Genomic DNA, 54,853 nt, shown 5'->3' on the forward strand with positions numbered 1-54,853 from the left:
ACTGCGCATCAGTCAACGGCACACCCAAACCAACGACCGCCTGATCCAAACGAAATGGCCTAGTGGGGCCGGCTCCAGCTGGCCTGGACGGTCTTGCCCTGCTGGTGAGGTATCACCCTGAAGTCGGTGGCCAGCCGGCGGACGATGCCCAGCCCGAAGCCGCCCCCGCCATCGGGGTCCCCGGGGCGGGGGACGGGCGCCTCGTTGCTGTGGTCGCGTACCGCGGCCACGAGCTTTCCCCGTCGCTGGTCCAGGTGGAGGTGCCAGGGCCCACGGGTGTGACGTATGGCGTTGCCGAGCAACTCGGCCACCACGAGGACGACTTCGTCGGGGTCGACCCACGGGCACATCGCACGACAGTAGTGCGCCGTGGCTCTGCGGGCGGCCGATGGGCCGATCTGCGAAGAGTTGAGGGTCAGCATCGATCCGGAACGCTCCCGTCTGGGCACAGGTCTGTACGCCTCCCTTTGCCCCGCTCTCGAAGGAGGCAGGCGGCTGTCCCGTCAAGAGGGACGTTTTCGTGCCGAATGGGGACCTGGGTCTCCGTCCTTGGTGACCAACGGCAGGGAGTCGGCCCCGTCCGGTCGGTGCGGGGCGAGCGCGTCGGGCGCGAAGGCGGGTCAGGTGAGCGCGTTCCCGCGCAGTACGAGGAGGGCCACATCGAGAACGGCCAGGAGCAGGGTGGCTGCGAACGGCAGGCGGCTGCGGGTACCGGAGCGCGGGGGCAGCGCGATGGCCGCGGCCGGCGGGGCTGCCGCCGCGAGGCCGGCCCACTCCAGTGGGCCGAGTGGCGTCGCAGGGCCGAGGACGAGGACGGCCGAAGCAGCCAGGAGTGGGACGGCGGCCATGAGGCGGGCCCGGCGTGCGCCCAGGCGTTGGGGCAGTCCGCGCACTCCGGTGGTGAGGTCGTCCTCGATGTCCGGCAGGACATTGGCGGCGTGTGCGCCGACGCCGAGCAGGGCTCCGGCCGCCATGGCCCAGGCAGGAGGCCACGGGTGATTGGGCAGCCCGAGCGTGACGACGGCGGGCAGCAGTCCGAAGGCGGCGGCATACGGCAGCCAGGACAGCCGAGTGCGCTTGACGCCGAGGTTGTACGACCAGGCCGACGCCACACCGGCCAGATGCACGCCCCCCGCCGCCGGACCGTTGGCCAGCGAGAGCGGAACGCACAGCGCCAGCGCGCAGAGGGCGGCCGTGGCCACCGCGCGGGGTGTCACCGTACCGACCGCCAGAGGTTTGTCGCTCCTGCCGCTCGCGATGTCACGGCGCAGGTCGGCGCGGTCGTTGCACCAGCCGACCGACAGCTGGCCGGTGAGGACGGCCGACGCGGTCAGGGCCGTGCCGCCGGGGCCGCGCCCGACGCTCGCCGCGAGCGCGGTGGCCACCAGGGTGACGGTGAGCGCGGGCCCCGGGTGCGAGGCCGCCAGCAGCCCGAGGAGGCGGCCGCCCGAGCCGGAGCGCGGTGTGGCGGCAGGGGTCGCGGTGGAGTGCACGGCCCCGAGCATAGAGGCCGCCCGACCTGCCGCACATCAGCCCAATTCCTAACTTCCGTGTGATTCGCTCTTATTCTGGCCGAATGACGCAAATCGCCGCTGTCCACGGGGTGCTCCCGCCCCACCGGTACCAGCAGGCCGAGATCACCGAAGCGGTCGCGGCGATGTGCCTGCCGCCGGGCGCCGACCGCGGTGTACTGAGGCGTTTGCACTCCAGCGCCGCGGTCTCCACCCGGCATCTGGCGCTGCCCCTCGACCGGTACGCCGAGGTGACCGGATTCGGCGAGGCCAACGACCTCTTCATCGAAACCGCCCTCGAACTCGGCGAGCGGGCGATGGTCGCCGCCCTGGCGGAGGCCGGCCTCGCCCCGCACGACGTGGACCTGGTGATCTCCACCTCGGTCACCGGGCTCGCCGTACCGTCCGTCGAGGCGCGGCTGGCCGCCCGGCTCGGGCTGCGCACCGATGTGAAACGCGTACCCGTCTTCGGGCTCGGCTGCGTCGCGGGCGCCGCCGGTCTGGCACGCCTGCACGACTACCTGGACAGCAGGCCGGACCAAGTGGCGGTACTGCTCTCGGTCGAACTCTGCTCGCTGACCCTCCAGCGGCGGGACGACTCCGTACCGGGCATGGTGGCAGGCGCGCTCTTCGGGGACGGCGCCGCCGCACTGGTGGCGGTCGGCAAGGATCATCCGCGCGCTCGCGAACAGGCGGGGCCGCGGGTGGTCGCCACGCGCAGCCGCCTGTATCCGGGCACCGAGCGTGCTCTGGGCTGGGACATCGGCGACAGCGGCTTCGCCGTGGTGCTCGGCGCCGAACTGCCGGACCTGGTGCGGCTCCACGTCGGCGAGGAAGTGCGGTCCTTCCTCGCCGAACACGACCTCAAGCCCGCGGACGTCACCGGCTGGGTATGTCACCCCGGCGGCCCCAAGGTGCTGGAAGCACTCGACGAGACCCTCGCGCTGGACGCCCGCGCGCTGGACCTCTCCCGTCGTTCCCTGGCCGAGGTCGGCAACCTCTCCTCCGCCTCGGTCCTGCACATCCTGCGCGACACGCTCGCGCTGCGTCCGCCGCCGCCCGGCAGCGCCGGACTGCTGCTCGCCCTGGGGCCGGGCCTGTGCTCCGAACTCGTTCTGCTCCGCTGGTAGGCCCACATGAACCCGTACACCGTTCTGATCCTGCTGGTCGCCGGGGAGCGACTGGCCGAACTCGCCGTCGCACGACGCAACTTGACGTGGAGCCTCGCGCGCGGCGGGGTGGAATTCGGGCGCGGACACTACCCGGCGATGGTCCTCCTGCACACCGGGCTCCTCCTCGGGTGTCTCGCCGAGACCCAGCTCGCCCCTCGCGGCTTCCTGCCGGCCCTCGGCTGGCCGATGCTCGCGCTGGCACTCGGCGCGCAGGTGCTCCGGTGGTGGTGCATCACGACCCTGGGACCGCGCTGGAACACCCGGGTCGTCGTCGTGCCCGCCCTGCCACTCGTCACCGCGGGCCCCTACCGTCTGCTCAAGCACCCCAACTACCTCGCCGTCGTCGTCGAGGGCGTCGCCCTGCCCCTGGTCCACTCCGCGTGGCTCACCGCCCTGTGCTTCACCCTGCTCAACCTTCCGCTGCTCGCGACCCGGCTGCGCTGCGAGACGCTCGCCCTCCGGCGCTGTGTCCCGGAACCGGCGTGATCGACCTGCTGATCGCCGGCGGCGGCCCCGCCGGTCTCGCCACCGCCATCCATGCCGCTTCGTCCGGCCTCGATGTGGTGGTCGCCGAACCCCGAACCGCTCCCATCGACAAGGCGTGCGGAGAGGGCCTGATGCCCGGCGCCGTCCGAGCCCTGCGCGAACTGGGCGTCGAGTTGCCGGGTCGGCCCATCCACGGCATCCGGTATCTGGACGGTGAACGCCTCGCCGAAGCCAGATTCCGGGAGGGGCCGGGCAGGGGCGTACGGCGAACGGCGCTGCACGAGGCCCTGTCCCGCCGGGCGGCGGATCTCGGAGTGCCCGTCCTTCCCCTCCGGATCGGCGCGGTGCACCAGGACGCCCACGGCGTCAGCGCCGCCGGTCTGACCGCCCGCTACCTCGCCGCCGCCGACGGCCTGCACTCGCCCGTCCGCAGACAGTTCGGTCTGGAGCGCGCCGACCCGCGGCCGCCCCGCTACGGTCTGCGCCGACACTTCACGATGGCGCCCTGGACCGACTGCGTGGAAGTCCACTGGTCGCCGCGGTCCGAGGCATACGTCACACCGCTGGCCCCCGACCTGGTCGGCGTGGCCATCCTGACGAGTCAACGGGCGCCCTTCGACGAGCAGTTGGGCTCCTTTCCCGCCCTGGCCCGACTGCTCCGCCCGTATGCCGCGTCACCCGTGCGGGGCGCCGGACCACTGCGCCGGCGCGTACGGGCCCGCGTCGCCGGCCGCGTGCTGCTGGTCGGAGACGCGGCCGGCTACATCGACGCGCTCACCGGCGAGGGCATCTCCCTCGCGTTGGCCGGCGCGGCCCACCTGGTGCGGTGCGTACGCGCCGACCGGCCACAGGACTACGAACAGGCCTGGCACCGCGCCTCCCGGCGCTACCGCCTGCTGACCGAGGGGCTGCTCCGCGCACGTTCCCACCCACGCCTGGCCCCGCACATCGTGCCGCTGGCCCGCCGCCTGCCCGCGGTCTTCTCCCATCTGGTCAACCAACTCGCCTGAGGGTGGTTCGACCCGGAACACAGGGGCTTGTGCAGGTGTGACGCGGAAGCCCCGGGCAGCGGTATTCACCCCCGTATCGCGCTGTGCGCACTGCGTGTGCCGTTGCCGATGCACAGCGCGTCCGGGTAACGAGTCCGACAGGGCTGACGCAGTAATTCAGGGGAAGACGATCAACGTCATGTCCACGCCCCGTCTGGAAGGTGAGCTGCCCGACCCACTCCGTCCCTGCCCACCCGCCGCTCAGGCTCCCTGGAACGGCGGTTCTCTGAGATTGCGACAACTCTGTGTCCCGACGATCGTTGCGCACGGCCCCCACGCCGCCGCTCGACCCCGCCAACCCCACCGCTACCCGGCCGAGCCAAGAGCCACACATCCCGGCATCCGAGGCATCAGGGGCATCCGCGACCCATGCGTCGCCGCCCCTGAACGAGCGGGAGGTCGCGCTGATCCGTGCGGGTCTCGCCGTGGTCGAACCGCAGGCCGGCGAGGTGACGGTGTACTTCTACGCCATCCTCTTCGCCCGCTATCCCGAGGTCCGCGCGCTGTTCCCCGCCGACATGGACGTCCAGCGCGACCGTCTGCTGCGAGGGCTGCTGCGCATCATCGAGCTGGTCGACGACCCGGAGAACCTTGTCCGGTTCTGTGCCCTTCTGGGGCGGGACCACCGCAAGTTCGGGGCCCTGGAGGGGCACTACCCGGCCGTGGGAGAGTGCCTGCTCGCCGCACTGGCCCGGTACGCCGGCCCCAACTGGACGCCAGAGATGGCAGCCGCCTGGACGAAGGCGTACACCACCGCGGCCGGCGTGATGGTGCAGGCGGCCGAGGAGGACAGCCGAGTGCGCCCCGCCGTCTGGCGGGCGCAGATCGTCGGTCATGTGCCGCGCGGAAACGGCATCGCGGAAATCACGGTGCGGCCCGAATTCGCCTACCCCTACACCGCGGGTCAGTACGTCAGCATGGAGACGCCCTGGAGACCCTTGGCCTGGCGCCATTACTCCGTGGCCAACGCTCCCAGGCCGGACCACACTCTCACCTTCCACGTCCGTGCCGTGCCCGGAGGCGTGGTCAGCAACTCCCTGGTGTACCGCGCGGCCGTCGGTGACATCGTCAAACTCGGGCCGCCACAGGGTGCCATGGCCCTGGAGGCCGCCGAGGACCGCGACCTGGTGTGTGTGGCCGGCGGCACCGGACTCGCCCCCATACGCGCCATCCTGGAACAGGCCGCGCACACCGGCATACGCCGCTACGTCGATCTCTTCGTCGGCGCCCGCACCGCGGAGGAGCTGTACGGCCTGGACGACATGCTCCGCATGGCACAGCGCCATCACTGGCTGTCGGTCCGCGCCGCCGTCTCCCACCAGCACATCGTGGGCAGGGAAGGAAGCCTGCCGCAGGTGCTGCGCGAGTTCGGGCCCTGGGACCAGCACGAGGCCTTCCTGTGCGGGCCGCCCGACATGGTCACCTCCGCCGCCCACAACCTCATGCGCGGCGGTGTTCCCCCGTTCCGGATCCACCACGACCCGCTCGACGTCCCCGTTCTGAACACCCCTCTCGCCCCAGTGCGCGATCCCCAGGAGAACCCAGCGCTGTGAACAGCCCCCACGCCATACCCACCCCGGGCGAGCGTGCGCTCCAGGCCCACCTCGGCACCGCGGAGCGTGCGAACTCGTTCTACTCCCGTCAGGTGCATCCCGGACTGACCCCGCAGATGCGGGACTTCGTCGCGCGGCAATCCATGGTGTTCCTCTCCACCGCCGACGCCGGCGGCCGCTGCGACTCCAGCTTCAGAGCCGGGCCGCCCGGCTTTGTCACGGTCCTGGACGAGCGCACGCTGACCTACCCGGAATACCGCGGCAACGGTGTCCTGGCCAGTGCCGGCAACATCGCGGAAAACCCCCATGTCGGGCTGCTGTTCATGGACTTCACCCACCACCACATAGGGCTGCACGTCAACGGGACGGCCGGCCTGCTGGCCCCCGGCGACCCGCGGATCGCCCACGCCCCGGTCCCTTTCGACTCCGCCCCCGGGCGCCAGCCCGAGCTGTGGATCCACATCACGGTGCACGAGGCGTACGTTCACTGCTCGAAGCACATCCCCCACCTCGAACCGGCCGCTCGCCCTCCGCGTGACCAGTCCGACCAACGCCCCAAGGACAGCGACTACTTCGTCGCCCCGGCCGTCGCCCCGGCCGTCGCCCCGGCCGCCGGCCTGTCCGACCTGCTGACCGCGGGCAACCAGAACGGTCCTGTCGCCTACGACCCCCGATACCCGCGATGACGTCACCTCCGGGACGCAGGACGGACCGGGCCGCCCCGTCGTGGGGCTGAAATGACGTCGTCGCAAAGGGAGTTGTGTGCAATGATCTCGGCTCGTTCAGGCGGTGCCGAGGGGGGCTCATGCGTACGTTGAGGATGATGGGTGTGGTCGCGGTGTTGCTGGCCGCGGTACCGGGGTGTGGCGGCGGGTCGGCCTCGGCCCGGTCCACCCCGGACGCGGCATCCACGGTGAGCCCGACGGGAGCCGGAGCCGCCGACTGCGCCGCCGTGCGCGAGCGTTGGAACAAAGCCCTGGAGGCGGGGCTCCCCCTCCTGCGAAGGGGCCGTCCGTGATGAACGAGAACACGACGAAGTCCCTGGAAGCGGCCTCGGAGATCATGAACGCGAGTCCGACTTGCTTTTCGGACTGGGATGTCCAGGCTCTCAAGGAGACCATGGAGTTCGGCAAGAAGGCGGGAGCCGCCCTGGCGTCGAAGCGGCCCACCCCGTCACCCTGACTTCGCGGGGCGGGAGTCGCATGGGTCGGTCGCGCGGACGAGGACGCGGCCCCGAGGGCAGAGCACGCCGGACCCGATGTACGGAGTCGTCGTAGCATTAGGCACACTTTGCTCTTTATAGACCTATGCGAACTACCAGAGGATGGCTGACGCATGATCACGCTGACGAAGGAAACCGGGCCGGCGGACCTGGACGGGGTTACGCATCTCTCCCTCGGTGTGTCCTGGGACCCCACAGCCGGCAGCAGCGGCGGGGTGGTTGGGATGCTCCGCCGCAAGACGGGCACCGACCTCGACCTCATCGCCATCGCCATGCAGGGCGCGGACCCGGTGCGTCTTGCGGGTCTCGACTCCCTGGACCCCATGGGCAACGGCTCCGTGGTTCACAGCGGCGACAACCAGACCGGTCGCGGCGACGGCGACGACGAAACCGTCACGGTCGAGTTCGCGCGGGTGCCCGCCAACATAACCTCGATCGTGTTCGTCGCCGCCGCCTTCAAGAAGGGCAGCTCCTTCCAGAAGGCCCGCAACATCAGCTTCAAGGTCTACGACGCGACCGGCGGCAGCTCGCAGCAGGTCGCCGACATCTGGCCCAGCCTGCTGACCCAGGACAACGGTTGCGCCGTGGCGAAGGCCACTCGGGACGGCGCCTCCTGGAAGCTCGAAGTGATCAACGTGACGGGGAAGATCAAGCAGGGCGACGAGCACGCGCTGATGCGGTTCGCCGTCAGCAAGTAGCCCGTCGGCAGCCGGCTCGGCGCGGGAAGCTCCAGCCGGTCGGGGCTCCAGCCGGTGGGAACTCCAGCCGGTCGGAACTCCAGCAGCAAGTGGCTTGTTCTCGCCCGGGTAGCGGAACCGTGCCCGGGCGGGGTTTCCCCGAGCGACGGCGGACACGCCTTCGGCCAAGCGCCCTCTTCAGCCCGTGCCGGGAGACACTCGTTCGGCCCGCTCGGGACAGGGGCACCCGGAGCAAGCCGAGGGAGAGCCGTTCATGACCACGTTCCCCACCGCGCGAAACATCAGGACCACACCGGAAGGCATCCTGTGGGAGCCCGGCGAACGCTGGGTCCGGGGCCGCAAGGGCGAGGTCACCGTTGTCGACAGCCGGCACCCCGTCCTCGTCTGGGAGCCGGACGTCCCCGTCCCGCTGTACGCGTTCCCCCGCGACGAGGTCCGCCAGGATCTCCTGCGCCCGGCGAAGAACCCGCCCACGGGTACGCATACGGGATCGCGCGTCTTCTACGACCTCGAAGCCGAGGGCCAGTTGACGGAGAACGCGGCCTGGACGTTCCCCGCCGACGACCTCGCCGGCCACATCGCCTTCGAGTGGTTCAGCCGCGTCGGCCGCGGCCTCGACCACTGGTACGAGGAGGAGGAAGAGATCTTCGTCCACCCCCGCGACCCGTACAAGCGCGTGGACGCACTGGCGAGCAGCCGGCATGTGACGGTCGAGATCGACGGCACGGTCGTGGCCGACACCCACCGCCCGGTGCTGCTCTTCGAGACCGGACTTCCCACGCGCTACTACCTTCCGCGGGAGGACGTGCGCCTGGACCTCTTCGAACCGACCGACCACAGCACGGGGTGCCCCTACAAGGGCACCGCCGAGTACTGGTCGTGGCGCGGCGAGGCCGACGTGCCGCCGAACATCGCCTGGACCTATCCGGAGCCGCTGCCCGCGGTGGGCGCCGTCCAGCGCCTCGTCGCCTTCTACAACGAGGCCGTCGACATCACCGTGGACGGTGAACGACTGGCGCGCCCGGCCACGGTGTTCAGTAGGACACTGTCGACGCCACCCGCTCCGTGAGCCAGGCGCACCGGACGGTCAACGGACCGCGTCCGGCACGTCCGGCGCGGGCCTAGACCGCGCGCCGGAAGGCGGGGTGCTCGCCGAGCCGTCGCACATACGCGTCGAGCCGAGGGGCCGCTTCGAGCAACTCGGCCCGGTCTTCGAGATGGACAAGAGCCACCCACAGGTCCACGTCCGCGGCCGTCAACTCCTCGCCCAGCGCGAAGGACCGCCGGGCGAGACGGCGATCCAGCAACCGCAGCGCGGCCTGCCGTGCCGAGGGCCGCGCGGCGGACGTGACATCGCGGTCGATCAGGGTGCGCAGGGCCTCGATGTCCGCGATCAGGTGCGACGGCCGCAGCCGGGCTACCCCGTCTCCGGCCTCGCCCGCCAGGGGGCCCGAGAGGTCGCGGAGGATGTCGGGCGTGTGGTTGCTGACGATCCGGCCGCTCCAACGGTCGCGCAGCGCGGGCGCCGTCAACGGTCCGTCGTAGTGGTACCCCGTGGTTTCGTAGGCGCGGCGCAGCGCGGCGTAGCCCTCGGGGGTCGCGGCGGGGGAGGTCAGGAGCGTCGTGGCGACCGAGTCGCGCAGACCGAGCAGGTCGAGGGTGATCGCGATGCGCTGCGAGCGGGGACAACTCCCGCACAGGAAAAGGTCGTAGCGCCGTGGTGCGGGATAGAAGCCACCGGCCGCACCGACACCGATCCGGCTGCGGAAGCGACGGGCGTGCGGCGAAGCCACCGCCACCCTGGGCCTCGGCCCCGGAGCGGGGGCCGAGGCCTGACAGCCGGTGGACGCGCCAGTGCGGGAACTGCGGGAAAATGTCTCGGGCATGACTCTCCCTGGGAATGAGGCGCCACTGCGGCCATCAGCGCATCAGCGGCTGGATGCGGGGCGGCGTCGCTGGTCGGGGACGATCCGGATCGCGGGGACGGTCCCGGATCAGTAGGCGCTGGAGACGCGCAGAAGATCGATGTGCAGGCGCCTGGTCAAGCCGCTCCTCGGCATGTCCACCCGCCTCATCCTCGGGGCTCGCGAGACGCGAGACCACGCTTGCCCCGCCGTGCAGGCGGGACCCGGTCGTCACCCGGGGCACCCCGTCGCGGTGGAAGGGTTGCCTGTCAGCGGGCCGGGGCCGATGACCACGGGAGCGGGTGAACCCGCACTGTGGGCGCTGACAATCGTGACCGTCCACGCCAGTTTGAGCGGGCTTCGCGAAGCCGTCAAGAAGGCCGACGAGCGGTCTCAACTGGTGGCCCGTACATTGACATTCCCCCGATTGCCTGCCTACCTTTCGCGAACGACGTGATGCCCTCGGGCCCGTGGAAACGGGTCGGCAGATGTACCTGCGGGGCCGGAGAAGTGACGGTGACAGTGATGCGCGCAGCTGATGGGACGGCCGCCCGGCGGTGCCCCGGCCGCATCCCGCTGTGCACGGACCGCTGCGTCGATCTGCTGCGCGTCAGCAGCGCGCTGTGTACGCAGCCGAGCAGCGCCCTCCGCTGAGCCCGACCGTTCCATCGAGTCCCTGACGCCCACCGCCCACGCGGTGCGGCTGTTCGCGCTCGACCCCTCGGAACCCCGGACGTCCACGCGTCATCGCAGGTCCCCTCGCCGTGTTCCGCCCGGCAGGGGCCCTGCCGCGATCCCGATACGGAGACCCGCACCGCCATGTCCACCAGCGTGTACCCCGCTCCACCGGCCGGCCCGGAATCCCGGCTGACGGAACCTCATGTCCTGGACAACGCCGCCTGGGCGGCGCTGACGGGCCCGCAGGCCCACCTCGCCGAGCGCCACGGCAGGGCCGCCCGCTTCCCCACCGACGTCTCGCCCTTCACCGCCCTGGCGGACCCCACCGACGCCCGCGCCTGGGACGACCTGGCCCTGCTGGTCGGACCAGGTGCCCTCACACCCGTGACGGCGGTCAGGACCGTGCCGGACGGCTGGGAAATCGAGCAGAGCGGTGAGGGCGTCCAGATGGTGGCCACCGCGCTGCGCGACGCGCCCGCGCCCGAGGCCGTGCGGCTGGGTCTCGCCGACGTCCCCGAGATCCTCGAACTGATCGCGCTGACCAGGCCGGGCCCCTTCCTGCCCCGTACCGTGGAACTCGGCACCTACCTCGGACTCCGGGAGGACGGGCGGCTGATCGCGCTGGCCGGGGAGCGGCTGCGGCCGCCCGGCTGGACCGAGATCAGCGCCGTCTGCACCCACCCGGACCACCGCGGCCGGGGCCTGGCGACCCGGCTCGTCCGCGCCGTGGCGCGCGGCATCAGAGAACGCGGCGACACCCCCTTCCTGCACGCCGCCGCGAGCAACACCAACGCCATCCGGCTGTACGAGTCGATCGGCTTCACCCTGCGCCACCGCACCCGGTTCCTGCTCGTCCGCGCACCGGGCGGCCCCGTGGAACCGCTCGGACATGACGGACAAGAAAGAGCCGAACTCCGGGAAGAAAAAGCGTAGTTGTGTCGTTGGAATCGTCGAAGCGCACGCGGTGCCCCATCGGGAGACCGTCGGCGCGAGGCCGGCAAGGAACCCGGGTCCACCGGGCGGAAGGGGCGGTGAGCCAGGTGGGTACGCCGTCCCGTCGCCCTGCCGCCGAGCCGGCCCCGCGCCGCCTCCACCTCTACTCCCGGCACCACATCGACCTGCTGCGCGTCGCCGGCGCGCTCTGTCGCCCCTGACGTTCCTCCACGGCCACGCCCCACGCACCGGGGCGGGCTTCCTCGTACGGATCTTCAGGAAGGCGTCACCGCCGTGACCTCAACTCCCTCCCCCCTGCACCTCGCCGTCGCGCTCGACGGCACCGGCTGGCACCCGGCGTCCTGGCGGGAGCCGGTGTCCCGGCCCCGGGACCTGCTCACCGCCCGATACTGGGCCGACCTCGTCGCGGAGGCCGAACACGGGCTGCTCGACCTGGTGACCATCGAGGACGGTCTGGGGCTCCAGTCGTCCAAGCCCTTCGGGCCCGATGACCGCACCGATCAGGTGCGGGGCCGCCTGGACGCCGTGCTCATCGCCGCCCGCATCGCGCCACTGACCCGGCACATCGGCATCGTGCCGACGGTGGTGACCACCCACACCGAGCCGTTCCACATCTCCAAGGCGATCGCCACGCTCGACTATGTGAGCACCGGCCGCGCCGGCGTCCGGGTGCAGATCGGCCCGCGCCCCAACGAGGCCGCGCACTTCGGCCGCCGGACCCTCCCGTCGCTGCCGGTCGGGGGCTACAACACCCCCGAGGGGCAGAAAGTGGTGCGCGGGCACTTCGACGAGGCGGCCGACTATGTGGAGGTGGTCCGCAGGCTCTGGGACAGCTGGGAGGACGACGCGGAGATCCGGGACGCGGCCACCGGGCGGTTCATCGACCGCGACAAGCTGCACTACATCGACTTCGAGGGCGAGCACTTCAGTGTGAAGGGCCCCTCGATCACCCCGCGTCCGCCGCAGGGGCAGCCGATCGTCAGCGCGCTGGCCCACGGAACCATCCCGAACCACCTGGTGGCCAGGGCGGCCGACATCGGCTATGTCACCCCGCACGACAGCGACCAGGCGCGCGCGATCGTCGCGGAGATCCGCGCCGAGCAGGCGGCCGCGGGACGCGCGGACGAGACCGTCCATGTCTTCGGCGACCTGGTGGTCTTCCTCGACGAGGACCCCGCGGCGGCCGCCGCCCGCCGGGAGCGGCTAGACGCCCAGGCGGGCGAGCCGTACACCAGCGACGCGCGCATCTTCACCGGCACGAGCGGACAACTGGCCGATTTGCTCCAGGAGTTGCAGCAGGCGGGGCTGTCCGGCTTCCGGCTGCGCCCGGCCGTCGTCGGCCACGACCTTCCCGCGATCACCCGGGGTCTGGTGCCCGAACTCCAGCGCCGCGGCGCCTTCCGCAGTGCCTACGAGGCCGACACCCTGCGAGGGCTGCTCGGACTCGCCCGTCCCGCCAACCGCTACGCCGCCACCACCGCCTGAGCCGGACGGAGACCGCACGACATGAGCAAGCCCCTGAAGCAGATCCATCTGGCCGCCCACTTCCCCGGCGTCAACAACACGACCGTGTGGAGCGATCCGGCCGCCGGCAGTCATATCGAGTTCAGCTCGTTCGCGCACTTCGCGCGGACCGCCGAGCGCGCCAAGTTCGACTTCCTGTTCCTCGCCGAGGGCCTGCGTCTGCGTGAACAGGGCGGAAAAATATACGACTTGGATGTGGTGGGGCGCCCCGACACATTCACCGTCCTGGCCGCGCTGGCCGCCGTCACCGACCGCCTCGGTCTGACCGGCACCATCAACTCCACCTTCAACGAGCCCTACGAGGTGGCGCGCCAGTTCGCCAGCCTCGACCACCTCTCCGGGGGTCGCTCGGCCTGGAACGTGGTCACGTCCTGGGACGCCTTCACCGGTGAGAACTTCCGCCGCGGCGGCTTCCTGCCGCAACAGGAGCGCTACTCGCGGGCCAAGGAGTTCCTGGAGACCACCAACCAGCTCTTCGACTCCTGGCGCGGTGACGAGATCCTCGCCGACCCGTCCACCGGTACCTTCCTGCGCGACGCGAAGGCGGGGTCCTTCGTTCACACGGGCCAACACTTCGACATCCACGGCCAGTTCAACGTGCCGCGCTCTCCGCAGGGCCGCCCCGTGATCTTCCAGGCGGGAGACTCCGAAGAGGGCCGCGAGTTCGCCGCGTCGAGCGCCGACGCCATCTTCAGCCGGTACGCCACGCTGAAGGAGGGCCAGGCCTTCTACACCGACGTCAAGGGGCGCCTGCCCCGCTACGGCCGCGACCGTGACCAGCTGCTGATCCTGCCCGCCGCGAGCTTCGTCCTCGGCGACACCGACGCCGAGGCCGAGGAGATCGCCCGGGAGGTGCGCCGGCAGCAGGTGAGCGGGGCCACCGCGATCAAGCACCTGGAGTTCGTGTGGAACCGGGATCTGTCCGGGTACGACCCGGAGGGCCCGCTCCCCGACATCGACCCCGACCTCGGCGAGCACACCGTCGCCCGCGGGCGCGCCCAAGTCCGCATGTACCGAGACCCGTTGGCCACGGCCCGCGAATGGCGCGAGCTGGCCGAGGCCAACAAGTGGTCGATCCGTGACCTGGTCATCGAGACCGGCAACCGGCAGACCTTCGTCGGTTCGCCCGCCACCGTGGCGGACACCATCGACGACTTCGTACAGGCGGACGCGAGCGACGGCTTCATCCTCGTCCCGCACATCACCCCGGGCGGCCTGGACGCCTTCGCCGACCAGGTCGTCCCGCTGCTCCAGGAGCGGGGTGTCTACCGCACCGCCTACGAGGGCACCACGCTGCGCGACCACCTCGGCCTGGCCCACCCCGACGGCCGGCCCGACGTCCGGTCCGCGTCATGAGCTCCGGCATCCCCCTCGGCATACTCGACCTGGTCCCGATATCCTCCGGGTCCACGGCCACCGAGGCGCTGCACAACTCCATCGACCTGGCGCGACAGGCCGAGCGACTCGGCTACACCCGTTACTGGTACGCCGAGCACCACCTCAACCCGGGCGTCGCCGGCACCTCGCCCGCGGTCGTCCTCGCCCTCACCGCCGCAGCCACCTCGACCATCCGGATCGGCTCCGGAGCCGTTCAACTCGGCCATCGCACGGCCCTGTCCACGGTCGAGGAGTTCGGCCTCGTCGACGCGCTGCACCCCGGCCGACTCGACCTCGGGCTCGGCCGCTCCGGCGGCCGTCCACCGGGAGCCCCGGCCGCTCCCGTCCCCGGCGCGACCCCGGTGATCGACGGGCGCGCCCCGAACGGGCTGCGGATCCCGCCCCGGTTCTCGTTCGCGCACCTCCTGGGCTCACCCCGGGTCGCGCTCCAGCGCAAGCTGCTCCTGCTGCCCGGCGCGGAATCCCAGCCGTACGGGGAACAGATCGACGACGTCCTGGATCTGCTCGCGGGCACCTACCGTTCCGCGGACGGCATCGAGGCACACGTGGTGCCGGGAGAGGGTGCCGACATCCAGGTGTGGATCCTGGGCAGCAGTGGCGGGGAGAGTGCCGAGGCCGCGGGCCGCAACGGCCTGCGGTTCGCGGCGAACTACCACGTCAGCCCCGGTACGGTGCTGGAGGCGGCCGAGGGGTACCGGGCCGCGTTCCAGCCGTCCGAGGCCCTGGACGAGCCGTACCTCACGGTGTCGGCCGATGTCGTCGTCGCCGAGGACGAGGAGACCGCCCGCGAACTCGCCACCGGCTACGGGCTCTGGGTCCGCAGCATCCGGACGGCGGAGGGCGCGATCCCGTTCCCCACACCCGACGAAGCGCGCGCCCACACCTGGTCGGAGGCGGACCGGGCGCTGGTGCGCGACCGGACCAAAACGCAGTTCGTCGGCTCCCCGGGCAGCGTCGCCGACCAGCTCACCCAGCTCCAAGAAGCCACTGGAGCAGACGAGTTGCTGATCACCACCATCACGCACGACCACAAGGACCGGGTCCGGTCGTACGAGCTGCTGGCCGAGGAGTGGCGCAAGAGGTGAGTTCGCAAGGGGATGAGTCCGCGGTGCGAGCCCCGGGCCATCGGCAACGCCGTTGGCCCGGGGGACGTGGGGGGTCTGCGCAGCTATCCGACGAGTTCGCGCACCAGCGCCGCGACCTGCCCGGCCTCGATGAGGAACCCGTCGTGTCCGTACGGTGATTCGATGACGCGAGGGCGGTCCGCACCAGGAATCAGCGCCGCCAACTCGGCCTGCTGCGACGGCGGATAGAGACGGTCCGAGTCCACCCCCGCGACGAGGGTCCGGGCGGTCACACGAGCCAGGGCGCGGCGCGTGCCACCCCGGCCACGGCCGATGTCGTGGCTGTTCATGGCGTCCACCAGCGTCACATAGCTGCCCGCGTCGAAGCGCCGTACCAGCTTGTCGGCATGGTGATCGAGGTAGGACTCGACCTGGTAGCGGCCGCCGGCCCACGGGTCCTCGCGCTCCTGGGCCGCCCGGCCGAAGCGGGCCGCCAACTCCGGCTCGCTGCGGTACGTGACGTGGGCGAGGCGGCGGGCCAGGCCCAGCCCCGTGTGCGGACCGCGCCCGGGACCGGCGTCGTAGTAGTCGCCGCCACGCCAGCCCGGATCCGAGCGGATGGCATGGAGCTGGATGTTCGCCCAGGCGATCTGCTCGGCGCTCGCGGCGGCGGTGGTGGCGAGCAGCAGCAGCGCCGCCGTCCGCCGCGGATACGACACCGCCCACTCCAAGGCGCGCATCCCGCCCATGGACCCGCCGACCACCAACGCCCAACGCGCAACGCCCAGTTCGTCGGAGAGTGCGGCCTCCGCGGTCACCTGATCGCGCTGGGTGAGGAACGGGAAGGCGCCGCCCCAACGCCTGCCGTCCGGGCGCGTGGAGGAGGGGCCGGTGCTGCCCTGGCAGCCGCCGAGCACGTTCGGGGCGACGACGAACCAGCGGTCCGTGTCCAGCGCGCGCCCCGGGCCGATCAGCGCGTCCCACCAGCCCGGGGAGGGATGGCCGGGTTCGGCCGGGCCCGCGGCGTGGCTGTCACCGGTGAGGGCGTGCAGCACGAGGACCGCGTTGGAGCCGTCGGGGGCGAGCCGCCCCCACGTCTCGAACGCGAGCCGTACGTCGGGCAGTTCACCGCCCGCTTCGAGGAGGAGCGGACCCGGCCGGGTGTGCCACTCCCGTCGCCCGGTCGGCCCTCCCTCCCGCCAGGCCCCCGAGGCCGGCGGAAGGGAGGGCCGGGACCGGCCGGGCAGGATGCTCAGGACGCACCCTTGGCCGCGCGGAACCCCGCCTCCAGGTCGGCCTTCAGATCGGCGACGTTCTCGATGCCGACCGAAAGACGCACGAGCCCGGCCGCCGTGCCGGTCGCGGTCAACTGGGCCTCGTCCAGCTGGCTGTGGGTCGTCGACGCCGGGTGGATGATGAGGCTGCGTACGTCACCGATGTTGGCGAGATGGCTGAACAGCTCGACGGCGTCCACGAAGCGCTTCCCCGCCTCGACCCCGTCCCGCAGCTCGAAGGCGAGCACCGCGCCGGCGCCGTTCGGGAGATAGCGCTGTCCCGCCGCGTACCAGCGGTTCGATTCGAGGCCCGGATAGTGGACGGCGGCCACTTCGTCGCGCTGCTCCAGCCACTCGGCGAGGGCCTGCGCATTGGACGAATGGCGCTCGATGCGCAGACTGAGCGTCTCCACGCCCTGGAGGAGCAGGAACGCGGAATGCGGGGAGAGTGCGGGACCGAGGTCGCGGAGCAACTGGACACGCAGCTTGACGGCGAAGGCTCCCGGACCGAGTGCGGGCCAGTACCGCAGGCCGTGGTAGCTGGGGTCCGGCTCGCTGAAGCCGGGGAACCGCTCGGCGTGGGCGCCGAAGTCGAAGGAGCCGGCGTCGACGACGACACCGGCGATGGTGGTGCCGTGGCCGCCGAGGAACTTGGTCGCGGAGTGCACGACGATGTCGGCGCCGTGCTCGATGGGCCGCAGCAGGTACGGGGTCGGCACGGTGTTGTCGACGATCAGCGGTACGCCGGCGGCGTGCGCGACATCCGCCACGGCACGCACGTCGAGCACGTTGCCGCGCGGATTGCCCAGTGTCTCGGCGAAGAGGGCCTTGGTGCCGGGCCGGATCGCCGCCCGCCAGGCGTCGAGGTCGTCCGGGTCGTCGACGAAGGACACCTCGATGCCGAACCTGGGCAGGGTGTGCCGGAAGAGGTTGTACGTCCCGCCGTACAGCGAGGTGCTGGAGACGATGTGGTCACCGGCGGACGCCAGCGTGAGGATGGCCAGGGTCTCGGCGGCCTGCCCCGAGGCGAGGGCCACGGCGGCGACTCCGCCCTCCAAGGCCGCGATGCGCTGCTCGAAGACGTCCTGGGTGGGGTTGTGGATGCGGGTGTAGATGTTGCCCGGCTCGGCCAGCGAGAAGAGGTCCGCGGCGTGCTGGGTGTCGCGGAAGACGAACGAACTCGTCTGGTAGATCGGCACGGCCCGCGCCCCGGTCGTCGGATCCGGCACAGCGCCGGCATGGATCTGCTTGGTCTCGAACGACCACGCCGAGGTGTCGGGGCCGACGGGCTCCTCGTCGGGGGTATGGCCCGCGGTGACGGCGTCGATGGGCTGGCTCATGGTTCTCCCTTGTGCGGCGGGCGGGTGCGCGGATGGCGCTGCGGTCGGCAGGAGTGCGGGTACCGCGAGGCTGTGCGCTGCGCCCCGGCGGGCGGGGCCGGCGGGCAGCACGGCGGTGTGGGGGAAGGGCGCTCGGGGGTGGAGCGAGACGTCAGCTCACGGCGGGACAGGCCGTGGTGGTGACACGCACGTAGTCGACGTGGCGGCGGGTCACGAGCACGGTCATGCGGTGAGCGAACCACACTCCTGATGCCAACGTCCCTCAGTTCATGAGGAGTTGACAATTGCGCCAACTCGCCGTGGTCTCCGTGCCGTGATCGGCCCGCACGCGGGTTCGCCCCCTCGTGATCCCCCGACAGTTCCTCGCCACGGGCCGCCGCGCCCGGACGGTGCCGGGGGAGTCCTACGGGGACTGCTCCTCCCGGGCAACCGCTGCCAGCAGATCGCGCAGGGCGTCGTTGTCGGCGTCGTCCCCGTGCGCGTCGACGCCCTCGAAGGTGGCGGCTTCGGCGCTGCGGGGAAACATCACCTGCTCGTATGCGGTGAGGGCGGACTCGATGTCGTCGGGATGTGCGGCGAGGGACGCGCCGAGTTCGGCCCCGTCCAGCATCGCGAGGTTGGCGCCCTCGCCGTTCGGGGCCGCGAGGTGGGCGGCGTCGCCCAGCAGGGTCGCGCCCGGCAGCCGCGGCCACCGGAAGCCCGTCGGAAGCGCGTAGAGGGGGCGCAGAACCGGTGGGGCGTCGGTTTCGGTGATCAGCGAGGTGAGCTCCGGGGCCCAGCCGCCGAACTCCTTCGCGAGGCGCGCGGTCGCTGCGGCGGCATCGCCGAAGTCGATGGTGGCGAACCAGGATTCCGGCTCGGCCAGGCCCAGGTAGCCGTGAATGGTGTCGCCCTTCTCCCGGTGGGCGAAGATCTCCCGGCCCGGCCCCGTCGCGACCATCGACCCGCCGCCGACCGTCGCGGCTGCGGCGGGGTGCCGACTGCCGGAGTCGAACAGATAGGTGTCGACGACCGACTTGCCGGTGTACTCGGGTGTCACGGGGGAGAGCAGCGGTCGTACCCGCGACCAGGCGCCGTCCGCGCCGACCAGCAGGCCGGTGGTGACGACGCCGCCATCGGCGAACGTGACCTCGTGGCGGCCGTCGTCGAGCGTTCGGGCGCGGATCACCTTGTGGCCCCAGCGCACGGTGCCGCCCGGGAGTGAGTCGAGCAGCAGCTGCCGCAGGTCGGCGCGCTGCACCTCGGGACGTCCTCCCATGCCGTCGTCGGCCTTCTCGAACAGGACGGTCCCGTCCGGATCGAGGACGCGCAGGGCCTGGCGCCCATCCAGGACGAGCCCGTGGAAGCCATCCATCAATCCGGCTGCCTCAAGCGCGAGTTGACCGTTGTAGTCGTGGATGTCGAGCATGCCCCCCTGCGTGCGGGCGGTCGGCGAGGGCTCGGCCTCGTAGACCGTGGAGGTCATTCCGTGGACGTGCAGGACCCGGGCGAGCGTGAGGCCGCCGAGACCGGCACCGATGATCGTGACGTCGGTGGGCATGGGATTCCTTCTGGGCCGAGGACCCTGGACGGCCGGCCGGCGGGCGTCGCGCCGGTACGGACCGCCCCAGAGGGTCCGGACGATCGGATGGGGTGGGGGCGCTTGCCGTGTCCGGCCCGGCTCCCACGAGACGCAATGTCCCCGCGCCCGCCGACAGTTCGCCGACAAGCCGCTGACAGCCCCCGACAAGCCCCCGACAGGGCGCGGTCCCCCACCTGCGCCGTACGGCGAGCCCTTCGGTGCGGACGTGCTCGCAGGCCGCAGAGCGCGTCATCGCGGATCGGCAAAAATGAGCTGTGAAGGGATATTCGGCTCGTACTTGGGCAGTGTGGACCCGTGCTCTCCAACGCTCTCGCCTGGTGCCGCGACCGTCTGCGCCGACCGCGCTCCGGGGTCCGCTCCCCGGCGGCCGACGGCCCGGTCGTGTTCACGGCCGACTTCGCCTCGTTGACGCAGTGGGTCGCGGGCCGTTCGTCGGCGTATCCGGACGGCGGCCCGGTCAACCCCGGTGACAACAAGCTGGATTACCTGGTCGACGATCCGTCGTACAGCAGGGGCGGGGTCTTCCGGGCCACCAGGAACCCCGACGGCACCTGGAAGACCGGGCTGTTGACCACGGAGGGCAGCGCGGACGGGTTCATGGTGCGTACCGGAGACGTACTGGAGGCGCGCGTCCGGCTGCCGGTCGGTGTGGGGGCGTGGCCCGCCATCTGGACCTGGCGGGACGGCGGTCAGGAGATCGACGTCTTCGAATACCACCCGGACAACCCTGACATCCTGGAGCTGACGAACCACGTCAAGGGGGGCCAGTTCTACTTCCAGGACGCCGTCGTCGCACCGGACGCATGGCTCGATCTGCGCGTCCGGTTCGGGGCCCGTTCGGTGACCTGGTGGGTGAACGGCGTACGCGTCTTCGGGGACCGTGCGGGGGTGGGCCGGAACTGGCAGGCCTACCTCATCGTGAACTTGTCGGTCAGCGCGGGTCGTTATCACCCCGAGCCCCCAACTGCGCTGTCCGAGCTGTCGTTTGAGGTGTCGTCACTGCGGATTCACCGCCGCTGACGACACCGGCCGACTGCGGGCGCGTGGCAGCGGGACGCGTCGCCGCCTCCGACGGAGGCCGCGTTCGGTGGTGCATGCCGCCTGCGGTGACGGGTACGACCCCGCTCGTGCGGGAGAGCACGGGACTCGTACAGGAGGGCTACGGGAGAGGCCCGCGAACGCGAGGAGTGTCGCAAGTGATTCGAAAGCTACAGGCGGTCGCGTTGGACTGCGACGACCCGGCCCGGCTCGCGGAGTTCTACGCGGGTCTGCTCGGCGGCCGGGTGACCGCCGACCCGGACGACCCCGACTGGATCGAGGTGGACGGCTTCGAGGGAGGCCGACTGGCCTTTCAGCGGGTGGACGGCTACCGGCCTCCGGAATGGCCCGGCCGGCAGGTTCCCCAGCAGATCCATCTGGATTTCGACGTGGACGATCTGGAGGGTGAGGAGAAGCGGGCGCTCGCCCTGGGCGCGACGGTGCTGGAGCGGACGGACCAGGTCCGGCCGGGGGCCAACTGGCGGGTCTACGCGGACCCGGCCGGGCACCCGTTCTGCCTCTGCCTGCACTGACAGGGATGCGACCGTCCGACCCGCACGCCAGGCGAGATCGGTGGCCCGAGGACGAACTGTGATGTCCTGCTCGTGCCCAAGGGCGGTCGGGAGGGCGGTCGGGAGGGCGCCCCGGCCACGGCGGACCCTGGATCGGCCGCCGCTCACGCCCTCCGCTCGTGCCCTTCGCGCACCGGCCCCGACCGCGCCAGCGTATGGTGTACGCTGAAGCGAACGGTGTACCCGACATGTAAACGGTGTGCGCTTTCGTGCGGGTGTTCGCCCTGTGGGTGCGAGACGGAGACAGGGGAGGCTCGGTGCCGGCCAATGAGCAGCACGGAATTCCGTCGGTTTGGACCCGGCCGCGCGCGCGGCGGGAGCAACCGGCGCTGAGCCGGGAGCAGATCGTCGCCGAGGCCGTCCGGCTCCTGGACGCGGAGGGCATCGACGCGCTGAGCATGCGCAAGCTCGGCACCCGTCTCGGTGCGGGGGCCACCTCCCTCTACCGGCACGTGGCCAACAAGGACGAGCTCATCGAGCTGGTGGTCGACGAGGTGTACGGGGAGTTGGCGGAGCCCGACGTCGCGCGGTCCGCGCACTGGCGCGACGTCACGGCGCGGCGCGCGCACGGCCTGCGGGCGATGCTGCTCAAGCATCCGTGGATCGCCTCGCTGCTCGGCGAGGTGGGCGTCGCCCATCTGGGGCCCAATCTGATGCGCCTGTCGGACCGCATGATCGCCACGTTCGAGGCGGCGGGGTTCGCGCTGAGCGAGTCGGATCACGCGGTGCGTACCGTCTTCGCGTACGTCACCGGGATGACGACCAGTGAGGCCGCGTGGCTCACCATGCTGGCGCGCAGCGGTCAGACCGAGCAGGAGTGGGTGGAGCGCCTGTGGCCGGCCGCCGAGCAGGCCGCGCAGGCTTATCCGCGCCTGCGCAAGGGGTACGCCGACCAGCGCGGCAAGGATCCGCGCGCCACCCGCGACGAGAACTTCGCGTATGGCCTCGATCTGATCCTGGACGGCCTGGAGGCCAGACTCGGACAGGCGGGCCCGGCCGCCGGATAGCGGGACGGCGGCTTCTGGCGCGCGCGGGGGGAGCGGGGGAATCCCTGTCCGCGGCGCCCACATCAGTGATCCACCGTCCGATCCATGCGGACGGCTCATCCCCTCTGTACCGATGGAGTGCCTTGATGGCCAGGCAGGAACGCGCGTTACGTACGCGCAATGCGTTAATCGAGTCCGCCGCCGAGCTGTTCGACCGGGACGGCTTCGAGACGGCGTCGCTCGCCATGATCAGTGCCCGCGCCGGCGTGAGCAACGGGGCCCTGCACTTCCACTTCGCCAGCAAGGCGGCCCTGGCCGACGCGGTGTGCGTGACGGCGGCGCAACGGCTGGCGAGGATCACGGACGCCGGCGAGGAACGTGCGGACGACGGTGCCTTGCAAATGCTGATCGATACCAGCCACGCCCTGGTGCGCGGCCTCGCTCAGGATGTGGTGCTGCGGGCAGGGTTCGACCTGGCGGACGGCCGCGAGTCGACGGGCGCGGGCATGGATCTGTGCGCCCGTTGGCAGGACTGGGTGGGGGAGGCGTTCGAGCGGGCGGCTCGGGAGGGCGCCCTGGCTCAGGGAGCCACGGCGAGGGACGCGACCCTGACCGTGGTGGGGGCCGTGGCCGGGTTCAAGACACTGGGAGTGCGGGATCCCGCATGGCTGTCCCCGGAAACGCTGACGCGCTTTTGGGGGCTGCTACTGCCGCGCGTGGCGGGGGAGTTCACCCTGGAGGGCCTGGAGGCCGCGGGTACGCAGGCCGGCAAGGAAGCGCCGTGGTTCTGAGCACCGATTGAGCCGTCGGCTCGGGGCCACGCGGTTCGACTGTAAAGGAAACCTTGACGGGGCGATTCCGTAAAGGCACCCTTTACGTATGGCCGATGACGCGGAATCCTCGATCTCGCTTGCCGCGCTGACCGGGCGGCTCGCCGAACAGGCGGGGGCTCTGGCCGGGGCGCTGGGCGGCCCGTTCGAGCCGCCCGCGTACCTGGACCTGGTGCGGCGCGCCCGGGACGTGGACGGCCTGGCGGAGCAGGTGTTGAAGCTGTCCGTGCAGCAGAGCCGCGACGCCGGTCACACCTGGCAGGAGATCGGTGATCTGCTCGGCGTCACCCGCCAGGCCGCCTTCCAGAGGTTCGGCAAACCGATCGACCCCCGGACGGGAGCCCCCATGGACAAGACGGTACGCATGGACAACGCGGCGGAGCGCGCACGGCAGATCGCCGAGGCCGTCCTCGGCGGCCGGATGGACGAAGCGAGGCCGCACTTCAATGCCCAGGTCCTGGCGGCCTTCACCGAGGAGGAGCGCGGCCGGGGCATGGCCACGGTCGCGGGTCTGGTCGGAGCGTTCGAGGGCTTCGCCGACGACGCCCCGTTCGTCCGCCGCATCGGGGACCACACAGTGGTCGACATCCCGCTGCACTACGAGGCGGGCGACATGAAGGCCCGGGTGGCCTTCGACACCGACGAGAAGGTCGCCGGCCTGTTCATCCTGGCCCCGGAGACGCCGTAACACCGCTGTTCCGACGCGTAGAGAGGCCTTCATCATGACGGCCGGCCCCGCCCCCACCGTGTGGATGACCCTCGTCCCGCTGATCGCGCTGCTCCCTGCCATCCTGTGCATGCTGGACATCGCCCGCCACCCCCACACCCGCACCCTGACACCTCAACTCTGGCTCGCCATCTGCGCGTTGGGGAACGTGGTCGGCCTGGTCGCGTACCTCAGGTACGGGCGGGACGAGCGTCGCTGAGGATCGGGCGGAGACCGGGATCGGTCGGCCAGGGAAAACCCGTTGGCGCTGTTCGCCCCGGCGGATAGTGTTCGCTGCGCCGTGACACCGAACCAGGAGGTGAGACCCATGAACGCAGTAACCACGTGGGTGCTCCCCCTTTCCGTTACGGTCGGCGACTGACGAAGCTGTCGCCGGGAGCGCCTCGAAGCAGGCACTCCCGAAAGGCAACAGCCATGAATACTCTGCACTTCACCACCAAGACGTCGGCGAACGGCATCGTCGAGCGCGAGTTCACCCTGGGCGACTTCGACGGTGCCCTCTGGTCGCCGTCCTCCGGCGCCGAACGCGCGCCGTTGATCCTGATGGGCCACGGCGGCGGCAACCATCACAAGTCCCCGGCGATGACCGGCCGGGCAGCACGCCTCGTGGCCATCGGCGGCTTCAACGTCGCGACCATCGACGCCCCCGGGCACGGCCGCCGTCCGCGCACGGAGCACGACGAACGCGAAATCGCCCTGATGCAGGAGGCGATGGCGGCGGGCGAGCCCGTGGGACCGATCGTCGTCCCGTACAACCTCCACCTGGCCGAGCGGGCCGTCCCCGAGTGGCGGGCGACCCTGGACGCGCTTCAGGAGCTGCCGGAGATCGGCGCCGAAGGCCCGGTCGGCTACTACGGCCTCAACATGGGCACCGCCATCGGCATCCCCCTGACGGCGGCCGAACCCCGCATCAGGGCCGCCGTCTTCGGGCAGTTCTGGCCCGAGCCGCTGACCGGGACGGCCAAGCGGATCACCGTGCCCATCGAATACGACCTCCAGTGGGACGACGAGCACATCCCGCGTGAAGAGGGCCTCGCCCTGTTCGACGCCTTCGCCTCGAAGGACAAGACCCTGCACGCGAACGCGGGCCGCCACAAGCAACTGCCCCGGTTCGAGGCGGACAGCGCGGCGCACTTCTTCGTACGCCATCTGGGCCGGGCGATCGCGGCCTGACCCTCGGCAGGGGCCGAGCCGGTCCGGCACTTGCCTCGGCTCGGCCCCCTCGCCCGCGGGGCAGCCGTTGGGGCAGCCCTTGGGGCCGCCTCCCGTCGCAGCGGGTTGAAGCCGGCTGAAACCGTGGTGACGCCCTGCTGAAACCGGCTCGGCGCACTGTCTTCACCAACGCGGCGGACAGCCACCGCGCCGAAGACAACGAGTCGCAGGAGATGACCGTCATGCAGAAGTTCGCCACCACCGCCCCGATCGCCGCCATCCTCGACATCCCCGCCGGACGGATCCGGATCATCGCCGCCGACCAGCCGCACACCACCGTCGCGGTCAAGGCCGCGGACCCCGCCAAGAGCCGCGATGTGAAGGCCGCGGACCACACCACGGTCAGCTACGACAACGGCGTCCTGCGCATCGAGGCAGCCCCGGCGGGAAACCAGTACTTCGGCTCCTCCGGTGCCCTTGACGTGACGGTCGAACTCCCCGCCGGCTCGCGGATCCAGGCGAAGACGGCCGGTGCCGAGTTCCGCACCGTCGGACGCCTGGGCGATGTCGACTTCGACGGCGCGCACGGCACGGTCGAGCTGGACGAGACCGCGGGCCTGCGCCTGGGCGTCCACGCCGGGGACGTCTCGGTCGGTCGCCTCGCCGGGGACAGCGAGATCCGTGTCTCCTCGGGAGACATCACCATCACCGAGGCCCAGCACGGCACGCTCAAGCTCCGCACCGAGTCCGGCCGGATCACGGTCGGCGCCGCACGCGGAACCTCCGCCACCCTGGACGCGGGCACCTCCCACGGCCGCATCCACAACGCCCTCACCCACACGGAGGGCGCCGCGGCGGCCCTGAACATCCACGCGACCACGGCCAGCGGCGACATCACCGCCCGTAGCCTGTAGTACCCGGAGGGCACCCGTTCACCCGATGGCCGGCTCTACCGCGGCCGGACCGGCGTCGCCCGGCTCTACCGCGGCCGGACCGGCGTCGCCCGGCTCGCCCTGGCCACCGGAGCACCCGTAGTGCCGGTGGCGCCGTTCGGAAATGGCCAACTCCCGCCGGTGGATGGCAGGTTGACCCGCTACCACCGCATCCCGATCGAATTCGGTAGGCCACCGCACTGCTCCACGGCCGCGATCCCGACGACCGAGCGGGGCCGATCCGTGCCCGATTTCTCCTGGCAAACTCCGTTGTCTGTTCGCTGTCGCACTGCGATCATCCGCGCATGCACATGCTCAGCGATGACCTTGGACAGCTCTCCTACGACGTGGCCGGCGACGGGCCGCCCGTCGTACTCGTACACGCCGGTGTGGCCGACCATCACATGTGGGACGCGGTCGTGCCCGCCCTCGCCGAACAGCACACCGTGATCCGGTACGACCTGCGCGGCTTCGGTGAATCCGCGCCCCCGAGCGGGCCGTTCAGCGAGAGCGACGACCTGCGCCGCCTTCTGGACCACCTCGGTCACGATCGTGTCCGGCTCGTAGGCGCGTCCTGGGGCGGCCGGGTGGCCGTGGACTTCACGCTCGCCCACCCGGACCGGGTGCACTCCCTGGCGATACTCGCCGCTCCCTGGCCGCGCTATCACTGGTCGGCGGACATGATCGCGTACGACGAGGCCGAGACGGGGGCCCTGGAGGCGGGCGATCTGGACGCCGCCGTGCGCATCAACCTGGACATGTGGCTGCGTGGGCCCTCACGTGGCTGGGACGATGTTGCCGACGGGCTGTCCGAGCAACTGCGCGGCCCGCTGCGGACATCGCTGGTGAACCAGCCCCTGGTGGGAGAACACTCCGAGGGCCCGGGGGCAGGCGACCTGACCTCCATCGCCGTCCCCACGCTGGTGGGCGTGGGCAAGCTGGACGTCGCCGACTTCCAGGACATCGCACGTCGCTACGCCGCCGCGATTCCGGGCGCCGCCCTGGTCGAGTTCGCCACCGCGGCTCACCTCATCGCCATGGACGCGCCGGACGAAGTGGCGTCGGTGCTGGGCGAGTTCCTCGTTCGGTAGTGGATGGGTGACGGTCCCCTCCGTCCTCCACCGGTTCTCGATCCGGGTCCCAGCCGTCCGCCCGTCCCAGCCGTCCACCTCATGAACGGCTTGATCGCCCACCTCATGCCGGGTCGATGAGGCGGCTTTCGTGGGCGAAGACAACGGCCTGTATGCGGTCGCGGAGTTCCAGCTTGGGCAGGATCCGTCCCAGATGGGCCTTCACCGTTGCCTCCGCGAGGTGCAGGGCGGTCGCGATCTCGGTGTTGGACAGGCCGCGGCCCACCTGGATCAGCACCTCCCGCTCACGGGCGCTGAGCCGGCTCAAGCGCTCGTCCCGGTCGGCGCCGCTCCCGTCGGGTATGTGCGGACGGAGGTGTTCCAGCAGGCGCCGGGTGATCCGGGGGGAGACCACCGCGTCGCCCGCGGCCACGCTGCGTATCGCGGTGAGCAGTTGCTCGGGCCGGGTGTTCTTGAGCAGGAAGCCCGAGGCTCCGGCGCCGAGTCCGGCGAAGGCGTATTCGTCCAGATCGAAGATGGTGAGGATCAGCACTCTGCTCCGCGGGGAGGCCCGGATGACCTGCCGGGTCGCCTCGATGCCGTCGGTCCCGGGCATCCGGACGTCCATGAGGACGACATCGGGGCGCAGTTGACGCGCGAGCCGTACGGCCTGGTCGCCGTCCGATGCCTCACCGACCGGTGTCATGTCGGGCTGGGCCTCCAGGATCGTGCTGAAAGCCATGCGGAGCAGCGCCTCGTCGTCGACGATCAGGATGCGGAGCGTCATGCGTTCGCCCCTTCGGTGCTTGCGAGGTGGAGGCGGGTGTGGACCTTCCAGCCCCCGCCCGGGAGCGGGCCGGCCCGCAGCGTCCCGCCGTAGGCGGCCGCACGCTCGCGCATGCCGGGGATGCCGTGGCCCGATGACGGGGAGCCGGCCGGTGACGGACCGGGGCCGCTGTCGGTGACGTCCACTGTGATGCTCTCGGCCGAACACCGTATGCGGACCTTCGCCTCGGTGCCGGTCGGTGCGTGCTTGAGGGTGTTGGTCAAGGCTTCCTGAACCAGGCGGTAGACGGTCAGTTGGGCGGTGGCGGGTATGCGGGTGTGGTCGCCGCGCACCTCCACGCGGGTCGGCAGCCCGGCGGTGCACATCTGGTCGGCCAGCACGTCCAGTTGTGTGAGGTCGGGCAGCGGGTGGCGCTCCGCGTCCGGTGCATGGGCCCGCAGGATGCCCAGCGAGCGCCGCATGTCGGTGAGGGCCTGCCGGCCCGTGTCGGAGGTCTGGAGCATCAGGGTGGTGGCCTTGCCGGGCGACCGGTGCTGTGCGTAGACGGCGGCGTCGGTGAGGGCGACCATGACGGACAGGTTGTGGGTGACGATGTCGTGCATCTCCCGGGTGATGCGTGTCCTCTCCTCGGCGACCGCCAGCCGCGCCCGCTGATCCCGCTCCCGCTCCAGACGCGCGGCCCGCTCCACCACGGCCGCCAGGTAGGCACGCGTGGTCCGCATGTTCACCCCCAGCACGGCGACGGCGACCACCGTCGCGGTCACCGCGACGAAGGGGGCCAGGAACGCGCCCCCCGTCGCCCAGCGCAGACAGGCCAGCAGGACCCCGCCCTCCACGAGGGCGGCGGCGATCAGCGTGCGGCGCCGGTCGGAGTGCGCGGCCACCGTGTAGAGAGCCACCAACAGGCCGACGTCCGCAGGTAGTTGGACGTTGGCCAGCCACTGGATCAAAGCCGCGGCTGCCACGGCGCCGAACACCGTGAGCGGGGCACGGCGCCGCCACACCAGGGGAACCGTGAGGGCTGCGGTGAGGGTCAGGGACACCGGTAGCTCATTCGGCGAGCGCGTGGCCAGGATGTTGAGCAGGAGCAGCGCCGGCACCAGCGAGTCCCACATGGTGGGTGGCAGCCGGGAGTTCCAGCGCCGGGCGGCCCTCAGTGCTCGCGCTGCCGATGAGGAGCCAGGGTCGATACGCCCTGTCAGCCGTACGGCCGTCCACGCCCGCGGGCCCCCAGAGGGCATCGGGTGCGCATTCCCGGGCTCTGCGACCGCGTCGGTCATCGCACATCCCTGTTGATTCGGCGTCGTGATGGCCCCGGTCCGGGCCGCCACCCTGTGCGGTTGGAGCGAGGGTGGCGGTGGGGGAGCGGGGTGGTGGGGGAGCGGGGTGCTGGAGTGCGCCGGACCCGTGTGGCCCGGTGAGCACCCGGCACTGTCACGTTAGGCCGCGGCGCGCCCATGCGCATGAGCCCACCGTCTGATGGCATCGCGCCGAAGTACGACCGAAGGATGAGCCCCGCTACCTTCCGCGGTCGCAGCACGGCCGCCTGTCCGGCGTGCCGCTTTGCGACTTCGGTCGCACGGACACCGTGCTGGATGCGACGCCGGTCGCACAGGAGGCATGCCGCGGACGGCGACCCCGGTCGCACACGACGTCGACCCCGGGCCGATGTGGCAGCGCCTGCTCCGCGCCGACGATGACCGGGTGACCGAGATCATCACGGGGCTGTACATGTCCCCTCTCGAATTCCTTGCCCTGCTGGGCGCCGTCGCTCTGGTGACGGCGCGCTGGCTTCCTTCCGCCGTCCGCCCGCGCGTCACGATCGCCGCGGGGGCACTGTGCGCGCTGTGCGCCGTCGTGTTGAGCGTGGTGGGGGTCCGCTGGCAGATGCTGCCGATACTGGCCGGCGCCGCTTTCGCGTCGCCGTTCGCCGCCGCTCCGCTGATTCGCCGCCGTTCCGGCCGGCCGTCGTGGCGGGCCCGATGGTGGCTGGCGCTGCCGGGGTCGGTGGCCTGCGTCGGCCTGATCATGGTGGGTCCGGTGGCCGCCTGGGCCTTTCCGGTTCCCGTCTTCCCCGAGCCGTCGGGCCGTTTCGCGGTCGGCACCCGCGTGATGGAGTGGACCGACCCGAACCGCCCCGAGACCGCCACCGCCGACCCGCACGACCGGCGCACCGTCGTCGTTCAACTCTGGTACCCCGCACGGGATTTCCCCGCCGGTGCGCGGCGGGCGCAGTACCTCGGCCGTACGGAGGGCGAGGCGCGCACGGTTTCCGACGCACTCGCCCGCGAGGCCGGCCTGCCCGGCTTTCTGGTGGACGGTGTTCCTCGTGCCCACACCCATGCGGTCTTCGACGCTTCGGCGGCCGACGGGGACGGACGCTTCCCGATCGTGCTGTTCTCGCCCGGGGCGGGCGGGGTACGCACCCAGAACACGGCCTGGGCGGAGGAACTGGCCAGCAACGGCTATGTGGTCGCCGCCCTCGACCACCCGTACGACTCCGCCGTCGTCGTCCTCGCCGACGGCCGAACGATTCGCAGCACCACCGCCTCGACCGGCGATCGGGACAAGGACGACGAACTGGCCGCCGACCAGACGGCCGTTCGGGCCGCCGACCTCCGCTTCGTCCTCACTCAGCTGGGTCGTATGGACCGAGGTGAGATCGCGGGCCCACTGGCCGGACGCCTGGACACCGGCCGGGTCGCGGCGACCGGCCACTCCATGGGGGGTGCGGCCGCGCTCCAGGCGGCCAGGCAGGACGACCGCATCGACGCCGTCATCGACATGGACGGCTACCCCCACGGCCCCACGTCCCCCGCCCTGCACCGGCCGACGCTCGCGCTCACCCAGAACATCACGCCGGAAACCGACCCGCGCTACATGCCCCGCCTCACCGAGGCCCTCAAGCTCAACAGCGCGACGAGCTACCGCCTCACCATCCCCGGCGCCGCACACCTCACCTTCATGGACGCCCCCCTGTACCTGCCGCCCGTGCCCTCGATAGTCGGTTCCCTGGGCCGCACCGAGAGCCCCCGCGTCGTCGCCGCGACCACGGTCGCCTTCCTGGACAGCACCCTGCGGCAACGATCCGGTGACCTGGATGCCGTGCTGTCGGCCCACGGCGATCTCAGCGTCTACCGCCCGGGCAACGGCCCCTGACGAGCCGCGCCCGCGGATGCCGATCCGGTGGCCGAACCCGGCAAGGGGCTGTGCGATCAAGGCTGTTCGAGGGGAGATTCGTCGGCGTCACACGGCATCGCATTGCCTTGGCGTGGGCGCATCCGGAAACTCGGATGCGGCCTCCCCCGGGCACCCCTAGGCTCGGCCCGCCTGGGCTGCGACGCTCGCCGAGAGGGCGGGCGTCGTCTGCGCGTCTGTGGAGGGGAGCTGCACGAAGCATGGCCAGTCAACTGTTCGCGATCTGCTTCAACGCGAGTCGGCCGTCGGATCTGGCGCGATTCTGGTCGGGTCTCCTGGGTTGGGATGTCTTCGACGGACCCAACGGCGACATCGAGGTCCTGCCGCCCCATCCTGACGACCCGGCCGCGTTCCGCATCCGCTTCCTGCCGAGTCAGGAGCCGAAGACCGGCCGGAATCGCGCGCACTTCGACCTGACGAGTGCCTCCGCGGAGGACCAACGGCGGACGGTGGCACGGGCGTTGGACTTCGGCGGCCGGCACATCGACGTGGGCCAACTGCCCGAAGAGGGGCACGTGGTGCTCGCCGATCCCGATGGCAACGAGTTCTGTGTCATCGAGGCGGGCAACAGGTTCCTCGCCGACACCGGTTTCATCGGCGCTCTGGCCTGCGACGGCACTCAGGAAGTCGGCTACTTCTGGAGTGCGGCGCTGGGCTGGCCGTTGGTCTGGGACCAGGACCAGGAGACGGCGATCCAGTCCCCGGACGGCGGCACGAAGATCACGTGGGGTGGCCCTCCGGTAGCGCCGAAGACGGGCCCGAACGGGCTGCGATTCGAGCTGGCGCTGCCCGCCGACGCCGACGGGGATGCGGAGGTCGACCGCCTGATCGCTCTCGGCGCGACCCGTACCAACTCCGGCGCGGATGACTGGAGTTGGCCGATGCTGTTGGACCCCGACGGCAACGAGTTCACCCTACGGCGGCGAGCGTCTCGGTAGCGGGGGCGGGTGGCTGCCCGGCGCCGCCTGGGACCAGGTCGGATTCGGGTTCACGGATTCAGGCTGGGCCGCCGCAGTGACCGAGCGCGTCCTCGCAGCCCTGGACCTCCTGCTGGTCCAGGGTAAGAAAGCGCCAGACGATGAGGCCGGTGGTACCGGTCCTTGCGGGGATGATGGCGGCGGTGACCGGCGGACCGGCGGGGACATTGAGCCGTTGGGCCTCGCGGGCTCCGCAGGGCAGCTCCCGGGTGTGCTTGCTCCGGCCGCGGGTGAGTTCCAGGGTGAGGTGGGTGACTTCGTAGCTGTCGCAGGTGATGTCGAGGCGGTAGGGCTTGCTGCCCGGGGCGTCGAAGGTCGCGTTCATGCCGGAGGCGACGTGGGGAGCGTTGCGGTCGATGACGGTGAGGGTGCTGTCGTCGGTGTCCAGGGCGCGATCGGCGCGCTGGAGCGCGTCGTCCGGTTCCCATCCCCGGGCGGCCGCGCCGTCGGTGGGGGAGCCGGAGCCCGTGCTGGTGCAGCCGGCGAGGGCCGCTGCTGCGAGAAGGAGGGCGAGGGCGGGTCGTGTCCGCATGGCCGCATCCTAGGTGGGTGCCAGCAAGTCCAGGGCGTCGCCCTCTTCGCAGTGCACGACCTTCGCAGTGCACGACCTTCGCAGTGCACGACCTTCGGAGTGCATGACCTTCGCAGTGCACGGCACCACCGAGGTGATGCGCTACTGGGGGCCCGACAGGGATCGAACAGGCCCACGACGCCGAGCGCTTCCTCTCGCGAAGGAACCTGACGTGCGTTGGCCGCCGACGGGCGGAGCGCATACGCTCCCCGCGTAGAAGCGCAGGCTCGCCAAGTCGTAGGCCGCACGTGCGGCGTGATCGTTGGGGTCGTCACCCAGAGCCCCATACAGCTCGGCACCGAACGCCACTCCGGAAGGCGTGCTGACCCGCGACGACATCCCGCCGCGTGACCGGATTCGCAAGCTGTCCAGCCGGCCGGTTGTGGACGTGGCTCCGGCGCGCGCCTACGCGCGGGAGCAGAAGCAGCGTATGGCGGAACTCATCTCGTTGTCGCCATGGCGCGGGAGCTGGGCTGCTCGTGAGGGTGAGGGGTCGGGCACGGCTCCCGGTCTTGACCGCGCGGGTGGGCCAGGCTGCTGCCATGAAGAAGAACATCGGGGTTCTCGGGGCGCTGACCGGGCTGTTGCTGCCCGTCGCCGCACTCACGGCCGTCTCGGACGTGGCGTTCGCACAGCCCGGCCCGCCTGGGACGGGTACCCGCATCGGCGCCGGTTCCGGTACCAGCCATTCCATCCGGACCGAGGCGGCCGTGGTGGGAGAGTGGAGAGCGGGTCCCGGGGGCAGTGCGAAGCGAGTCGACAGCTTGGAGGTGCGGGCCGACGGCACGTTCGAGCTGCGGTTCGCCTACTACTGCCCGCCGGGCGCAATGTGCTTCGTCGGGCCGCGTGCTCCGGACCACGGCACGTGGACGCAGAGCGGCGAGGGCATCAGTCTCGCCGGTGAGTCCGGTACGTACTCCGGGCGTGTGCGCGGCGACGTGATGGAGCTGGACGGTGAGGTTCTCCGTCGGGTCGACTCCCGCCGGTAGGTGGGCTGGTGGGCCGGCGTGCGCTGGAAGGGCCGGGGCGGACGTGCCGCGCCGGGCGCAAACGAGGCGGCGGCGAGCCCCGGGCGTAGCGGAGAGTCGGCCTCATCACCATCATCTAGTTGCAGAGTTGCGCAACCTATAAAGTATGGTCATGAATGCGAATGACGGGGTGGGTTGGGAACTGGCCGAGCTCGACGGGGGCCCTGCGCACGGGTTGCGCATGCGGGTCCTCGGTCAGGCGAGGGTGCTCCAGGTGACGTACCCCTGCGCGGTGGAGCCGTCGCAGGGCGAGTTGGCCAGTGTCCAGGCGGTGTTCGTCTATCGGCGGGATGTGCGGCGAGGTCTGCGGGGTGACGCAGGGGGCGGCGGTGCGGGGGGCGATGCAGGGAGCGGCGCGGCGGGCGACGTGCACGCTGGTCAGCCCGTGCGGTACGGCTTCGATCCGGCCAGCCCCTGAGCCCTGCCCCCGGCCCCGCTTCGGCGCCCTCGGCTTGCCCCTGCGCTCCGGTACACCACGGAATGTGCGGCCCCGCTTCCCCTCGCTGAACCAGGACGTCCCGACGGGACGCGCCCACGGGAAAGCTTGCTACATTGCGCAACTGTAGAACTGTTGGGTGGGGCGAGTCGGGCTCTCCTTCTGCGAGCCGACTCTTTTGTGAGCCGAACGGACAAGGGGCGCGCGGATGGCAGGCAGTCGTAAGGCGTCGGGGCGGCGCCGCGGTGGTGGGAACGGGGCCGCGGGATCAGGTCGGCCGCGCAGGCGCGGCAAGGCGAGGACCTGGCTCGCGGTAGTGGTCTCGCTGCTCGTCCTGCTGGCAGCCGGCGCGGGCTGGATCTACATCAGGCTCGACGGCAACATCAAGACCTTCGCCGCGGACGGCGTCTCCGACGACCGGCCGGCCGCCTCGGCGCACGGCTCGAATGTGCTGGTCATCGGGACGGACGCGCGGACGGACGGCAACAGTGAACTCGGCGGCGGCGACAAGAACGACATCGGCCGCTCCGACACCGCCTTCCTGTTGCACACCTACGCCGACCAGAAGCACGCCGTGGCGGTTTCCATCCCCCGGGACACACTGGTCGACATCCCCGCCTGCAAACTGCCCGACGGCACCTGGACCAAGCCGCAGGCCAACACCATGTTCAATGCCGCCTATTCGGTGGGCCAGACGGCCAAGGGAAACCCCGCCTGCACGCAGAACACCGTCGAGAAGCTGACCGGGCTGCGCGTCGACCACACCGTGGTCGTCGACTTCAAGGGGTTCGCGAAGATGACGGAGGCCGTGGGCGGCGTCCAGGTCTGCCTTCCCCAGGACGTGTACCAGAAGGACCTCAACCCGAACCGGTCCACTCGCGGTGCGCAGATCTTCGCCAAGGGGCCGCAGACCGTCTCCGGCCAGAAGGCGCTGGACTACGTACGGATCCGGCACGGCATCGGCGACGGCTCCGACATAGGCCGGATCAAACGCCAACAGGCTTTCGTCGCCTCCCTGTTGAAGAAGGTGAAGAGCGACGGCATGAGCCCCACCAGCCTGCTTCCCCTCGCCAATGCCGCGACGCAGTCGCTTACCGTGGACCCCGGGCTCGGCTCGGCCGACAAACTGATCTCCTTCGCCCTGTCGATGAAGAACGTCGACCTCCACAACACCAAGTTCGTCACCCTGCCGTGGCGCTATCAGGGAGCACGGGTGGCGATCGTCCACCCGGACGCGGAGGCGCTGTGGGCCGCGCTCAAGGCCGACCGCACCCTCGATGGGCAGAGCACGGGCAGCCATCGGGAGGAACAGGCCGACGCGGCGTCCCCGTCGCCCGGAGCCACCGAGTCGGTGTCCGGACAGGGCGTCTCCGTCGCCGTGTACAACGGCACGACGATCACAGGTCTGGCCGCCCGTGCCGCCGACGCACTCAAGCGGCACGGCTTCACGGTAACCGGCACCGGCACGGCCCTCGTGCGCACGCAGACCAGAACGGTCATCGAGTACGGGCCCGGCGAGAAGGACCAGGCCGAGAAGGTCGCGCGGGTCCTGACCGACGCGGAGGCGACGGCCGCGGCCGCGCCCGGCGTCAAGGTGATCCTTGGCAAGTCGTACGCCGCCGACCCGGTGGCCCCGACCTCCGGCGCGCCGAGTGCGGTGCCCTCCGAAATCGCCGGTGGAGCGCGCTCGGCCGACGACGATCCCTGCTCCAACCTCTCGTACGGCTGACCCGTGCGACGGAGTCGTCACACCCTGGCGGCCGCGCTTCGCCTGCCCGGCGGGCGGCGGGACGGGCCTCGCGCCAGTGCCCCAACTCGCACCTGTGCAGGGCAAGTTACCCGAGCCCGGGCTCGGCCTTCGTTGGGTTCCCGTTTAGGGTGACAGTACTCAAGCGACAGGAGAGGCCGACATGGCGACGTTCGTCCTGGTTCCCGGCGGGTGGCACGGCGGTTGGTACTACTCGGACCTGGTGGACCGGCTCAGGGGAGCCGGGCACCGAGCGCTGGCCATCACACTTTCCGGCGTGGGCGAGCGAGCACATCTTGGGGGCTCGGCGGTCAACCTCGACACCCACATCGAGGATGTTCTCGCCGTGCTGGAGTCCGAGCGCGTCACCGATGCCGTCCTCGTCGGGCACAGTTACGCGGGGATGGTGATTACGGGAGTCGCCGACCATGCAGACCCGGGGATGGTGCGTCGCCTGGTCTACAGCGACGCCTATGTGCCACAGGACGGCGATTCGTGCTGGGAACTCACCACGGAGGCGTTCCGGCAACTCTTCCTGGAGGGCGCCAGGGGAGACGGCATCTCGGTCCAGCCGCCATCGGGTCTGGACGCCCGTGCGACCGCGCAACCCCTCGCGTCGTTCCTCCAGCGCATCACCCTCGGCGGCGGCGGGCTGGACCGGATCGCGACGCGGGACTACGTATATCTGTCCGGCTGGACGGGTACGCCGTTCGCCGACGTGTACGAGAAGCTGTCCGCGGATCCCGGATGGCGCACCCACGTCCTGGAATGCGGCCACAACGTTGTCCGCGACGCACCGGGTGAGTTCGAGGAAATACTGCTGCGCGGAGAGTGAATGGGTCTTCCGCGAGGACGTGGCGGGCAGGCGGGCGGGCGGCGTCCCGGCGCTGCCGGGTCCGCGGTGTCATGGAGGCGGCGAGGCGCGGCTCACGCCCGGCGAGCTCGCCGCCCGCCGCTTGGGTCCCGCCCGGTGGCCCAAGGCCCGTCCTCCGGTCCGAGGCCCGTCCTCCGGTCCGGCGGGCTCCTCAGCCGAAGGCCGAGAACGAGTCCTCGCCGCGCATGTGGGCGCGTCGCACCCCGCTCCAGTCCAGCGCCTGCCGCGCCTCGTGGAGCGTCTGCTCGGCCACGGTACGGGTCTCGGCGAGGACGTCGCCGCGTTCGCGGACCAGTCGTTCGTAGATCGGGGGATGGGATATCTCTGACGGGTTCATGATGCTTGATCTTTCCCCCTCGCCGTGGATCTGTCAGCCCGAGGAGCCGCCGATGCCCTGTGAGATCCGCCTCTGCCGACCGAAGACCGCTCTCGGACGGGGCTCGGACGCCCCCTAGGCGACGTTCACAGCGCCGTGAGCTAGGGTGACGCGCCCTCCCGCGACCTCGTCACCTCGTCACGGCGTGCCCGTCGCAGCGTCGGGCGGGGGAGTGAGGTCCAGGCGGTAGCCGTGGCCGCGCAGCGTGGTGATGTGCGGGAGGGTGACGGGGCGGGGCTCGGCAGCCGCCGCCTCATGGAGGCGGCGACGCAGGGAGGCGAGCGTCACGTCGAGGGTTTTCGTGGGGCCGAACCAGTTCTCGTCCCAGACCTCGGACATGAGGTCCTCGCGGGAAACGGCCGCACCGGCGCTGCGGGCGAGGGCGGCCAACAGGTCGAACTCCTTGAGGCGGAGCCCGAGTTCGCGGCCCGCCAGCAGGCAGCGCCGGGCGCTGAGATCCACCGTCAGATCGCCGAGCCGGAGCAGCGGCTGGTGGGCGGCGGCGGCCGGGCGACGACGCAGGTGGGCGCGGAGACGGGCCAGGAGCACGGTCAGCGCGAAGGGCTTCACCAGGTAGTCGTCCGCTCCGGCGTCGAGCCCGGCGATGACGTCGATGTCGCCGCTGCGGGCGGTGAGGATGATCAGGAGCAGATCCTTCTGGTGCGTGCGCAGTTCGCGGGCGATGTCGATGCCGTCGGTGTCGGGCAGGCCCAGATCGAGCAGTACGACGTCCGGGGGATCGGTCTGCGCCTGGGTCAGGCCGCTGGTTCCGGTCCGGCACCATGTCGTGTGATAGCCGTGGCTGCGCAGACTCGCGTCGAGGTGACGTCCGATGGTCTCGTCGTCTTCGATGAGCAGCACGTGTGCTCGCTCGGGAGGTTCGACCTGGCGCATGAGGCGAAGCGTAGGCGCTGGTGGGCGGATCCTGGGGCGGCAGGCCGATCGCCCGGCGAGGTCGGGCGCGTCCGTGGCGGAGTTCGTCACAGCGTGCGCAGCTCCTCCACGGCCGGGCGGCTGGAGCGCCGGGCGGCGTTCAGGGCGGCCGAGGCGATGGCCACGACGGCTGCCAGCACCGTGAGCGCCAGGTAGGTCCACGGCACGGCCAGTGCGGCGGGCGGTGGATCGAAGACCCCGGTCAGGACCGTGACCAGCATCTGCGACAGGGCCCACCCGATGGCTGCGCCGCCCGCGAGACCGCCGGCCGTCATGACGGCGGCCTCGCTCAGGACCAGGCCGCGCAGCTGACGGCGGGTCGCGCCCAGCACGGTCGTGATGGCGAAGGTGCGTCGGCGTTCCGCGAGCCCGAGAGCGAGGACGATGCCACCGGCCGCGGCTGCCAGCAGCACGGCGGCGCCGAGTTCGATCCGGGTCAACCCGGACAGATCGACGGAGGTGAGGCTGGAGCCGACCGCGTAGCGCGTCTGGGTGAGGTCGGTGACGGTGGCCGTGGTGCCGACCTGGTGGCGCAGGGCGGCCGCCACCGCGCCGTGGCGCGTGCCACCGGTGTCGATCAGGAAGGCACCCACCGCGTCGCTGCCCGTGGCCCTGGCGATGTACTCGGCGTTGGCGACGAAGAAGCTGTCCTTGGGAGCGGTGGGGAACTCCTTGACGATGCCCGCGTAGTGGAACGGTACGGTCGTGAGTGCCTTGGTGCGATTGTCCTGGAGGCGCAGGTTGACGGTGTCGCCGGGGCGGAGCTGGAAGTCCTTGATGGTCTCCTCGCTCACCAGGAGGGAGTCCGGCCGGGCGGCGAGTCGGCCCATGAGGGCCTTCGCGGTGCCGCCGGCGAAGTACGTGTCCTGCAAGGCGGTGGCCGAGGTGATGGTGGACGGCCGCACTCCGTACAGGTCCTGGAGATCGGCGCCGATGTAGGCGTACCGGTGCTGGAGGGGTTCGACGTGGCGCACGCCCGCCACGTGAAGGGCGGCGCCCGCGTCGGGACCTGCGGTGGCGCCGGGTGGCTGGGTGACGGTGACGTCGGCGCCGTTGGTGAGCTGTGCGTCGACGTGCGCCTGGTGCTGGTAGGTGGCGTTGAACGTGGCGGTGGACGCGGCGAAGGAAAGGGCGAGCGCGAGCAGCACGACGGCGCGGGCCAGCGGGCGGCGCTGGCGGGACATCGCGGCGGCCGTGGTGCCGGCCAGCGTTCCGGTCAGTGGCCGCACCATGCGGGCCAGTGGGCGGCGCCCGTGGGTCAGGGCGAGCGTGGCCAGGCGCCACAACAGCAGGGCCGAGCCGCACCACAGCAGGGCAGGCCCGAAGAACGCCCAGTACGACACCGAGATGCTCGCCACTCCCTCGGGGGCCAGGACGAGGGCGTACTGATTGCCGCTGGAGGCCTTGAACACCAGCAGCGCGACGACGAGCAGGATGACGTCGAGGCCGCAGCGCATCCACAGGGGCGAGCGGGGCCGGCCGACAGCCTGTCGCGCCTGAGCCACGGTGCCGGTCCGCAAGTCCCGTACGGCAGGCACCAGAACGGTCGTCGCCGCCACCACCAGGCCGAGGCCGAAGGCCAGGGCGGACCAAGCGGCGGAGGATGCTCCGGTGGTGCCGAAGGAGGGGGTGCCGAAGGCGGCCGCACCGGCCGAAGCGGCGATGCCGATGCCGAGCGCGCCGCCCGCGATGCCGACCAGGGCGGCCTCGATGCCGGCCAAAGCAGTTACCTGACGGGTAGTCAACCCCCGGGTGCGCAGCAGGGCTTGTTCCCGGCGTCGGCGGACCGTTCCGGCTCCCGCCACGGCGGCGGTGAGGAGCGCGGCCAGCACCGCGCCGGGCACACCGAGGAACAGAAAGAGGATCTGCGCGTACAGCGCGTCCTGGCGGGCCGAATCGAGGGCGGCGCCCAAGTTGTCGCCGACGACGGCGCCGCCCGAGGTACTGGCCTCCACATGGTGCGCCGCCGCCACCACGCTGGTGTACGCCGCGGCGGGGTCGGCCGGCAGCCGTCCGTTGCGGGCGGTGTGGATCTGAGTGGTGACGGCTGTCGGGTCGATCTTGGCGAGGGGGGCGGTGAGGCTGGCGAACAGGGGTGCCGGGAGCAGGATGACATTGTCGGGCGGCGCGGTCGGCTGGGACTGCGGCGGCGCCCCGACCTTCTGGAACAGGGAGTCGGCCTGGGGCAGATCGACCACGCCGGCCACCGTCACCTCGACCGGGGTGAGGCCGGGAAGGCTGATCGTGACGGTGTCCGCGGGGCTCACGTGGAGATTGGCCGCGGTCTGCTGGGCGATGAGCACCCCGGATGCGGCACCGGTCAACTGGCGTATCTCACGCGGGAACACGGACCGGTAGGCGTCGGGCAGGCCGAGGACGACACCCGCACCCGTGCTCTGTGTGGTGCCCGCGACGGTGGCCCGGAAGCCAGTGGCGCGGGCGAAGCCCACGCGCTCGGCCTGCCGAACGCCGTCGGCGGACCGGACGGCCGCAAGGACGGAGTCGGGGTCGGCTCCCGGCTGCACCTGGATCTGCCAGTCGACGGCCACGTCGCGCACGGCCCGCAGTGTCATGGTGGATTTCGACGCGGTCAGGAAGGAACCGAGGGACGCGATCAGGGCGACGGCCAGGGCGATGCCGAGGGCAGTGGCGACCAGCCGTCCGGTGCGTCGCCGCAGAAGCCCGCGGGTCCATGAGGTGATCATGGCGTCTCCTTCCGCCGCGGTGCCGGGCGGCACTCCGGCCACGGAGCGAGGGCGGAATCGGAGGTCAGCCGGCCCTCGTGCATCGTCCATTGCCGGGACAGGCGCTCGGCCACGGCAGGGTCGTGCGTGGTCACCACCAGGGCGGCGCCGAGCTCTTCGGCGGCGGTGAGCAGTACGTCGATGAGGTGCTGGCCGGTCGCGCGGTCCAGCTGGCCGGTGGGCTCGTCCGCGAGGACGAGGCGGGGGCCGAGCGCGAGGACGCGGGCGACGGCCACCCGCTGGGCCTGGCCCCCGGAAAGCTCCTCGGGGAGCCGATGGGCGAGGTCGGTGGCGTCCAGCAGCCCGAGCGCGTGCGCGGCGCGACGGTGTGCGGTGCCCTCCGCCATGCCGGTCAGAACGAGAGGCAGGGCGGTGTTCTCGATCGCGTTCAGCGCCGGAATGAGGCTCGGCCCCTGGAAGACGACCCCGATGGTGCCGTTCGCCGGGGCGCCGGGCAGCCCGGGCCAGCTGATCTGCCCACGGGTGGGCCGCTCCAGCGCGGCCATGAGGTGAAGCAGCGTGGACTTGCCCGAGCCCGAAGGCCCCGCGATGGCGATCCGGTCACCGGCGTCCACCCGGCAGGTCGCGCCGTGCACCGCGACGACGGCGGCCGGGCCCCTGCCGAACGTGCGTGCCGCGTCCTCGCAGCGCACCAATATCTGGTCGCCGGTCATGGCTGGACCCTCCCGTCACGCAGCGCGATGACACGGTCGGCCACCTGGATGGCCCGGGGGCTGTGGGTGACGAGCAGGACGCCACGGCCCTCACCCGCGCGGCTGCGCAGCAGTTCGAGGACCTGTTGCTCGGTCGCGCCGTCCAGTTCGCCGGTGGGTTCGTCGGCGAGCAGGACGTCCGGGCCGTTGGCCAGCGCCACCGCGAGCCCCGCACGGGCGAGTTCACCGCCGGAGAGCTCCTGGGGCAGCGCACGGGACCGGTGGGCGAGCCCGACCTGGTCCAGGAGTTCGTCCGCGGCGGGGCGGTCGGTGCCGGAGGCGGCGCTCCGGGCGAGCCGGACGTTGGCGCGTACGTCGAGATGCGCGATGAGGTTGTCCGACTGGAGCAGGACACCGACACGGCGGGCCCGGACGCGGGCCCGTTCGTTCTCGGGCCGATGACTGATGCGCTCCCCGGCGATGTGCACCGCCCCGCCGTCCGGTTCGTCCAGCCCGGCCAGGCAGGCAAGGAGCGTCGACTTGCCCGAGCCCGACGGACCCATGACGGCAACGGTCTCCCCGCGGCGCACCCGCACACCGACTCCGCGCAGTGCCAGGGTCTCCTCTTCGCCGCTGCGGTAGAACCGATACAACTCCCGTGCCTCCAGGGCGAGTTCGTGGTGCGGCGACGAGGTCTCGGCGGTTTCGGCGGGGGCGGACATCACTGCCACCGGAACGAGTCGGTCACGATGCGCCAGGGGTCCACGTTGTCGGCGCCCACCGGCCCGGAGAGAGTGAGGTCGACCTCGCGGCTGCCGGAGTGGAAGGCGTACCGCTCGAAGGCGTCGTGCACCACCTTGCCGGTCACCGGATCGGGGGCCGTGTCGCCCTGGTAGATGAGCAGGACCACCGGACCGGCTTGCCGCGACACGACGCCGACCTTGCCCATCGCGAACTTGGGGACGTGCTGTCGAAGACCGGGTACCACCTGGGCCGACACCGACTGGGACGTGGGAGCGGCCGCGCCGGACCTGGGGACGATCTCGATGCGGTTGAGCTTGTCGGTGAACGAGACCGTGCCGGCCGAGTCCGTACGGGCCCAGCCCTCGGGGACCTTGACCGTGAAGGCGCCGTTGCTCCCGCCGGGCGCGTAGAGGACGTACACCTGGTTGTCCGGGATGTCGCCGGCCGGATTGGGCTCGCTCGCCGCCGGCGCGGGAGCCTGCGAGACACTCGCCGAGCCGGTGCCGGTCGGCGGTGTGCTCCCGCTGCCGCACCCCGCGAGGACCACTGCGGCCACCGCCGCGGTGGCCATCGGAACGAATAGTGTGCGTCTCATGATCCCGGTGCCCTTCACGAGTGGGCCGGCGCCCCGACGGGCCCGGCGTGCTGCCACATCTGTGACGCTAGGCACCAGCGGGTTAACGCTCGGCGCGGCCAGGGTTAGAGGACGGCAAAACCAGGCTCCGGTCCCGCGGGTACGGCCCGTTCGCCGCCATGATGAGCGACATGAGACAGCGTGTGGCCCGCGTGGCCGTCGTGGCCGTACTGGTGGCACTCGCCCTGCTCGCGGTGCCGCTCGCCCTGGTCATCAGGGCCTCCTTCTTCGCCGACGAGCGCGGTGAACTGGAACGCGCGGCCCTGTCGGCGGCCGTCCGCGTCAGCCCCGACTTCGCCACCGGGGACCCCGTCGAACTGGCTCCGGGGCACTCCGAGGGCGACCTCGGGATCTACGACCCGGCGCTGCGGCGGCGCGCCGGAACCGGTCCGGCGCTCGGCGACGCGGTGACCGGGCGTGCCGCGTCGGGCACGGTCGCGCAACGGGACGGCGACGGCGAACTCGTCGTGGCTGTGCCCGTATCGAGCGCCGAACACGTCATCGGAGTCGTGCGCGCCTCGACGAGTACGGCCAGTGTGTGGAAGCGCGTCCTCACCGCGTGGGGAGCGCTGCTCGCCGTGGCGCTGGCCGCCTTCGGGATCGCGCTCCTGCCGGCCCGTCGGCAGGCCCGCGCACTCGCGGCGCCGCTGGAAGCCCTCGCGCGTACGTCTCAGTCCGTCACGGACGGCGACCTGACGGCCCGTGCCGGCGCCTGCGGTATCGGCGAGATCGACCAAGTGGCCCTCAACCACAATGCGATGGTCGACCGACTCGCCCAACTACTGCGTCACGAGCGGGAGTTCACCGCGAACGCCTCCCATCAGCTGCGTACCCCGCTCACCGGGCTCCAGCTGGGCCTGGAGGCAGCCCTGGCCACGCCCGGCGCCGATCTGCGCAGTGCCGTTGAGGAAGCACTGGCGGAGTCCCACCACCTCAACGAGACCATCGACGAAGTCCTGAGCCTCGCCAAGGACGCCACGAGGAGCGGCCCGGGCGCCCCGGCGCAGCCCGTCGCCGCGCTTCTGGAACGCGCGGAGCTGCGCTGGCACGGTCCGTTCGCCATGGACGGCCGCCGGCTCCGGTTCGGCCTCGATCGCGCAGTGGCGGGCGCGGCAACGCCCCGGCGCACCACCGACCAGATCCTCGACATCCTGCTCGACAACGCCCACCGGCACGGCAGGGGCTCGGTCGAGGTGACGCTGCGCGACCTCGGCGAAGCCATCGCCATCGACGTCACGGACGAGGGATCCCTGTCCCTGCCTCCCTCGGTGATCTTCGAGCGGGGCACGTCCACGGGCCCCGGCCAGGGGATCGGCCTCGCCCTCGCCGCCGAACTGGCCGAGTCCACCGGGGGACGACTCAGCGTCACGGGAACGGAGCCGACCCGATTCACCTTGCTCCTGCCGCGCACGGCCGAGTAGGGCGGGCGGGCATCCACGGGCGTACGCACTCCGTGCGACCCACCGCCGACCCCATTCAGATGCGCCCGCGCCGACGACCGCCCCGTATGCGCGCGCCGACGGCCGCTTCATACGTGTCCATGCGTGCCCGCGCCGACGACCACCTCATAGGTGCCGACAGCCGCCACCCAGGACGGCTCATTATGTGCCGCCATCCACGATCAACTCCCGTGCCACCAGTGGCCAACCTGAACGCATCCTGAGCGTGCCGCCGCCACGGCCGTGAATTCCACCGGCGCGGCGCGGTCTGCCTCTACCTTCCTCGCCATGCACAGCGCGACGCCTTCCCCGCACCAGCCTCTCGCCAGGGCGCACGACTTCCTCCGGAGACGGTTCGGCTGGGCCTCGTGCGCGGCCTATGCCGCGGCCGCGGTGCTCCCCGCACCGGGCATGTGGCTGCGCCACGACCACTCCGTCAGTATGGGCGGACCGCTGCCGGTCGGCGTCAGCGCCAGCCAAGTCCTGCTGGCCACCGTCCTGTTCACGGCCGGGCTGCGGGTCCGCCCCCGAGCGCTCGCCGGTCTGTTGCGCCGCCCGCGGGTTCTGGTCGCGGGACTGGCCCTGCACCTCACGGCGCCACTGCTGATCCTGCCTCTCGTGGCCGTCGCCCTGCGCTGCTGTCCCGACTCCGACGGCGGAAGCGGCATGATCGCCGCGATGATCCTCACCGTGGCCATGCCGGTGGCCGCCGGAGCCACCGTCTGGACCGGCCAGGGGCGCGGGGACGAACCGGCCATACTGGGCCTGGTCCTTGCCTCTACGTTCCTGAGTCCCCTGACGCTGCCCGCCACGGCCGGAATCCTGAGCCGGCTCCTGAGCACGGACTACGCGGGGGCCGTGGCCACGGCCGCCCACGCGGCGAGCGGTGGCTTCGCCCTGACGGGAGTACTCCTGCCGTGCGCGGCAGGCATCGGCTGCCGCTTGCTGCTGTCCGACCGGGCGCGGCAGGGCGTGCTGCCCGTGGCCGCGCCGGCGGCGACGCTCGCCGCGCTCCTGCTCACCTACGTCAACGCGAGCGGCGCCATCGGGCAGTTCCTGACCCACCCCCGCCCGCTGCTCCTGCTCGCCTCGACGGCGACCGCCGCGACCGTCTGCGTCCTGTCCTTCGGCTGGGGGCGCTGTTGCTCCCGCGCGCTGCGCCTGTCCGGCCCCGCCGGAACATCCGTCACGCTTGCCTGCGGGATGAGCAACAGCAGCGCGGGCGCGGTGCTCATCACCACGGCGATGCCGGACCGGCCGCAGATCCTGCTTCCGGTGCTCGCCTTCAGCCTGCTCCAGAAGCTGGCCGCGAGCCGGGCCACTCGCTGGCGGCCCGTACCGGCCGCAGGATGAAGGGAGTTGGGCGGCCGAGGATCCCGGCCGGGGCGAACGCGGGGCCGCCTCCCGGCCGGGCCCTCAGCGTTCGTAGACGCCGGTCAGTCGGCCCCGGGCCAGGACGGGCCCGGTGACCGCGGACAGGAGGGCCCGAGGTCGTGCCCGGTCCACGGGCTTCGTGTGCACGCTGTCGTCCACCGGGGTCGCCAGGGCGAACAGCTGGAAGACGTAGCGATGCGGCCCGTGGCCCTTGATCGGGCCCGGCCCGTGGTAGCCGCGTCCGATGGTGGAGCGCATCAACCGCACCCCGCGCCCGGGCTGCCGCGCGTCGAGGGCGCCGGGCTCCAAGCCTGCGCATGCCGGGTCGATCAGGGCGACACAGTGCACGGCGGGCTTGGTCATGGGGACGTCGATGTCCTCCATGACGAGGAGGAGCTGTGCCGTGCCGGAGGGCAGCGGGGACCAGCTCAGGCGGGGCGACAGATCGCGGCCGCCGATGTTCTTACCGCAGTGCTCAAGCAGCATGGCATCGCCGTCGCCGAACTGGTCGCTGGTCAGCGTCAGCCCTTCCGGGCCCGTCAGCCGGGGCAGGTACCAGGCGGCCTGGGTCTCGTCCGCCCTGCGGTTCTTGAGAAGTCGTCCGAGCAGTGTCATCGCGTTGCTCCCAGCAGGCCGATGGTCTCGACGGTGGTGGTGGTCTCGCCGAGTGTGGGGAAGATGCGGCCGGCGCTGTGGCGGTTGGCCTCGGCGTCGGGGTCGGTCATGGCGTCGGTGGTGAGGAGGACGTGGAGTCCGTGGTCCCGTGGTCGGAGCCCGGACGGGCGGGCGGTCGATTCGGTCGTGTTCGCCAGCGCCGTCCACTTTCTCGTGATCTTCGTGTTCTTCGTGTTCCGTGTGTTCCTCCGCGTGCTGTCGGCGTCGGACCGGACCACTACCGACGGCCTTCGATGTCGTCGACGCCGTCAGATGTTCTGGGCCAGCCGCTCGAAGAGCGGCGCGGCTGCCGCGAGCTGCTCCAGCTCGGCAGAGGTGAACTCGCCGCTGGTCAGGGCGCCGGCGATGAGCTCGGCCCGGGCGTTGCGCTTGTCGTTGAGCGCCCGGTGGCCCGCGTCGGTCACCGACATCACGCCGCGCCTGCCGTCATGCGGATCCGGGCGCCGCTCGACCAGGCCCCTGGCCCGCAACTCACCGAGCGTGGCCCCCATGGACTGCGCCGTGATCTGCGCCTCCCGGGCGAGTGCCGAAGAAGTGGTGGGTCCAGAGCGGGCCAGCTGCGCCAGGGCGGTCCGCTCGGGCATCGACAGTCCGCCCTCGACAGGCACCTGGCGCACCCGTCGCACCAGCAGGCTGAGGCTCGCGAGCAGGGTCGACGCGACCTCGCCCGGGTTGAGATCGTCACTCATATATTAAGGCTACCTTATCAGGCTGCCTTAATACCTTGGCGTGGTCTCCGACGATCTCCGGTGATCTTCGGTGGCCTCCGACGATCTTCGGTGGGGCCGCGGATGCGGAAGATCCCGTACCGGGAACACCTGGTCACGTCGAAGCTGTTGGATCGAGGGAGGGACCGGCACCGCGTGTTCGGGGGAGGGAGACCGTACGGTCGTCCGCCCTGACAGGATCGGGGCCTGGGGATCGTGGCGCACCCGCCGAGCGATCGAACCGAACTACGCTTCTTAGCAGGAGGACTTCTCATGGCTGACCGGCCGTTGACGCTCATGGCAGTGCACGCCCACCCCGACGACGAGGCCACCGGAACCGGAGGAATCCTCGCGCGGTACGCGGCGGAAGGCATTCGCACGGTTCTCGTGACGTGTACCGACGGCGGTTGCGGTGACGGACCGGGAGGTCTCAAGCCGGGCGACGCGGGGCACGACCCGGCGGCCGTCGCCGCGATGCGCCGCCGGGAACTCGAAGCGAGTCGCGACGTGCTGAAGATCAGCGACCTGGAGATGCTGGACTACGCCGACTCGGGAATGATGGGCTGGTCGAGCAATGACGCCCCCGGCTCGTTCTGGCAGACGCCTGTTGCGGAAAGCGCCGCTCGGCTCGCGGAACTCATGCGCCACTACCGGCCCGATGTGGTCGTCACCTATGACGAGAACGGCTTCTATGGTCACCCCGACCACATTCAGGCGAACCGCATCACGGTGGCAGCGCTGGAGATGACCGACCTGACACCGAAGGTGTACTGGACGGCGATGCCCCGCTCGGCGATGCGGCGGTTCGGCGAGATCATGCGCGAGTTCGGCGAGGACATGCCCGAGCCGGACCCGGCCGAGGCGGCCGAGATCGCCAAGATCGGTCTGCCGGACGACGAGATCACCACGTGGGTGGACACCACCGAGTTCAGTGGCCAGAAGTTCGACGCGCTGGCCGCGCACGCCAGCCAGGGCGAGAACATCTTCTTCCTCAAGATGGGCAAGGAGAAGTTCGGCGAGCTGATGGGGATGGAGACCTTCGTTCGCGTCCAGGACACCACCGGGGCGGCCGTCCCCGAGAACGATCTCTTCGCCGGCCTGCGCTGATCGGCCCGCCCTCGACCGTCGGCCCGTCGTTCATCCGGGACGAGAGCCGCGGCAGCGGGGAGTTCCCGGAGTCGAACGCCCCGGGCGGCGTGTCGGCCGGCGTCGTCCGAAGATCGGAGCCGCTGCGCGCGACGGGTTCACGCGCAGCGGTTGCGGTCGCCAGGTTCATGCTGAACCTGGCTGAGGCTTGCCGGACGATCAGGATATGGCTGAGTCGCTCGGCAGGCCCGGTCGCAGCTTGGGCTCAAGGAAGGTGGCGGGCGGAGCAGCGGCCTCGGAGCGGGGCGCGGCCAGACGCGGACGCGCCGACTCCGGGGAGCTGAAGGAAGGTACGTCGTTGTCCAGGGGACTGCTCGGATCTGTGGTCACCCGCCCAGTCTGCCGTACGTTCCGGCTCACCTCCATCCTGAATTGCCCAGCTCGGCCGGGGAACCGTCGCATGCCGGCGCGTAGGCCGTCGCACGGCCGGTGTGATCACAGACCGCTTTGCTCGCCTGGGGCAGATCGCCATGCCGCGCGGTCTCATGCCGGATGGCATCCGACAGGGCTGTGGACGCTTCGGTGTGTCAAAGGGCTTTCGGCTGCGGCAGTTGGCGAGGTCAACGCCGCTGACCGCTAAGCCGCCGAGCCGGTGAGCCCGGGATGGGTGCGGCCGCTGCGATAGGTGGAGACGCCGAGGCCGAGCAGCCAGTAGCTGAAGATGGCGCCCATCAGGGCGGTGGTACCCCATCCGTTCGCCGCGTAGAAGTGCGCGGGGTTGTTGCCGAAGAACAGCGACGGCATGAACGCCAGGTTGACTCCTGCCAGTACGAAGGCGGAGCGGCCCGCCCAGCGCGGCAACAGGTTCGTTCGAGAGACTCCGTGGCCGACGGCGGTCAGGAACAGTGCCAGCATGAGGCGGCCGATCGTGCCGTAGAGGATGTACGTTCCGCTCACGGCGATGGTCGGGTCGACCGGGTGATCGGCTACGATCACCGCGCCCGCTTCCAGCCCGCTGGAGACCAGGGTGATCGTCGCGTAGACCAGTCCCGTGGCGAAGGCCATCGTGCCGACCCACTCGTGGGCGGGACTCGCCACTTTGACCAGCTCCCGGAAGGCCGTGGCGAAGACGATCAGGAACGCCAATGCGAGGATTCCGACCAGCAGTCGTGTGAGCACGTTCCAGTCCGGCGGCGGCCCGGAGTAGAGGAAGTACAGCGGCACTTCGACGATGAAGGCGGCTGCGGCGAGGATGCCCGCCAGGCCCGCCACGCGCCGTGCTCCACGTTCGTTCATGGTGTTCCCCCAGGTGGTGAGTCGGTGGTTGCCGGGTGGCCCGGATACGTCGATTCTGCTGCGCGCGGCACTCGACGTCTGTGGGCCTGGACACCGGACGGGGTGGCCTTACCAACACCCCTGGAAGCGCTGCCTGTTGAAGGTGGTGAGTACCTGAGTACGGATCTGAGTAGCGCAGCTCAGGTCCAGGCCCGGTCAGGACTTGGAAGCTGAGGCCATGACGACACCTGCTGCCCGCTGTCACCCGCCCCTGGCCCCGGCGCCTCCCGCCCAACCGGGGCAGCCTCGTTCACGGCGCGCGTGGATCATCGCGGTTGCCGGCGGCCTGGTTCTGGCGCTTCTCGGTGGAGCGACGCACTGGTGGCTGAGCCGGAACGACGACCACTCCCCACTGGCCGGGAGGCCGCGCGTGACGGACAGTGTGGCGGGCATGTCGTACGCCATACCCGAAGGCTGGAAGGCCAACGACGGCAAGGACCTGATCCAGGCCTTCACTTCCTCGATAGCCACCAAGGGGCCCGACGGGCGTGGCGGCGCTGTGGTGCTGGCCGGGCGGGGCGGGCCCGTCGCGGAGTCCGCGCTGCGGCAGCGGGCGGAGACGTCTGCGCGGTCCAACGCGGAGTTCTTCTACCCGGATGCCAGAACGACGTTGGAGGAGTCCCGGGCTACGAAGGTGAGTGGCCGCTCGGCGTACACGGTGGTGCTGAGCGTGCGCGACGAGAGCGGGAGGACGGGCCGGATTCGCCTCACCCTCGTCACGCGGAGCAGCGACCAGTCGGCCTTCCTGCTCGGTATCACCATGTCGCCGGAATCGACCGACAGCGGCGAGGTCGACTCGGTCCTGGCCGACGCCGCGCTGCGCTAGCGGTCCGAGCGAGCGGAAGTCGGCCGCCCCGGCCGGGTTGGCAGCCCCGCGTGGTTGGCAGCCCCGCACGGTCGACGGCCCGTCCGGTCGACGGTGCGGGGCGGCCGGATTCACTTGCTGGAGATGGTCCAGCCGGCATCGCCCGCCAAGGCCTCGACGCCGAGGTCCGTCCACCCGGTGTCAGTTGTTTCGTCGGTTGTCCCGTCGGTTGTCTCGAAGGTGTCGAGAAGGAAGGCGGAGATCGAGTCGGCGACGAGGGCGACGCGGGAGGGGTCCTCGTCGCTGGTCTCGGCGACCATCTCCCCGGCGAGTCCGCCGAGCGTGTGCTCACCTTCGGCAATGGTGAGGAGGCTCTTGGGGGAGGGGCTGAGGTGATAGGCGTCGGTGAACCACTCGGGCCCCCGGGTGGAGAGCTGCGACTGGTCCTTGCCGCCCGCGATGATCAGGGCAGGGGTGACCATGGTGGAGTAGTCGGGCCTCATGAACGGCAGGTGCTCGGCTGCGAACGGGGTGAGGGTGTCGCCGGTGCCGGTCGCGGCGATCAGCGCGCCGGCCGAGACCGCCGGGTGGGAGAAGTCCTCTCCTGGCGTGCCGTCGGCACCGAGTACTCGGGCGCCGAGTATCGCGCCGGCGGTCTGGGCGCCCCAGGAGTGGCCGACGACCGCCACGCGCTCGCGGTCGACGCGGGGCGCCAGGCCGTCGACCTGGACGACGATGTCGTCGAGGTGGTCGAGCACCGTGTGGAGGTCCGCGATCCGGACACGCCAGATGGTGGCGAACCGGGGATCGTCCCATCCGATGCCGTTGCGGCGGGAGTCCAGGTGGGTGGGCTGTACGACGACGAATCCGGCGGCGGCCCACCGGTCCACGAGGGGCTCGTATCCGTCCAGGGACCATGCGTTGCCGTGGGAGAACACGATGACCGGCAGGTGCCGGCCCGACAGCGGGGCGGTGACCTTCACCTGGAGTTCGGCGCCGCGGTCGGGGGCGGGAACGGTGATCGGCTTGACCGCGACGATCCGCTGGTCGAGGAGGCTGGAAGACATGGGAGACCTGTGCTTTCCCGAGGAGTCGCTCTGCCATACTTTGGCGGAGCGTCGTTCCGCCAACTTAGCGGAACATTGTTCCGCGAGTAAAGGAGGGTCCCGTGCGGGAACCGGTCGGAGTGCGCCAAGCGCAGGCAGAACGCACCCGCGGCGGCGTGCTGGCGGCCGCCGCGGCGGTCTTCGTGGAGCAGGGCGTCCAGGCCCCCGTCCGCGACATCGCGGAACGGGCCGGCGTCGGCGTCGGCACGATCTATCGGAACTTCCCGACGCGGGCGGACCTCGTCACCGCGGTCTACCGGCACCAGATCGACACCTGCACCGCGCTCGCGGCCCGGCTGCTTGAGGAGTCGGCCTCCCCGTTCACGGCCCTGACCCGCTGGGCGGACGCGTTCGTGGAGTTCCTGGTGACCAAGCACGGCCTGGGCGCGGCCCTTGGATCCGGCGATCCGGGCCTTGAGAACCTCCACGCCCTCATGCTCGACACGCTGGTCCCGGCCTGCGCGACTCTGCTCGACGCCTGCGCCGAGGCCGACGAACTAGGCGCCGACATCTCCGCCTACACACTCATGCGTGCCATCGGAAACCTCTGCATCACCGGACCCGACTACGACCAGGCCGATGCCAAGCGGATGGTTGCGACCCTCCTTGCCGGGTGCCGGCGCGCGGCCTAGCGGCAGGGTCCGACTGCCTCAATCGTCACGCAGGGCCGCACGGTCGCACGGCGGGCTGCTGACGCCGAGGAGCGCCCGTCCACCGCGCCGGTGGACGGGTTGAAGTCCATTACTGCGGCAGGGAGTTGACCACGGGGGCGGTTTCGGGTCTTCTTCTGGGGTGTCCACTCTTCACATCCACCGGCCCGAGGGCGACGCCGCCCTCGCGGACTGGCGCCACGTGCACAACGTCGTCATCCCAGCCCACTCCCTCTCCCTGGACGACGTACGGGAGCGCGCCACGCGCAACCACCTTGAGGTCGCCTACCTCGACGGCGAACTCGTGGGATGCAGTACGGTCCGGCCGCCCGGGGCCGACTCGGACACGGCCACCGTCATCGCCCGCGTCCTCCCCGCGCACCGCGGCAGGGGTTTCGGCGCGGAGCTCTACGGCCGAGGCCTCCACAAGGCCCGGGAGCTGGGGGCGAAGGGGATCGAAACGGTGGTGCTGTCGTCCAACGAGGACGGACTCCGCTTCGCTCTGCGCAACGGCTTCACGGAGATCGACCGCTATCTGCTCCCGGGCGACACTGTTCCCTGGATCGATCTGCGCCTCTCCTGACCGTGTACCGGGGGTGGGGTGCGACGCTGTCGGTCCGGTTCGGGGATCAGGACCACGGCGGCACGGACAGGGGCTTTCCCGTCTCGATGTAGGTCTTGAGGTTGGACAGCACGGCCGCCCAGCCTCCGGCCGCCTGACGGAACTCGGTCTCGTCCCGCAGGTTCTCGTGAGTGACCGTGAGCTGGACCGTGCCGCCCAGGGGCTTGAGGTCGAAGGTCACCGTGGAGGGGCCGTCCGGGCGGTCCTCGTCGGGTCCGGCCCAGGTGATGACCAGACGCCTGGCCGGGACGGCCGCCACGACGGTCCCCACGACATCGGCGATCCCGGAGCCGTCGACGCGGCGGTGCTCCCAGGCGGAACCGGGCTGCCAGTCGGAGATGTTGCTGTGGCCCCAGTAGAGGGCTGACGTCTCGGGGTCGGTCAGGGCCGCCCAGACCTTCTCCGGGGTCGCCTCGATGTAGGTGGTGTAGACGAACTGCGGTTTGTCGGACATCGCGTGCTCGGCTTTCTGCTTCAGAACGCTCAGGGCCCGCAGGCGCGGACGCTCGAACTTGTCGATCCACCGCTCCTGGATCTCGTGGAGCGGAACGGGGTTGAGGTAGTGGAGTTTCTCCCGGCCCCTCCTGGTCGTGCTGACGAGATTCGCGGCCTCCAGCAGGCCCAGGTGCTGGGTAGCGGCCTGGCGGGACATCGCCAGTCCGTCGCACAGCTCACTGAGGCTCTGGCCGTTGTTCTCGTGCAGTCGGTCCAGCAGACGCCTACGGGTCACGTCGGACAGGGCCTTGAAGACCTTGTCCATCTCATCGCTCACACCCACCATCATGCAAGCATTTACCTGCATGTCAACCTGGAGCCGCCCGGCGGCGCAAATGCCCTGTCGACAAGAGCGCCCCGGGGGGCCTGCGGTCAAGGGGGCCCTGGGGGTCCTGCGGCACCTCGGCCTGAACTCACTGCCTACGTGCGCCGTGTTGTCCGTACTACTACCGCGAGCCGACCGTATGCCGCGCCGGTGGTCGTTCCGGCGCTGCGGGCGTCCCATCAGGGGGAGCGCGCCGGCAGCTCGCCGAGGACTGTGCCGCGTCCCCAGGACAGGTGTGTCGGCCGCCCCGGGATTCGGGCGCCTGATTCGGACAAAGGGAATTCCGGTGTCTACGGCACCGGCGCTTGGGAACGCGTATATCTACGTGCCGGTGGCCTTGTGATCCACGCTTGATCAACGCGTGATCCACGTTCACGATCCCGGCGGCACCCATCGAATACGCAGCAGGCCCGATGGAATCTGGGGGCGGTAAGTGGGAAGAGTTCGGACCCGCGCAGGGGAATAGGGCAACGTCCGCTCCCTGCCTGATCCGCCCGTCCGCGCCCGGCCGAGTGCCCGCTCACCTGCGTGGGGCGCTCATGCCACTTCTCGCCTCCGCCCCTCCCGCACGCTTCTCACCTGTCTCCTTCGGGCGTTCCGCATGGTCTCTCCATCAAGCTGAACCAAGGAGTTACGTCATGTCCTTAATGGACGGTCGGCTCGACGAAGCGCCGACGATCAACCTGCTCGACTGCACGCTGCGCGACGGTTCGTACGCCGTCGACTTCCAGCTCGACGAGGGGTTCGTGACGAACCTGCTCACCCGGTTGAACGACATTCCGGTGGCCAAAGTGGAGGTGGGTCACGGAATAGGCCTTGAGGCCGAGCGCAGTGGGATCAAGGCGTGCAACATCGACCACTACCGGTGGGCCGAGATAGCGACGGCCACCCTGACGCGCAGGCCCTGGGGGATGTTCGCACAGCCCGAGTTCACCCGCCTGGGCACCGTCGGGGACCTGAGCGACCGGGGCATGTCCTTCATACGGATAGGTATGGAGCCGGACCGGGTACCCGAGCACCTCGACTACCTGCGGCGCGCCACCGAGCTGTGCGGAGAGGTCTATCTGAACCTCATGAAGTCGAGCGCCACCCCCGTGCGTGAACTCGTGGGGCTGCTCGACGGGTTGCCGTCCGACATCGCCGGCGTCTACGTCGTGGACTCCTACGGCGCCATGCTGCCCGCCGACGTGCAGACATATGTGAGTGCCGTACGTCAGGACTTCGCGGTCGTCGGCTTCCACGGGCACGACAACCTCGGCATGGCCAACATCAACAGCCTCACCGCCCTGCAAGCGGGTGCCACCATCGTCGACGCCACGCTCGACGGCATCGGCCGGGGATCGGGCAACGCCGCCATCGAGTCGCTGGCCGGGGCCCTCAAGATCCTCGGATCCGACCGCTTCGACTACGCGGAACTGGCAAAACTCGCCGCGTACTGCCGGGCGAACATGGTGGCCCTCCCCGAGGACCGCACCATGCAGGTCCTCGGCGCGGTGATCGGCATCCACTCGGGCTTCTTCCCGCTGGTGGAGGAGCTCGCGGGGGAGTACCACACCGATCCGGCACGGCTGATGGAGACGGCGGTCGAGATCGCCGACCACAGCCCGCGCAAGGACGACTTCCGGATCGCCGCACACCGGATCTCCGCCTGAGACAAAGGAAGTTGACCACCCAGCCGATCGGTGGGCCGGTCCCGGTCCGCCCTCCCGTGGGAGAGCACCATGAGAATCGCCAAGTCGATCCACTCCGCCTCCGGCCCAGGCATCTGCGTCGGCCATGCGGGCCAATGGTTCGCCCTGTCGGACATCAAGGGCTA

59 protein-coding genes, 1 pseudogene and 1 riboswitch (1 of these 61 cut by a window edge) are annotated in these 54,853 nt (G+C 71.0%); of the genes and pseudogenes, 38 read left to right on the forward strand and 22 right to left on the reverse strand.

Annotated features, from left to right (window positions below):
- Positions 1 to 59: 59 nt before the first annotated feature.
- Both CG740_RS33465 and CG740_RS33470 read right to left on the reverse strand, forming a co-directional pair.
- The gene (locus CG740_RS33465; protein ID WP_100579071.1) at positions 60 to 422 is read right to left on the reverse strand and encodes an ATP-binding protein; all 363 of its coding nucleotides are present in this window, start codon (positions 420 to 422) and stop codon (positions 60 to 62) included.
- Between the two features lie 198 nt (positions 423 to 620).
- Positions 621 to 1,493, reverse strand: a complete 873-nt coding sequence (locus CG740_RS33470) for a UbiA family prenyltransferase (protein ID WP_234376633.1) — start codon at positions 1,491 to 1,493, stop codon at positions 621 to 623.
- Between the two features lie 83 nt (positions 1,494 to 1,576).
- On the opposite strand from CG740_RS33470, the gene CG740_RS33475 reads away from it, so the two are divergent.
- The 8 genes from CG740_RS33475 to CG740_RS33505 all read left to right on the forward strand — a co-directional run bounded on the left by CG740_RS33475 (position 1,577) and on the right by CG740_RS33505 (position 8,760).
- On the forward strand, positions 1,577 to 2,641 hold the full coding sequence (locus CG740_RS33475) for a type III polyketide synthase (RefSeq protein ID WP_100579073.1): 1,065 nt from the start codon (positions 1,577 to 1,579) through the stop codon (positions 2,639 to 2,641).
- A gap of 6 nt (positions 2,642 to 2,647) precedes the next feature.
- A complete protein-coding gene (locus tag CG740_RS33480) occupies positions 2,648 to 3,169 on the forward strand; it encodes an isoprenylcysteine carboxyl methyltransferase family protein (protein WP_100579074.1) in 522 nt (173 codons plus the stop codon).
- Positions 3,166 to 4,179 carry an NAD(P)/FAD-dependent oxidoreductase gene (locus CG740_RS33485; protein ID WP_100579075.1) on the forward strand — a complete coding sequence of 338 codons (1,014 nt, stop codon included), beginning with the start codon at positions 3,166 to 3,168 and terminating at the stop codon, positions 4,177 to 4,179. The genes CG740_RS33480 and CG740_RS33485 overlap by 4 nt, the downstream gene beginning before the upstream one ends.
- 464 nt (positions 4,180 to 4,643) lie before the next feature.
- The gene (locus CG740_RS33490; RefSeq protein ID WP_234376634.1) at positions 4,644 to 5,771 is read left to right on the forward strand and encodes a globin domain-containing protein; all 1,128 of its coding nucleotides are present in this window, start codon (positions 4,644 to 4,646) and stop codon (positions 5,769 to 5,771) included.
- Positions 5,768 to 6,457, forward strand: coding sequence for a pyridoxamine 5'-phosphate oxidase family protein (locus CG740_RS33495; RefSeq protein ID WP_100579077.1), 690 nt, complete (start codon positions 5,768 to 5,770; stop codon positions 6,455 to 6,457). Before CG740_RS33490 ends, CG740_RS33495 begins: the two co-directional genes overlap by 4 nt.
- A gap of 331 nt (positions 6,458 to 6,788) precedes the next feature.
- Positions 6,789 to 6,953, forward strand: coding sequence for a hypothetical protein (locus tag CG740_RS39960; protein ID WP_159030465.1), 165 nt, complete (start codon positions 6,789 to 6,791; stop codon positions 6,951 to 6,953).
- A gap of 153 nt (positions 6,954 to 7,106) precedes the next feature.
- Positions 7,107 to 7,691 carry a TerD family protein gene (locus CG740_RS33500; RefSeq protein ID WP_100579078.1) on the forward strand — a complete coding sequence of 195 codons (585 nt, stop codon included), beginning with the start codon at positions 7,107 to 7,109 and terminating at the stop codon, positions 7,689 to 7,691.
- Positions 7,692 to 7,944: 253 nt separating this feature from the next.
- Complete coding sequence (locus CG740_RS33505) at positions 7,945 to 8,760, forward strand: DUF427 domain-containing protein (protein WP_100579079.1); 816 nt, start codon at positions 7,945 to 7,947, stop codon at positions 8,758 to 8,760.
- Between the two features lie 52 nt (positions 8,761 to 8,812).
- Here CG740_RS33505 and CG740_RS33510 read toward each other — a convergent pair whose 3' ends face one another.
- Entirely contained in the window at positions 8,813 to 9,484 is a 672-nt protein-coding gene (locus CG740_RS33510; RefSeq protein ID WP_159030466.1) for a glutathione S-transferase C-terminal domain-containing protein, read from the reverse strand.
- Between the two features lie 201 nt (positions 9,485 to 9,685).
- Entirely contained in the window at positions 9,686 to 9,766 is an 81-nt protein-coding gene (locus CG740_RS42010) for a putative leader peptide (protein WP_351968519.1), read from the reverse strand.
- A 21-nt stretch (positions 9,767 to 9,787) separates the two neighbouring features.
- Positions 9,788 to 9,932, reverse strand: a riboswitch (SAM riboswitch).
- Positions 9,933 to 10,120: 188 nt separating this feature from the next.
- Here CG740_RS42010 and CG740_RS41655 point away from each other — a divergent pair.
- From CG740_RS41655 to CG740_RS33530, 6 genes are all read left to right on the forward strand, one after another.
- The gene (locus CG740_RS41655) at positions 10,121 to 10,249 is read left to right on the forward strand and encodes a hypothetical protein (RefSeq protein WP_267895434.1); all 129 of its coding nucleotides are present in this window, start codon (positions 10,121 to 10,123) and stop codon (positions 10,247 to 10,249) included.
- Positions 10,250 to 10,414: 165 nt separating this feature from the next.
- On the forward strand, positions 10,415 to 11,206 hold the full coding sequence (locus CG740_RS33515; protein WP_100579081.1) for a GNAT family N-acetyltransferase: 792 nt from the start codon (positions 10,415 to 10,417) through the stop codon (positions 11,204 to 11,206).
- A gap of 98 nt (positions 11,207 to 11,304) precedes the next feature.
- Positions 11,305 to 11,427, forward strand: coding sequence for a putative leader peptide (locus tag CG740_RS41660; protein ID WP_267895435.1), 123 nt, complete (start codon positions 11,305 to 11,307; stop codon positions 11,425 to 11,427).
- Positions 11,428 to 11,500: 73 nt separating this feature from the next.
- On the forward strand, positions 11,501 to 12,712 hold the full coding sequence (locus tag CG740_RS33520) for an LLM class flavin-dependent oxidoreductase (protein WP_100579082.1): 1,212 nt from the start codon (positions 11,501 to 11,503) through the stop codon (positions 12,710 to 12,712).
- 21 nt (positions 12,713 to 12,733) lie between these two features.
- The gene (locus CG740_RS33525) at positions 12,734 to 14,107 is read left to right on the forward strand and encodes an NtaA/DmoA family FMN-dependent monooxygenase (protein WP_100579083.1); all 1,374 of its coding nucleotides are present in this window, start codon (positions 12,734 to 12,736) and stop codon (positions 14,105 to 14,107) included.
- A complete protein-coding gene (locus CG740_RS33530) occupies positions 14,104 to 15,234 on the forward strand; it encodes an LLM class flavin-dependent oxidoreductase (protein WP_100579084.1) in 1,131 nt (376 codons plus the stop codon). The genes CG740_RS33525 and CG740_RS33530 overlap by 4 nt, the downstream gene beginning before the upstream one ends.
- Before the next feature lie 83 nt (positions 15,235 to 15,317).
- Here CG740_RS33530 and metX read toward each other — a convergent pair whose 3' ends face one another.
- The 3 genes from metX to CG740_RS33545 form a co-directional block, all read right to left on the reverse strand.
- Positions 15,318 to 16,460: a homoserine O-acetyltransferase MetX gene (gene metX / locus CG740_RS33535; protein WP_100579085.1), complete on the reverse strand. Its 1,143-nt coding sequence runs from the start codon at positions 16,458 to 16,460 to the stop codon at positions 15,318 to 15,320.
- A 5-nt stretch (positions 16,461 to 16,465) separates the two neighbouring features.
- A complete protein-coding gene (locus CG740_RS33540; protein ID WP_100579086.1) occupies positions 16,466 to 17,827 on the reverse strand; it encodes a bifunctional o-acetylhomoserine/o-acetylserine sulfhydrylase in 1,362 nt (453 codons plus the stop codon).
- A 403-nt stretch (positions 17,828 to 18,230) separates the two neighbouring features.
- Positions 18,231 to 19,367: an FAD-dependent oxidoreductase gene (locus CG740_RS33545; protein ID WP_100579087.1), complete on the reverse strand. Its 1,137-nt coding sequence runs from the start codon at positions 19,365 to 19,367 to the stop codon at positions 18,231 to 18,233.
- 372 nt (positions 19,368 to 19,739) lie between these two features.
- Between CG740_RS33545 and CG740_RS33550 the strand changes: the two genes are divergently transcribed.
- The 10 genes and pseudogenes from CG740_RS33550 to CG740_RS33590 all read left to right on the forward strand — a co-directional run bounded on the left by CG740_RS33550 (position 19,740) and on the right by CG740_RS33590 (position 26,737).
- Positions 19,740 to 20,429, forward strand: coding sequence for a family 16 glycosylhydrolase (locus CG740_RS33550; RefSeq protein WP_100579162.1), 690 nt, complete (start codon positions 19,740 to 19,742; stop codon positions 20,427 to 20,429).
- Positions 20,430 to 20,605: 176 nt separating this feature from the next.
- Positions 20,606 to 20,980 carry a VOC family protein gene (locus tag CG740_RS33555; protein ID WP_199846650.1) on the forward strand — a complete coding sequence of 125 codons (375 nt, stop codon included), beginning with the start codon at positions 20,606 to 20,608 and terminating at the stop codon, positions 20,978 to 20,980.
- Positions 20,981 to 21,276: 296 nt separating this feature from the next.
- Positions 21,277 to 22,026, forward strand: a complete 750-nt coding sequence (locus tag CG740_RS33560) for a TetR/AcrR family transcriptional regulator (RefSeq protein ID WP_100579088.1) — start codon at positions 21,277 to 21,279, stop codon at positions 22,024 to 22,026.
- 125 nt (positions 22,027 to 22,151) lie between these two features.
- A complete protein-coding gene (locus CG740_RS33565; RefSeq protein ID WP_100579089.1) occupies positions 22,152 to 22,796 on the forward strand; it encodes a ScbR family autoregulator-binding transcription factor in 645 nt (214 codons plus the stop codon).
- Positions 22,797 to 22,884: 88 nt separating this feature from the next.
- The gene (locus CG740_RS33570) at positions 22,885 to 23,523 is read left to right on the forward strand and encodes a DUF3887 domain-containing protein (RefSeq protein ID WP_100579090.1); all 639 of its coding nucleotides are present in this window, start codon (positions 22,885 to 22,887) and stop codon (positions 23,521 to 23,523) included.
- A gap of 34 nt (positions 23,524 to 23,557) precedes the next feature.
- Positions 23,558 to 23,761: a PLDc N-terminal domain-containing protein gene (locus CG740_RS33575; RefSeq protein ID WP_100579091.1), complete on the forward strand. Its 204-nt coding sequence runs from the start codon at positions 23,558 to 23,560 to the stop codon at positions 23,759 to 23,761.
- A gap of 215 nt (positions 23,762 to 23,976) precedes the next feature.
- Complete coding sequence (locus CG740_RS33580; RefSeq protein ID WP_100579092.1) at positions 23,977 to 24,735, forward strand: alpha/beta hydrolase; 759 nt, start codon at positions 23,977 to 23,979, stop codon at positions 24,733 to 24,735.
- A 221-nt stretch (positions 24,736 to 24,956) separates the two neighbouring features.
- On the forward strand, positions 24,957 to 25,628 hold the full coding sequence (locus tag CG740_RS33585) for a DUF4097 family beta strand repeat-containing protein (RefSeq protein ID WP_100579164.1): 672 nt from the start codon (positions 24,957 to 24,959) through the stop codon (positions 25,626 to 25,628).
- A pseudogene (locus tag CG740_RS42015) lies at positions 25,629 to 25,841 on the forward strand (hypothetical protein); the annotation flags it as partial.
- Between the two features lie 110 nt (positions 25,842 to 25,951).
- Positions 25,952 to 26,737 (forward strand): alpha/beta fold hydrolase, encoded by a 786-nt coding sequence (locus CG740_RS33590; RefSeq protein ID WP_100579093.1) that lies wholly within the window; start codon positions 25,952 to 25,954, stop codon positions 26,735 to 26,737.
- Between the two features lie 103 nt (positions 26,738 to 26,840).
- Here CG740_RS33590 and CG740_RS33595 read toward each other — a convergent pair whose 3' ends face one another.
- Positions 26,841 to 27,503 (reverse strand): response regulator, encoded by a 663-nt coding sequence (locus CG740_RS33595; protein ID WP_100579094.1) that lies wholly within the window; start codon positions 27,501 to 27,503, stop codon positions 26,841 to 26,843.
- Complete coding sequence (locus CG740_RS33600) at positions 27,500 to 28,618, reverse strand: sensor histidine kinase (RefSeq protein WP_234376635.1); 1,119 nt, start codon at positions 28,616 to 28,618, stop codon at positions 27,500 to 27,502. Before CG740_RS33600 ends, CG740_RS33595 begins: the two co-directional genes overlap by 4 nt.
- 553 nt (positions 28,619 to 29,171) lie before the next feature.
- On the opposite strand from CG740_RS33600, the gene CG740_RS33605 reads away from it, so the two are divergent.
- Positions 29,172 to 30,662, forward strand: a complete 1,491-nt coding sequence (locus CG740_RS33605; RefSeq protein ID WP_100579165.1) for an alpha/beta hydrolase family protein — start codon at positions 29,172 to 29,174, stop codon at positions 30,660 to 30,662.
- Between the two features lie 239 nt (positions 30,663 to 30,901).
- On the forward strand, positions 30,902 to 31,639 hold the full coding sequence (locus CG740_RS33610) for a VOC family protein (RefSeq protein ID WP_100579096.1): 738 nt from the start codon (positions 30,902 to 30,904) through the stop codon (positions 31,637 to 31,639).
- A 58-nt stretch (positions 31,640 to 31,697) separates the two neighbouring features.
- Here CG740_RS33610 and CG740_RS33615 read toward each other — a convergent pair whose 3' ends face one another.
- A complete protein-coding gene (locus tag CG740_RS33615; RefSeq protein WP_100579097.1) occupies positions 31,698 to 32,210 on the reverse strand; it encodes a hypothetical protein in 513 nt (170 codons plus the stop codon).
- 581 nt (positions 32,211 to 32,791) lie between these two features.
- Between CG740_RS33615 and CG740_RS33625 the strand changes: the two genes are divergently transcribed.
- The 4 genes from CG740_RS33625 to CG740_RS33640 all read left to right on the forward strand — a co-directional run bounded on the left by CG740_RS33625 (position 32,792) and on the right by CG740_RS33640 (position 36,295).
- Positions 32,792 to 33,238: a hypothetical protein gene (locus tag CG740_RS33625; protein ID WP_100579098.1), complete on the forward strand. Its 447-nt coding sequence runs from the start codon at positions 32,792 to 32,794 to the stop codon at positions 33,236 to 33,238.
- A gap of 151 nt (positions 33,239 to 33,389) precedes the next feature.
- Complete coding sequence (locus CG740_RS33630) at positions 33,390 to 33,695, forward strand: hypothetical protein (RefSeq protein ID WP_159030468.1); 306 nt, start codon at positions 33,390 to 33,392, stop codon at positions 33,693 to 33,695.
- A gap of 226 nt (positions 33,696 to 33,921) precedes the next feature.
- A complete protein-coding gene (locus CG740_RS33635; RefSeq protein ID WP_100579100.1) occupies positions 33,922 to 35,442 on the forward strand; it encodes an LCP family protein in 1,521 nt (506 codons plus the stop codon).
- 181 nt (positions 35,443 to 35,623) lie between these two features.
- Entirely contained in the window at positions 35,624 to 36,295 is a 672-nt protein-coding gene (locus tag CG740_RS33640) for an alpha/beta fold hydrolase (protein WP_100579101.1), read from the forward strand.
- Between the two features lie 190 nt (positions 36,296 to 36,485).
- Here the strand turns inward: CG740_RS33640 and CG740_RS33645 are convergent, their stop codons facing one another.
- The 6 genes from CG740_RS33645 to CG740_RS33670 all read right to left on the reverse strand — a co-directional run bounded on the left by CG740_RS33645 (position 36,486) and on the right by CG740_RS33670 (position 42,379).
- Positions 36,486 to 36,671 (reverse strand): hypothetical protein, encoded by a 186-nt coding sequence (locus CG740_RS33645; RefSeq protein WP_100579102.1) that lies wholly within the window; start codon positions 36,669 to 36,671, stop codon positions 36,486 to 36,488.
- Between the two features lie 177 nt (positions 36,672 to 36,848).
- Complete coding sequence (locus CG740_RS33650) at positions 36,849 to 37,604, reverse strand: response regulator transcription factor (RefSeq protein ID WP_100579103.1); 756 nt, start codon at positions 37,602 to 37,604, stop codon at positions 36,849 to 36,851.
- An 86-nt stretch (positions 37,605 to 37,690) separates the two neighbouring features.
- On the reverse strand, positions 37,691 to 40,348 hold the full coding sequence (locus tag CG740_RS33655; protein ID WP_100579166.1) for an ABC transporter permease: 2,658 nt from the start codon (positions 40,346 to 40,348) through the stop codon (positions 37,691 to 37,693).
- Positions 40,345 to 41,061, reverse strand: a complete 717-nt coding sequence (locus tag CG740_RS33660; protein WP_100579104.1) for an ABC transporter ATP-binding protein — start codon at positions 41,059 to 41,061, stop codon at positions 40,345 to 40,347. Before CG740_RS33660 ends, CG740_RS33655 begins: the two co-directional genes overlap by 4 nt.
- On the reverse strand, positions 41,058 to 41,762 hold the full coding sequence (locus tag CG740_RS33665; protein ID WP_100579105.1) for an ABC transporter ATP-binding protein: 705 nt from the start codon (positions 41,760 to 41,762) through the stop codon (positions 41,058 to 41,060). Before CG740_RS33665 ends, CG740_RS33660 begins: the two co-directional genes overlap by 4 nt.
- Positions 41,762 to 42,379 (reverse strand): hypothetical protein, encoded by a 618-nt coding sequence (locus tag CG740_RS33670; RefSeq protein WP_100579106.1) that lies wholly within the window; start codon positions 42,377 to 42,379, stop codon positions 41,762 to 41,764. The genes CG740_RS33665 and CG740_RS33670 overlap by 1 nt, the downstream gene beginning before the upstream one ends.
- Positions 42,380 to 42,549: 170 nt before the next feature.
- Here CG740_RS33670 and CG740_RS33675 point away from each other — a divergent pair, with 170 nt between their 5' ends.
- Both CG740_RS33675 and CG740_RS33680 read left to right on the forward strand, forming a co-directional pair.
- Entirely contained in the window at positions 42,550 to 43,839 is a 1,290-nt protein-coding gene (locus tag CG740_RS33675) for a sensor histidine kinase (RefSeq protein WP_100579107.1), read from the forward strand.
- 306 nt (positions 43,840 to 44,145) lie between these two features.
- Complete coding sequence (locus CG740_RS33680; RefSeq protein WP_100579167.1) at positions 44,146 to 45,210, forward strand: bile acid:sodium symporter family protein; 1,065 nt, start codon at positions 44,146 to 44,148, stop codon at positions 45,208 to 45,210.
- A gap of 63 nt (positions 45,211 to 45,273) precedes the next feature.
- On the opposite strand, the gene CG740_RS33685 is transcribed toward CG740_RS33680, so the two are convergent.
- On the reverse strand, positions 45,274 to 45,846 hold the full coding sequence (locus CG740_RS33685) for a YbhB/YbcL family Raf kinase inhibitor-like protein (protein ID WP_100579108.1): 573 nt from the start codon (positions 45,844 to 45,846) through the stop codon (positions 45,274 to 45,276).
- 308 nt (positions 45,847 to 46,154) lie between these two features.
- On the reverse strand, positions 46,155 to 46,595 hold the full coding sequence (locus CG740_RS33695) for a MarR family winged helix-turn-helix transcriptional regulator (RefSeq protein WP_100579109.1): 441 nt from the start codon (positions 46,593 to 46,595) through the stop codon (positions 46,155 to 46,157).
- Positions 46,596 to 46,886: 291 nt separating this feature from the next.
- Here CG740_RS33695 and CG740_RS33700 point away from each other — a divergent pair, with 291 nt between their 5' ends.
- Positions 46,887 to 47,720 carry a PIG-L family deacetylase gene (locus tag CG740_RS33700; protein ID WP_100579110.1) on the forward strand — a complete coding sequence of 278 codons (834 nt, stop codon included), beginning with the start codon at positions 46,887 to 46,889 and terminating at the stop codon, positions 47,718 to 47,720.
- A 198-nt stretch (positions 47,721 to 47,918) separates the two neighbouring features.
- On the opposite strand, the gene CG740_RS39965 is transcribed toward CG740_RS33700, so the two are convergent.
- Both CG740_RS39965 and CG740_RS33705 read right to left on the reverse strand, forming a co-directional pair.
- Entirely contained in the window at positions 47,919 to 48,089 is a 171-nt protein-coding gene (locus tag CG740_RS39965; protein ID WP_159030469.1) for a hypothetical protein, read from the reverse strand.
- Between the two features lie 246 nt (positions 48,090 to 48,335).
- Entirely contained in the window at positions 48,336 to 48,995 is a 660-nt protein-coding gene (locus tag CG740_RS33705) for a hypothetical protein (protein ID WP_100579111.1), read from the reverse strand.
- 409 nt (positions 48,996 to 49,404) lie between these two features.
- Here CG740_RS33705 and CG740_RS33710 point away from each other — a divergent pair, with 409 nt between their 5' ends.
- A complete protein-coding gene (locus CG740_RS33710; RefSeq protein ID WP_100579112.1) occupies positions 49,405 to 49,860 on the forward strand; it encodes a hypothetical protein in 456 nt (151 codons plus the stop codon).
- 110 nt (positions 49,861 to 49,970) lie between these two features.
- Here the strand turns inward: CG740_RS33710 and CG740_RS33715 are convergent, their stop codons facing one another.
- Positions 49,971 to 50,906: an alpha/beta hydrolase family protein gene (locus CG740_RS33715; protein ID WP_100579113.1), complete on the reverse strand. Its 936-nt coding sequence runs from the start codon at positions 50,904 to 50,906 to the stop codon at positions 49,971 to 49,973.
- Positions 50,907 to 51,007: 101 nt separating this feature from the next.
- On the opposite strand from CG740_RS33715, the gene CG740_RS33720 reads away from it, so the two are divergent.
- Together CG740_RS33720 and CG740_RS33725 are read left to right on the forward strand one after the other, a co-directional pair.
- Positions 51,008 to 51,577, forward strand: a complete 570-nt coding sequence (locus CG740_RS33720) for a TetR/AcrR family transcriptional regulator (protein ID WP_100579114.1) — start codon at positions 51,008 to 51,010, stop codon at positions 51,575 to 51,577.
- A gap of 160 nt (positions 51,578 to 51,737) precedes the next feature.
- Positions 51,738 to 52,178, forward strand: coding sequence for a GNAT family N-acetyltransferase (locus CG740_RS33725; RefSeq protein ID WP_100579115.1), 441 nt, complete (start codon positions 51,738 to 51,740; stop codon positions 52,176 to 52,178).
- Between the two features lie 46 nt (positions 52,179 to 52,224).
- On the opposite strand, the gene CG740_RS33730 is transcribed toward CG740_RS33725, so the two are convergent.
- Positions 52,225 to 52,977: an ArsR/SmtB family transcription factor gene (locus tag CG740_RS33730; protein ID WP_100579169.1), complete on the reverse strand. Its 753-nt coding sequence runs from the start codon at positions 52,975 to 52,977 to the stop codon at positions 52,225 to 52,227.
- Between the two features lie 698 nt (positions 52,978 to 53,675).
- Between CG740_RS33730 and CG740_RS33735 the strand changes: the two genes are divergently transcribed.
- Positions 53,676 to 54,689: a hypothetical protein gene (locus CG740_RS33735; protein ID WP_234376636.1), complete on the forward strand. Its 1,014-nt coding sequence runs from the start codon at positions 53,676 to 53,678 to the stop codon at positions 54,687 to 54,689.
- Between the two features lie 69 nt (positions 54,690 to 54,758).
- Positions 54,759 to 54,853 carry the beginning of a fumarylacetoacetate hydrolase family protein gene (locus CG740_RS33740; protein WP_100579170.1) on the forward strand. 811 nt of this gene lie beyond the right edge of the window, so the window shows 95 of its 906 coding nt (coding positions 1-95); its start codon is at positions 54,759 to 54,761; its stop codon lies off the right edge, out of view.

The organism is Streptomyces sp. CB01201 (genome assembly GCF_002803085.1).
Taxonomy (GTDB): domain Bacteria; phylum Actinomycetota; class Actinomycetes; order Streptomycetales; family Streptomycetaceae; genus Streptomyces; species Streptomyces hundungensis.

Excerpts from the sequence above, each read along its gene's own strand:
- CG740_RS33465 (WP_100579071.1), bottom strand. The coding sequence starts at position 422 with ATGCTGACCCTCAACTCTTCGCAGATCGGCCCATCGGCCGCCCGCAGA.
- CG740_RS33475 (WP_100579073.1), top strand. The coding sequence starts at position 1,577 with ATGACGCAAATCGCCGCTGTCCACGGGGTGCTCCCGCCCCACCGGTAC.
- CG740_RS33480 (WP_100579074.1), top strand. The coding sequence starts at position 2,648 with ATGAACCCGTACACCGTTCTGATCCTGCTGGTCGCCGGGGAGCGACTG.
- CG740_RS39960 (WP_159030465.1), top strand. The coding sequence starts at position 6,789 with ATGAACGAGAACACGACGAAGTCCCTGGAAGCGGCCTCGGAGATCATG.
- CG740_RS33500 (WP_100579078.1), top strand. The coding sequence starts at position 7,107 with ATGATCACGCTGACGAAGGAAACCGGGCCGGCGGACCTGGACGGGGTT.
- CG740_RS33505 (WP_100579079.1), top strand. The coding sequence starts at position 7,945 with ATGACCACGTTCCCCACCGCGCGAAACATCAGGACCACACCGGAAGGC.
- CG740_RS42010 (WP_351968519.1), bottom strand. The coding sequence starts at position 9,766 with ATGAGGCGGGTGGACATGCCGAGGAGCGGCTTGACCAGGCGCCTGCAC.
- CG740_RS41655 (WP_267895434.1), top strand. The coding sequence starts at position 10,121 with ATGCGCGCAGCTGATGGGACGGCCGCCCGGCGGTGCCCCGGCCGCATC.
- CG740_RS33515 (WP_100579081.1), top strand. The coding sequence starts at position 10,415 with ATGTCCACCAGCGTGTACCCCGCTCCACCGGCCGGCCCGGAATCCCGG.
- CG740_RS33525 (WP_100579083.1), top strand. The coding sequence starts at position 12,734 with ATGAGCAAGCCCCTGAAGCAGATCCATCTGGCCGCCCACTTCCCCGGC.
- CG740_RS33530 (WP_100579084.1), top strand. The coding sequence starts at position 14,104 with ATGAGCTCCGGCATCCCCCTCGGCATACTCGACCTGGTCCCGATATCC.
- CG740_RS33540 (WP_100579086.1), bottom strand. The coding sequence starts at position 17,827 with ATGAGCCAGCCCATCGACGCCGTCACCGCGGGCCATACCCCCGACGAG.
- CG740_RS33545 (WP_100579087.1), bottom strand. The coding sequence starts at position 19,367 with ATGCCCACCGACGTCACGATCATCGGTGCCGGTCTCGGCGGCCTCACG.
- CG740_RS33565 (WP_100579089.1), top strand. The coding sequence starts at position 22,152 with ATGGCCAGGCAGGAACGCGCGTTACGTACGCGCAATGCGTTAATCGAG.
- CG740_RS33570 (WP_100579090.1), top strand. The coding sequence starts at position 22,885 with ATGGCCGATGACGCGGAATCCTCGATCTCGCTTGCCGCGCTGACCGGG.
- CG740_RS33575 (WP_100579091.1), top strand. The coding sequence starts at position 23,558 with ATGACGGCCGGCCCCGCCCCCACCGTGTGGATGACCCTCGTCCCGCTG.
- CG740_RS33580 (WP_100579092.1), top strand. The coding sequence starts at position 23,977 with ATGAATACTCTGCACTTCACCACCAAGACGTCGGCGAACGGCATCGTC.
- CG740_RS33585 (WP_100579164.1), top strand. The coding sequence starts at position 24,957 with ATGCAGAAGTTCGCCACCACCGCCCCGATCGCCGCCATCCTCGACATC.
- CG740_RS33590 (WP_100579093.1), top strand. The coding sequence starts at position 25,952 with ATGCACATGCTCAGCGATGACCTTGGACAGCTCTCCTACGACGTGGCC.
- CG740_RS33595 (WP_100579094.1), bottom strand. The coding sequence starts at position 27,503 with ATGACGCTCCGCATCCTGATCGTCGACGACGAGGCGCTGCTCCGCATG.
- CG740_RS33600 (WP_234376635.1), bottom strand. The coding sequence starts at position 28,618 with ATGTGGGACTCGCTGGTGCCGGCGCTGCTCCTGCTCAACATCCTGGCC.
- CG740_RS33605 (WP_100579165.1), top strand. The coding sequence starts at position 29,172 with ATGTGGCAGCGCCTGCTCCGCGCCGACGATGACCGGGTGACCGAGATC.
- CG740_RS33610 (WP_100579096.1), top strand. The coding sequence starts at position 30,902 with ATGGCCAGTCAACTGTTCGCGATCTGCTTCAACGCGAGTCGGCCGTCG.
- CG740_RS33615 (WP_100579097.1), bottom strand. The coding sequence starts at position 32,210 with ATGCGGACACGACCCGCCCTCGCCCTCCTTCTCGCAGCAGCGGCCCTC.
- CG740_RS33625 (WP_100579098.1), top strand. The coding sequence starts at position 32,792 with ATGAAGAAGAACATCGGGGTTCTCGGGGCGCTGACCGGGCTGTTGCTG.
- CG740_RS33630 (WP_159030468.1), top strand. The coding sequence starts at position 33,390 with ATGAATGCGAATGACGGGGTGGGTTGGGAACTGGCCGAGCTCGACGGG.
- CG740_RS33635 (WP_100579100.1), top strand. The coding sequence starts at position 33,922 with ATGGCAGGCAGTCGTAAGGCGTCGGGGCGGCGCCGCGGTGGTGGGAAC.
- CG740_RS33640 (WP_100579101.1), top strand. The coding sequence starts at position 35,624 with ATGGCGACGTTCGTCCTGGTTCCCGGCGGGTGGCACGGCGGTTGGTAC.
- CG740_RS33645 (WP_100579102.1), bottom strand. The coding sequence starts at position 36,671 with ATGAACCCGTCAGAGATATCCCATCCCCCGATCTACGAACGACTGGTC.
- CG740_RS33650 (WP_100579103.1), bottom strand. The coding sequence starts at position 37,604 with ATGCGCCAGGTCGAACCTCCCGAGCGAGCACACGTGCTGCTCATCGAA.
- CG740_RS33655 (WP_100579166.1), bottom strand. The coding sequence starts at position 40,348 with ATGATCACCTCATGGACCCGCGGGCTTCTGCGGCGACGCACCGGACGG.
- CG740_RS33660 (WP_100579104.1), bottom strand. The coding sequence starts at position 41,061 with ATGACCGGCGACCAGATATTGGTGCGCTGCGAGGACGCGGCACGCACG.
- CG740_RS33665 (WP_100579105.1), bottom strand. The coding sequence starts at position 41,762 with ATGTCCGCCCCCGCCGAAACCGCCGAGACCTCGTCGCCGCACCACGAA.
- CG740_RS33670 (WP_100579106.1), bottom strand. The coding sequence starts at position 42,379 with ATGAGACGCACACTATTCGTTCCGATGGCCACCGCGGCGGTGGCCGCA.
- CG740_RS33675 (WP_100579107.1), top strand. The coding sequence starts at position 42,550 with ATGAGACAGCGTGTGGCCCGCGTGGCCGTCGTGGCCGTACTGGTGGCA.
- CG740_RS33680 (WP_100579167.1), top strand. The coding sequence starts at position 44,146 with ATGCACAGCGCGACGCCTTCCCCGCACCAGCCTCTCGCCAGGGCGCAC.
- CG740_RS33685 (WP_100579108.1), bottom strand. The coding sequence starts at position 45,846 with ATGACACTGCTCGGACGACTTCTCAAGAACCGCAGGGCGGACGAGACC.
- CG740_RS33695 (WP_100579109.1), bottom strand. The coding sequence starts at position 46,595 with ATGAGTGACGATCTCAACCCGGGCGAGGTCGCGTCGACCCTGCTCGCG.
- CG740_RS33700 (WP_100579110.1), top strand. The coding sequence starts at position 46,887 with ATGGCTGACCGGCCGTTGACGCTCATGGCAGTGCACGCCCACCCCGAC.
- CG740_RS33705 (WP_100579111.1), bottom strand. The coding sequence starts at position 48,995 with ATGAACGAACGTGGAGCACGGCGCGTGGCGGGCCTGGCGGGCATCCTC.
- CG740_RS33715 (WP_100579113.1), bottom strand. The coding sequence starts at position 50,906 with ATGTCTTCCAGCCTCCTCGACCAGCGGATCGTCGCGGTCAAGCCGATC.
- CG740_RS33730 (WP_100579169.1), bottom strand. The coding sequence starts at position 52,977 with ATGGACAAGGTCTTCAAGGCCCTGTCCGACGTGACCCGTAGGCGTCTG.
- CG740_RS33735 (WP_234376636.1), top strand. The coding sequence starts at position 53,676 with ATGTCCTTAATGGACGGTCGGCTCGACGAAGCGCCGACGATCAACCTG.